Here is a 57,671-nt window from a genome sequence, read left to right as displayed (position 1 = left end):
TGGCAAAATGCTCCACATAGGGCACCGGGTGGCCAGCCGCCAGGGTCAGCTGCGGATCGATATCCAGGCTGTCTGCCACGCCGCCAATGCAATACAGCTCCAGCTTCTTGACCAGAGGGCGGGTACTGGGATGACGCAACAGCTTGCGAACGATGTAACTGGCAACGATGGAACCCTGAGAGTGGCACACCAGCACCACGCGTTCATTATTCTCCAGCGCATCCACCAGAATGTGCATTGCTGGCCGTGACAGTTTGCCATCCTTACGCAGCGTTCTGGCGGTAATCGATTCGGCCACATCGCGCAGCAAGCCCCAAGTCGGGGTATGAATCAGGTGCACCGGGCGCCCGAACAAACGCGCGATTTCTGACGCATTGAGCAACGCCACTGGCCCGGCCGTTCCCATGCCGTTAATGAAGAACCAACGGCTGCGCGTGTTCTCGCGCCCGGATCGGGGCGGATGGCATACCAGCGTGCCCTGGCTGATAGATTCGCGAGTAGAAGGAACCAGTAGTTGCAGCAAGGACAGCAGGGCTTCGCCACGGCTGGAATAGGACGACCAGGAAAGCTCAGAACGGACGCCCGGCTCATCCCCCGCCGGTATCACCATCCGGGGAATGTCGGTGATGTGATTCAGGCTCAGGCGCAAATCCCGCTGAATGGCGGAACGGTTATCGATGACGTGGCGTAACCACTGTCGGGGACGGTGCAACATCTTCCTGCCCTGCCTTTGTGTTCTGTTTTTCTTATGTGCCGAGGTTATCTGTTCGCGCTCATAGCAAAGTCAAAGCCTGGAGAGGCACTAGCGCTGTCAGCACACCAGAGTACGACGAAATCAGCAGACCAAGAATAGCAGGAAATTACCAAAGAGAGATCACAGAAGTGAAAAGCAGGCGGAAAACCCAGGGCGCTTGCCCCGCAGTGCTATGCGCAAGACTGCCTGCGGCGCATCGTTGACACAGACCGCACGCAGGCAAGAACGATCAGACGAAATACATCAGGAGCCATTCAGCGGCCAGTGCAGGCTTGTCCTCACCTTCGATATCCACCGTAAATGCAAACTTGAGCAACCACTGTCCCTGCCGTTTTTCGGTGGTTTCCAGCAAGGTGGCACGGGCACGCACCCGTTTACCTTCTTTCACCGGGGCCATGAAGCGCAGCTTGTCGAAACCATAATTCATCGCCATTTTCATGCCTTTAGGCATCAGAAAATCGTCGATGGAGGCTTGAAGATAGGGCAATAACGACAACGTCAGGTAACCATGAGCAATGGTGGTGCCAAACGGTGTATTGCGCGCCTGTTCCGGGTCCACATGAATGAACTGATGATCCAGGGTAGCATCGGCAAACGCATTGATGCGCTCCTGATCGATCTGAAACCAGTCTGAAGCACCCAATTCCTTGCCAACGTAATCGGCCAATGCTGCTACCTCAACCACTTTCATTATGCTGCTCTCCTAACGGAATCTGTCACGGTTTTCTTCGAGGATAACCGCACAGACTCACAGCACCATGACCGATTAAAACCGGATCAATGCATACCCTGGTGGTTTTGGTCACTCTTCGATGGCGGCGTCCGTGTCGCAAAGAAAATCACTAATGCTGGCCGCGACGCGGTCCGGCGCTTCCATGTGCAAATGGTGTCGCCCGGGCAATCGTACAATCGTGGCACCGTTCAACCAGCCCAACCGGTGATCAAACATGCCATTTCCACCCATCCCCTGTTCACCAATAATCAAACAGGTGGGCGCCTTGATCGCGCAGATAAAGCCTTCCACCTGCTCTTCCGTAAGGCGCAGAAAAGAAGTGAGCCTCAGGCGGCTGTCTGCCCGCCAGGTCCAGCCCCCTTCCACCGGCATCAAGCCGCGCTCGCTCAGCAACGCGGACGACGCATGATTCAGCCCACCAAAACCCTTGGTACGCGCTTCAATGGCATCCTCTACGTGGGGATAAACCGGCTTGCGCTTTCCCGCCAGAGAAACGGAATCATCCAAGGCCTTACGCAAGTTGCTAGCCACATCCTTGCCATCGGTGCTGGGCGGCCCCAGCCCTTCGATCAACACAAGCCGGGAAACTCGCTCCGGGCAAGCGGCCGCGAACAGGCAAGCAATGCCCGCGCCCATGGAATGCCCCATCAATGTGAAACGTTTCCAGCCCAGCTGATCCACCACCGCCAGTACATCACGCACATGATCCACCAAGTGTGTGACCACACCGTCCGGGCGATGATCAGAATGGCCATGGCCGGACACATCCAGCGCCAGCAAAGGTCGCTTCAGATAAGCCGAAAGCGGCGAAAACGACGCCGCATTATCCAACCATCCGTGTAGCGCCAGTACCGGCTCAGCGGTTTCGTCATCGTCACGGCCCGGCCACTCGAGCGCACTGAGAGTCTGGCCATACACGCTGAATTGTCGTTCGATGCCGTCCATTCCTCAGCCCCCCTTCGGTTGCAGTTCATCCAGCAGCTCGCGAAACAACGCCAATGTTTGTTCCGGTTTTTCCAGCGGGTACATGTGCGAACCTTCGGCCATGCGATGCAGCATGCGATGGCGCTTCACATGGCGCTTGGCACTGTCATAGAAGGGGGACGGCGAGCCTTTGCCGGTAACAATAGCCCCCGGGACTTTCAGCCGCGGCATCCGCGTTGCGTTAGTGGGGGTATGGCGAAAAATATCCACCTCCACTTCGGGCCGAAAACGCAGCCGCCAACCGTCTTGCCAGGGCTCCACACCGGCCTTCATATAGTCGGACAAGCAACGGGGATCAAACGCCTTGAACAAGCCCCGGGAAGAAAAATAGCTGACCACGGAGTCCCAATCTGGCCAGTAATCCAGGCGCCCACGGCTTTTACCTGCCGGTGTCACTTTATCGATTTGTCCCGTCAGTTTTGCTGCGTGCATCAACGCTCCATGCAGGCCATTCATCATCGGCGGGTCGAGCATAATCAGGCAAGAAAACCAGTCTGGATGGCGTTGCGCCACTAGATACATCAATACCGAACCCAGTGAGTGGCCGGCCCCCACTATGGGCTTGGGAAGCGGTGCCAGCTGTGCCTCCAGTTCCAGGCTAAGACTGTGCCAGCCATTATCCACCGGGAAGGCAGGATCATGGCCGGCGCGATCCAATACCACTAGCTCGTAATCATCCGCCAACGGCGCAAGAAAGGTGTCGTAACTGTGTCCGGGGATACCATTGGCGTGAGCGAAGGCAAGCACCTGACGTTGACCTGATTGTTCAGGCATGAACTCTCCCAGGGGCCAAGGTGTCCGGCCCAAGCAAAAGGCACATCATAGCGGCACTCACAACAGCCACACCATGGCCGATAACGCCATACTTCCAGGCAAGACGTATGCGGCCGGCACTTTTCAGGTAGTGTACAATGCCCGCACAAAGGAGGTGCTATGACCCTGATTTCATTCAACATCAATGGTATTCGTGCGCGTCTGCATCAGCTGCAGGCGGTGATCGACAAGTACCAGCCCGCCTTGATTGGCCTGCAGGAAACCAAAGTCCACGATCCGGAATTTCCGGAGCAAGCGGTTCGGGACATGGGCTACCACCCCTATTTTTTTGGCCAGAAAGGCCACTACGGGGTGGCATTGATTACTCGCGAACCGCTGGAATCGGTGCAGTACGGTTTCCCCACCGACGATGACGATGCCCAGCGGCGGATGATTATCGGCACCCTGAAACATAGCGACGGTAGCCTGATTACCGTACTCAATGGCTACTTTCCTCAAGGGGAAAGCCGGGAGCACCCAACAAAGTTTCCGGCCAAGAAAAAATTCTACGACGACCTGCAGAGTTACCTGATTAACCACCACCAGCCTGGTGATCAGGTCGCGGTGATGGGTGATTTCAATATTTCCTCCACCGATCTGGACATCGGCATTGGCGAAGCCAACCGCAAGCGCTGGCTGCGCGAAGGCAAAACCAGCTTCCTGCCGGAAGAAAGAGAATGGTGGGAGCGCTTGGTGGGCTGGGGGCTGACCGACACCTATCGTCACCAGAACCCCAACACTGACGATGTGTTCTCCTGGTTCGACTACCGGTCCAAAGGGTTTGACCGGGACCCCCGCCGTGGGCTGCGTATCGATACCGTGCTGGCAACCCAGCCGCTAATGGCCAAGCTGGGCACCACCGGGGTGGATTACGACATGCGCGGCATGGAAAAACCCTCGGATCATTGCCCGGTATGGGCACGTTTTAACGGCTGAACAGGGCCTCCCATGAAGATCAGGCTGCACCCGGAAAAGCTGAAAGCCAACCTGGATACCGTTGGCTTTATCATCGACCTGGGCATGATTGTGTTGGTTCTCGCCAATCTGGGCCTGATCCTGTTCGACTGGCTGTTTCAGGTGCCGCTCGTTCAGGAGCTGCTAGCGTCACTGACACCGGGATTCCATAGCTTCTATCGTGACACCATTCACGACGACTTCCTGTTCTACGACCTGTGCTTTGTAGCGGTCTACCTGACCGAGTTCACCATCCGCTGGATCGTCGCCATCGCACGGAAAACCTACCACCGCTGGTTCTTCTACCCCTTTGCGCACTGGTACGATTTGCTCGGTTGCATTCCCGTTGGCAGCTTCAGGTGGCTACGAATTCTTCGTGTTATCAGCCTACTTATACGCCTGCAACGCATGGGCATTGTCGACCTGTCGCAAACTTGGCTTGGGCAAACCATTCTCAAGTACTACGGCATCCTCGTGGAAGAAATCTCCGACCGCGTGGTGGTCAATGTGCTCAGCGGCGCTCAGCGGGAAGTCGGCGGCGGCAGCCCCCTCCTCCACCGCATCGAATCCCAGGTACTGGCCCCACGCAAGGAACAACTGGTGAGCTTTGTCGCCACACGCATCGCCAACGCCACCCAGAAAAGTCATGGCCAGTATCGCGATCAACTAGCCGAGTATTTTTCTCACCTGACCGACGAATCCCTGGTGCGCACCCAGGCCGGCCGGCGCCTGGCCGCCATTCCCGTCGCCGGCCCCCGAGCCATCGCACTACTCGGCGATGCCGTGCGCGAAACCGGCAGCGCCTTCGTCGATCAACTGGTAGATGACCTGGCCTCCCCCGCCAATCGCCCCCAATTGGAGCAACTGCTGCACGACCTGATAGATGCTGCCGGCGGTGAAGGTGAGCAACTTGATGCGCTGGTTCGTGACACCTTGCTGGACGTTCTCGAGCAGGTGAAAAACCAGGTTGCCGTTCAGCAGTGGAAGCTGGAAGAAGGAGACGAATCAGAAAAAAGTTGATACGCTCGTGTCAGATAAAAGTATCAACATAGGCACGGTACGGACCACAGCATGAACAGCACCCTCCCCACTGGCGACGACGATCTTCAGCTCCCTGCTTCCCGGGTTCTTCTGGTGGACGACACCCCACAGAATCTGGTTGCCCTGGAAGTCGTACTGGAAGACCTGGATTGCCAGGTGGATAGCGTGGCCAGCGGCAACGCAGCGTTATCCAAACTGCTCAAGGAAGACTACGCCCTGGTGCTGCTGGATGTACAAATGCCGGACATGGACGGCTTTGAAGTCGCGGGTATCATGCGTTCGCACAAGCGCACCCAAAACGTGCCTATCATCTTTGTTACTGCCATCTCCAAGGAAACCCGCTTTGTGCAACAGGGCTACCGCAGTGGCGCGGTGGATTATCTGTTCAAGCCTATCGACCCCCAACTATTACAAAGCAAGGTATCGTTTTTCCTGGGCCTGGATCAGCAAAAAAAGCGGCTGGAAGCCAAATTAGCGCGCGCGCGCCGATCAGAGGCAGAAATGAATGCCCTGTACGGTGAGCAACCCGAATAGCGCCGGGCTATACTGCGACGGTCAGGACGACCCATAAAAAAATATCATGGCCATTTCAATTCCCGGATACAGATTGACCAGCCGGCTGGGCAAAGGCGGCATGTCCCACGTGTTCCTTGCCACCCAGCACTCCTTTGAGCGACAGGTTGCCATCAAGATCCTGGCGCCAGCGCTGGCGCTGGAACCCCGCTTCGCAGAGCGCTTCATGCAGGAAGCGCGTACCGTTGCCAGCCTCAACCATCCGCACATCGTTCCGGTTTACGACGTGGGTGAACACCAGGGCTACTATTACCTCACCATGGAACACGTCACCGGCGGCAGTCTCAAGCAGCGACTCGCCCAGCGGGCACAGGGTGAGTGTTCTCTTGAAGAAAGTACCGCACAAAGCATCCTTCGCCAGCTTGCCGGCGCTCTGAACTATGCCGGCGAACACGGTTTCATCCATCGCGATGTCAAGCCCGATAATGTGTTGTTCCGCGCTGACGGTTCCGCTCTGCTGGTGGATTTCGGTATCGCCTCCAACGTGCTCCGCGACACCAGCGTGACCCAGTCCAACGCCATCATGGGCACACCCAAGTACATGAGCCCCGAGCAACACCGCTCTCAGCCCCTCACCCCCCAATCGGACCTCTATTCCCTGGGCTGCGTGTTCTACGAAATGCTGGCGGGCAAACCTCCGTTTAGCGCCCCGGACGCACGCAGCATGGGGCTGGCTCACCTGCGCGACCCGATTCCCCTTCTGCCGATAGCCCTGCGCCGCTATCAACCGCTGATTCGCCAGTTACTGGCCAAAGACCCGGCCGACCGCCCAGAAAGCGGCAACGCGCTGATTGCCCTGCTGGACAATCTGGAACCGGGGCCGCAGCACTATGCCATCGATCGCTCGCGCTACCGGCCCCAGGAACATGGCGCAACAATCCCGCTGGCTCCACGGTTACGCCTGAAAGAATCCAAATTGGGTTTGAGTTGGCGCGGTAACCTATACCAGTACGATATCTACTTGGTCGCCGATGATTTTGAGCAGTTCCAGTCTCACTTCCCGGTGATGCGCTCCGCACTGATCGACTGGTTCCAGCAACGCGGCGCACGCGGCAAGGCCGTCACCATCAAGGCGACACTGCACCCCTGGATCAGCGGCCGCGTTAAGCAATACCTGAAAGAGCTAAGAAAGACCGAAGGGCTAGAGTTCCTGGCGCGCATTCCCATGGCCATCAACCTGGTCGGCTCCGACGGTGACCCCATCGAAAAACTCGCATGGGGGCCCATGGAAAGCAGCACCAAGGACACCGAAAAATCCTGATATTGAGCCACGCATGGCGCCAAATACCTGAGGCCTAACGCATGGGGCAGCCGCGCAGAGCGGCATAAAAAAAGCACCAACCAATGGTTGGTGCTTAATTCGACCTAAGCCTCACGGTGCAAGGAGACACCATGATTCCCCCCTCAGGTGTGGTTCCGGTGACACGGTTCAGGAGTCTGCCATGCGTTCATTGTGTCACCAAGTTCAGGCTACGATGCCGTTTCGCTGTTGCAAAGACCTGATCGGTGAACGGCGCAGAAATGGCTATCAAGGGTGGAAAATCGCCGATTAACGGCTTGTGAGCTCCTCACCTGGGCTGCATAACCACAGTAATTGCGCCCCATCGGCGGCGGTCACATCCACATCAAAACAGGCAACCGTTCCCACATTAAAGCCCACTCGTTCTGGCACCCCGATCCACTTGGCGGTCAACTGCGACACCAGCGGCATGTGGCTCACCAGCACCGTATTCGCCGCCGGCGGATTCGCAAGCAGCCAGTCAAACAGTGCCTGTGGGTGGCTATCTGGCGTCAGGTAGGGGCATTCCTGCCGTGACAAACCGCTATACACCTGGGCGATACAATCTGCGGTCTGTTGTGCGCGCAGGTACGGGCTCACGATCAGGCCACTGATCTGGACTCCTCGGCCCTGCAAGGACTGCCAATGCGACAGCAGTGACGCCCGCCCGGCTTCCGTTAAGGGCCGCAGTGCATCAGTGGCCGCCTGAGAGACCGCCTGGCCGTGGCGACTAAGATAAAGCTTCATGAGCTGAACGCACCCAGCTGGAATTCCACATCGTGCTTGTACTCACCACTCATCAGATTCTGGATGACCAATTCCAGAGGCTTGCCGTGATAGACCACCTTGTACAACGCAGTGGCCAGAGGCATATACACATCCAGTTCCGCTGCTTTGTCCGCCACCAGCTTGATGGTATTGATCCCTTCGGCGGTCTGGCCAAGATGCGCAATCGCCTCTTCAAGGCTCTTGCCTTCGCCGAGCTGGAAGCCCACCTGATAGTTACGTGACAGCGACGAAGTGCAGGTAGCAATCAAGTCCCCCACACCGGACAATCCCAGGAAGGTCATGGGGTTGGCGCCAAGCTCCACCGCAAAACGGCTCATCTCGGCCAGCGCACGGGTAATTAGAAAACTGCGACTGTTTTCACCGACACCAATGGCTGCGGCCATACCGGATGCCACCGCATAAATATTCTTAAGCGCCCCACCCAGCTCAACCCCATAAATATCCGGGTTGTCGTACACTCGAAAATAATCACAGCTCAGGGCGTCCTGCACAGTCTGCCGTAGCTGTTCATCGGGGCTGGCGATAACGGTGCCGGTGAATTTCTGTTCCACCACTTCCTTGGCCAAGTTGGGGCCACTGAGAACACCGATACGGGTATGCGGCCAATACTGATGCAGCAATTCACTCATCAGCAGGAAACCCTCCGCATAGATCCCCTTGGTGCAACTGATCACCAGAGTATCGTCCGGCACCCACTGGCGCGCCTGTTCCAGCACCTCAGCAAAAGCTTTACTGGGAATCGCCACAAAAACCATGGAGGCATGTGTTAAGGCTTCTTCCAGGCTATCAGTGGCCGTCACCCCTTCCGGCAATTCGGCACCAGGAAGGTAACGGCTGTTTTCGCGGTCGATATTGATCGCCGCTGCGGTTTCCGGATCGCGCACCCACAGGTTCACGCTGTGACCGTTGGCCGCAAGAATGCTGGCCATGGCAGTACCGAAACTACCACCGCCAAGAATCGCGGCATTATGTTTATTCTGCGTCATAGGAACGCCTTTTTTACGGCTTTCGGGCATCATAATTGAAGCCGTGGACAGTTGACAGTTAATCACTGGCCGCAAAGAAACACCCCCTCTTTCTTGAGATAAAAGAGGGGGTGTACAGGTTTTGTGATCAGTGGTCCGTCATCAACTACCGACTGACTTCACCAGCATCTCATGCATTCTGCGCGCTGTTGCCGCGGGATCTTTCGGCAACTGACCTTCCGCCAGCATAGCCTGATCCAGCAACAGTGCCGCCAGATCATCAAAGCGTTCACCGGCATCGATGCCACTCAGCTTGGCCAGCAGATCATGGCTCAGGTTTACCTCCAGTACCGGCTTGTTCTCCGGAACGGGCTGACCTGCGGCTTCCAGCATGCGACGCATCTGCGGGCCAAGTTGGTCTTCCGCCAGAACCAGACAGGCCGGGGAGTCCACCAAGCGCGTGGTCGCTCGCACAGCTTCCACGTGCTCACTCAGGCTACCTGAAAGGCGCTGAATCAGGGGATCATCATTGTTCGCCTGTTCATCATCACCCAGGTCCAGCTCACCACGGGCGGCGTTGACCAGCTTCACATCCTTATAGCTTTCCAGATAACCCACCATCCACTCATCGACCGGGTCGCTGAGCAACAGCACCTCAATCCCTTTCTTACGGAAGACTTCCAAGTGCGGGCTTTGCCGTGCGGCGGACGGGGTGTCCGCTAACAGGTAATAAATGCTGTCTTGCTCCGCCGGCTTGTTCTCCAGATATTGATCCAGGGAGGTGGCCACCGAATCCGGACTACTGCTGGTGGCAAAGCGCAGCAACGCGGCGATCGCCTGTTGGTTGTCACGGTCTTCCGCCACACCTTCCTTGATCACCTGGCCAAACTGGGCCCAGAACGTGGCGTACTGATCATCATCATTGCTGAGTTTCTTCAGCATCTGCAGTACACGCTTGGTCAGCGCGGCGCGAATTTTCTGCACCGGACCATAGTCCTGTAGCAACTCCCGGCTCACGTTCAAGGGCAGATCCGGTGCATCAATCACCCCCTTGATGAAGCGCAAATACTGGGGCAGAAACTGTTCTGCATCATCCATGATAAACACGCGCTGGACATACAACTTAAGGCCACGGTTGGCTTCGCGTTGGTACAGATCAAACGGTGCACGGGCCGGAATATAAAGCAGGCTCGTGTACTCCAGCTTGCCTTCCACCTTGTTATGACTCCAAGTCAGGGCGTCCTGGAAATCATGGCTGATGTGCTTGTAGAAATTCTGGTATTCCTCATCCGTGACTTCGCTGCGCGACCGCTGCCATAGCGCAGTGGCGGAATTCAGGGTTTCTTCCTTGGCCTCATCATCACCGTCCTGGGGCGTCACCAGCACAATCGGGAAAGCCACATGGTCAGAATACTGACCAATCACCTGGCGAATTTTAAAATCGTCAAGAAAATCACGGGCATCATCACGCAGATGCAGAATCACTGCAGTGCCTGATTCATCACGAACAATCGTCTCGACAGAAAACTCGCCCTTGCCATCACTTTCCCAGCGCACTCCGTTGGCCGCCTCTTCACCGGCCTTGCGGGTTTCCACGGTGACGGTATCAGCCACGATAAAGGCCGAATAGAACCCCACCCCGAACTGACCGATCAACTGGGCGTCTTTCTTCTGGTCGCCGCTGAGATTCGCGAGAAATTTTTCCGTGCCTGAGCGAGCGATGGTACCCAGGTTATCAATCACCTCCTCCTCGCTCATACCAATTCCGTTATCGGCAATAGTTAGCGTGCCGGCGTCCTTGTCTACGCTCAGAGTGATTTTCGGCTCATCGCCCTGCTCCAACAGTGCTGGATTATCCAGTGCCTGAAAGCGTCGCTTGTCGCACGCATCGGAGGCATTGGAGATCAGCTCACGCAAAAAGATTTCACGATTGCTGTAGAGGGAGTGAATCATCAAGTGCAGAAGACGGGATACTTCTGCCTGAAACCCATGGGTCTGTTTTTCTGCTGACACGGTTAACTCCTGAACCTGCGGGTAATGTTGAGGAACAGATGTGGGCAAAACGGGGTTTTTCAAGGGGGATGCTCAGGCTCTCTGCTCGGAGATCGCCCATAGGGCTGTGTAGATAACCCGCGAGCCTGCCTGGCTCAGATCAACGCTTGGTCAAATGAGACAAGGCGGAATCAAGATCCGGGAAACGGAAAATGAACCCCTGCTGCTCCAGACGCCGGGGATAAACCCGTTGCCCGCCAATCAACATAGTCGATTGCTCGCCCAGGCCCACCTTCAATGCCGAAGATGGCACACGCAGCAGCGCTGGACGTTTCACTTTCCGAGCCAGGCTATGGTGAAACTCGCGCTGGGTTACCGGAGCCGGCGCACAGGCGTTGAATACACCATCCACTCCGGGGGTTTCCAGAGCACGGACCAGCACCGCCACCATGTCATCAATATGAATCCAGCTTAGCCACTGGTTGCCGTCACCCAGCATGGCACCAAGCCCCAACCGGTACACTGGTAACAACTTACTCAACATGCCGCCATCGTTACCCAGCACGATACCGGTGCGCACCAGGCATAACCGTACCCCCTGCCGCGATACCGGCCGGGCGGCCTGCTCCCAGGCATCGCAGAGTAAATAACCGAAATCACGCTTGCGTGCCGGACTTTCTTCCGACAATTCAGCGTTATCAGCGTTGCCATAAAAACCCACTGCAGAGCCTGAAACCAGTACGGCCGGTTTACGGTCCATCCGGGACACCAAGCTCACCAGCGCTTCGGTGATCCCAACCCGTGACGCAAACAGGGTTTTCTTTCGCCGCTCAGTCCAGCGGCCAGCAAACAGGCTTTCGCCGGCCAGATTCACGATCCCATCAACAGCCGCATCACTCTCGATATCGTCCAGTGAAGTGATCAGGCGCGCCCCCTCCGGCAGCACGCGGGCCGCTTTTCGGGGTTTGCGAGTAAGGACGGTCAGCTCGTGGCCATGGGCTGCCAATCGCCGGCAAAGATGCTGGCCAATGAACCCACTGCCACCGGTTATCAGTACCTTCAACGGGCAGCCTCAATATGTCGAATACTATCGATATCGTAAAAGTACTCCATACTGCCCGCGCCCAAGGGCACACTCAAGGTCAGGTGATCGTCGGCAACAGCCTGCAAAATACCGGTGCGCCGGGGACCTTCGTTAGCGTCAATGGTCACATTTTGTCCTATCAGAGCCTTCAGTTCGCTGTTCGCGGCTGAGGTTTGTTCGGTGGGCGCCTCCTCCACGCTATTGCGCGAACTGGACGCCGCTTCCGCCGGCTCAACCGTGGCCGGCGGCTCACCGTCAAGCTCCGTGAGCAATACTTTCTGACCGGAAGACAGAGTCAAGGACATCAATTCGTCGGCCCCCACGCTGCGCTCCACATTGCCACTGCCCACGTTCATCACCAGCCACAGGCGATCGCCGTTCACCTTGCGCAACACACCCTCCAGGGTGCGACCACTCATGGTTTCCAGCACTACCGACTGATTCTCATACGCCACCAGTTCCGGGAACGTCTGCGTAACCGGTTCCGGCGTACCCGATTCTGCCTCAGCCGGTTTCTCGAAACTCGGCGTCTCCAGCTCTACGCCCCCTTCCTTTGCGGTGGTGGTCACCCGGGTTTCCATGGAACCGGCAACCACTGCCCAGCCCACGTCACTCTTCTCCAGGCGCACCGTACGCTCCTGCACGGCGCCATTGCTCAATGCCACCACAGCCATTACCTGACCGCTGTTTTCCGAGCGGCGCAGGGTCACATGCCGAGCCTGAACCTTACGCACAGCGCCTTCCGGAAACTGGGTTTGCAGAAACTCTTCCGTCACATGGGCCAAGGTATCTTCGTGATCAAAATACAGATCAACCTGACCGTTACGGTAACGCAGGTGGTTGGTATGAGCGGTAAAGTCCCCGGCAAGATAGCTTTTGAAGCTATCTGGCATGACCAGCGTCAGGGAACCCGAAAGCTGCCCCGTGTCCAGCGGCGCCAGCGCCAGCTCCATGCGATAACCACCTTCGAAAATTCGCGTCTCCGGATAATCCTGGTTCTCCGGTTTCCAGGACAGATGGACCACAGGTCCATCCTCATCGGAGGGTCCCACAATCAACGTCCGGCGTTCGGTGATGTCTTCCGGGTTCCAGCCCAGTAGAACACGCACTTCCAGGTCGGCCAGAAACCCTTCGCCCTGGCTCAGGGTTAACACCCCGTCAATCAAGGCAACACGGTCGTACCGGAATGCCTCGCCATGCAAACGCCCGGTCAGGCGTTTTCCTTGCCCCGCCACGACCAGCAGAGCTGACTCTTCCGAGGAAACAAACGCCGTGCTGCTGGCTTTTTTCTCGCCACGCAGAACCTGACCACTCTGGCTGGATACCGGCTGCACGGACACATCCCCCGCCAGGCTGCCACCAGTAATCACGAACAGACCCATTCCTACCGCCGTGGTCAACACGGCCGCAACACGGCCCAGCGCCCACCAACGATAATATTCCCAGTGGCTTTGCACCTGTCCCAGGCTAACCAGTGGCACCAGGAAAAAAAGCGAGCTGTGGCCCCGGCTACCGGCTTCATGCATCAGCCCCAGCGTGGTGATAATGAGCGCGCTTACCCCAACAATGATCAGCAGTTCTGCCATATTCTTATTCTCTCCACGGGTCGTCGCCCTACCAATAACTGGCGAACATCCCCCACTTTACAAAGCCTTTTGCAGGCATTCCAGCACTTAAGTTACTGATTTTTCTATTAGAGTGAAGGGCATGATATGCATCACATTTAGCCTTCCCGGACCGCCCGCTGCAAGCGGTTATTCGTCAACATCCGGACCTTCCGCCCGGACGTTCAACGCCGCTCATCATTGAAAAGGAAAAAAAACTTGTCAGGCTGAAAACCAGAGGATATACAGGCGCTGAGGACATGAGGAAACCGGGGGTCCGGACCTGATTGGCCCATGTAACAGGTTGTTTGAGGAGGTCAGAAAGGAGGCCACCATGAGTAACCATCGTAATGAGCAAGACCTTGATTCGGAAGATCTGCTGATGAACGAAGATTTCGATATCCTGGATGACAGTGTGGATGAGGAAGAGCAGGAAGAGCGTAGTGCTCGTAGCCGCTCTTTCAATATGGACATGCGCCATCGCATCGAAGATCGGCTGGAAGAGCGCCGCCTGAACAAGGAACTCAATGAATACGAGTCCTTTGAGCTGGACGACGATCTACTCCACTAAGCCCACAAAAAAGGCCGGCATTTGCCGGCCTTTTTTGTGTTGCTAACGGCGGGGTTACCAGCCGGTCGCTTCTTTCACAGCCTTGCCGATTTCTGCCGGGTTGCGCACGGTTTTCACTCCCGCCGCTTCCAGAACAGCAAATTTCTCGTCAGCCGTCCCTTTACCACCGGCAATGATGGCGCCAGCGTGGCCCATGCGCTTGCCTGCAGGAGCGGTAACGCCGGCGATGTAGCTTACCACCGGTTTGGTAACGTGCTCCTTGATATAGGCCGCCGCTTCATCTTCCGCAGTACCGCCAATCTCACCCACCATCACGATGGCTTCGGTTTGCGGGTCGTTCTGGAATAACTCCAGCGCGTCAATGAATGTCATGCCCGGAATCGGGTCTCCGCCAATACCAATACAGGAGGACTGACCAAAACCCAACTTGGTGGTTTGGTTAACCGCTTCATAGGTCAACGTACCGGAACGGGACACAATGCCTACCTTGCCTGGCTTGTGAATATGGCCCGGCATGATGCCGATCTTGCACTCACCAGGAGTAATTACCCCAGGGCAGTTCGGACCGACCAGGCGAACGCCGTCCATGCGTGAGATATACTCTTTCACGAAAAGCATATCCAGAGCCGGAACCCCTTCGGTGATGCAGACGATCAGCTCGATGCCAGCGTCCGCAGCTTCCAGAATAGAGTCTTTGCAGAACGGAGCGGGCACATAAATCACGCTGGCAGTGGCGCCAGTCTCAGCCACAGCTTCTGCCACGGTGTTGAATACCGGCAGGCCCAGATGAGTCTGGCCGCCTTTACCCGGGGTGACACCACCCACCATCTGAGTGCCATATTCAATGGCCTGTTCCGAGTGGAGTGTGCCCTGGCTACCAGTGAAACCCTGGCAGATAACCTTGGTGTTCTTGTCGATCAATACGCTCATGCGGCACCTCCCACTGCTTTCACTACCTGCTCGGCAGCATCATCAAAACTTTGTGCGGCAATGATGTTCATGCCGCTTTCTGCCAGCTTCTGGGAACCCAGCTCCGCATTGTTGCCTTCCAGGCGAACCACAACCGGGACGGTAACGCCCACTTCTTCCACGGCACCGATAATGCCTTCGGCAATCAGGTCGCAGCGGACGATACCGCCAAAGATGTTCACCAGAACACCCTTAACCTGATCATCGGAAAGGATGATCTTAAAGGCTTCGGTAACACGCTCTTTGGTGGCACCGCCGCCCACGTCCAGGAAGTTGGCCGGCGCACCGCCTTTCAACTTCACCAGGTCCATGGTGCCCATGGCCAGGCCTGCGCCGTTGACCATGCAACCAATGTTGCCGTCCAGGGCAACGTAGTTCAGATCCCATTCAGCCGCACGACGCTCGCGCTCGTCTTCCTGGCTGGGATCGTCCAGTGCTTTGATGTCCGGATGGCGATACAGCGCAGAGCCATCCACGTTGATCTTGGCGTCCAGGCAGTGCAGATCACCGGCATCGGTAATCACCAGCGGGTTCACTTCGATCAGCGCCAGGTCCTTGTCGATAAACAGCTTGGCCAGACCCACAAAGATCTTGGCAAACTGGTTAACCTGCTTCCCTTCCAGACCCAGCTGGAATGCAATCTCACGGGCTTGGTAGGGCTGTGCGCCCACTAGCGGATCGATTTCTGCCTTGAGGATTTTCTCCGGGGTTTCTTCTGCCACCGTTTCGATGTCCACGCCACCTTCGGTGGAGGCCATGAAGACAACACGGCGGCTGGCACGGTCCAGTACCGCACTGAGATACAGCTCTTTGGCAATGTCGGTGCAGGTTTCCACCAGAATTTTTGATACCGGCTGACCGTGTTCATCGGTCTGGAAGGTCACCAGGTTCTTACCCAGCCATTGCTTGGCAAACGCTGCCGCCTCTTCCGGGGTCTCTACCAGCTTCACACCACCGGCCTTACCACGGCCACCGGCGTGTACCTGGGCCTTCACAACCCACTTGTCACCACCGATCTCTTTCGCCTTCGCTGCGACCTCTTCCGGGGTATCGCAGGCAAAGCCGGGGGAGACAGGCAACCCATAATCAGCAAAAAGCTGTTTTGACTGATACTCATGGAGATTCATGCCAATACTTCCATCATCAATGAATTAGTGGCGCCCTGTGCAGACGCCGTTATCGCTACCGTTCATATGCCGCTATTTCTTGCGACGACGCTGCGCCACATGGATTGCTTTAAAGTCCGTGGCCAAGGCTGCTTCATGAACGGTTTCTGACAGGCTTGGGTGACCAAACACCATCAGCTGCAAATCTTCTACAGTAGCCCCAAACTCCATGGCTATAACGCCTTGCTGAATCAGCTCGGACGCCTGCGGACCTACCACGTGCATGCCCAGAATGCGGTCGGTCTTTTCGTCGGCCACAAACTTCACCATGCCACCGGTTTCCCCGGCAGCCATGGCCCGCCCGTTGGCGGCAAATGGGACGGCACCGGTCTTGTAGGCATCACCGGAATCCTTTGCTTCTTCTTCGGTCTTGCCAACCCACGCCACTTCCGGGTGGGTATAAATCACCCCGGGAACGGTGTCGTAGTTCAGCTGGGTGCTTTCACCCATGATCACTTCCGCCACCATGACGCCTTCTTCGATGGCCTTGTGGGCCAGCGCCGGGCCACGCACCAGATCACCGATGGCATAAACGCCGGGCACATCGGTACGGCACTGGCTGTCCACGTAGATATAATTACGTTCATCCAGGGTGACACCAGCATCCTGGCTAAGCAGGCCTTCGGTGTAAGGGCGACGGCCCACCGCCACAATCAGGCGGTCAAAGGTTTCTTCTTGCTCGCCATCCTTGTCGGTGAAGCTGACCACGACCTGATCCTTTTTCACTTCAGAACCGGTCACGCGGGCGCCCAGACGAATATCCAGGCCCTGCTTGGTAAACTGTTTCTGGGCATCCTTGGCAATCTGCTTGTCCACCGCAGGCAGGAAATCATCCACCGCTTCCAGCACCACAACCTCACTGCCCAACCGGCCCCAGACACTGCCCAATTCCAGGCCGATAACACCGGCACCGATCACACCAAGACGCTTGGGCACCTTGTCAAAATCCAGTGCCCCGGTGGAGTCCACAATCACTTTCTGGTCAACGGAAGCCACCGGGATATCCACTGGCACAGAGCCCGCAGCCAGAATCACGTGCTCGGCCTGCAAGGTCTGTGTGTCGCCATCCAGAGGCTGGAACTCCACCTGCTTGCCGCTTTTCAATTGGCCCGTGCCCTGCAACCAGGTCACTTTGTTGGCCTTGAATAACTGGGCAATACCACCGGTCAAATTCTTGACGATGGTGTCCTTGCGCTTAAGCATGGTCTCAAGATCCAGGTCTGCACCTTTGACCTTGATGCCATGATCCGCCAAAGCTGATTCGGTTTCGTGGTACTTCCAGGAGGAATCCAGCAAAGCCTTGGACGGAATACAGCCCACATTCAGGCAGGTACCACCCAGTGCAGGCTCATCCTGTTTGTTAATGCGCTTTTCGATACAAGCCGTGTTCAAACCCAGCTGCGCGCACCGGATGGCAGCCACATAGCCACCGGGACCACCACCAATGATGATGACGTCGTAGTTGTCACTCATGCTCTATTCCTTCTATCGCTGGCACGCGTCACGCAACACGCTGGCACGCCATATTCGCGTGGGCGTGCCAGCATGAACCGTGCAGGCGTACATTCAGATATCCAGCAGCAGGCGCGCCGGGTCCTCGATAAAGTTCTTTACTGCGACCAGGAACTGCACCGCTTCCTTGCCATCGATGAGACGATGGTCATAGGACAGGGCCAGATACATCATCGGCAGGATTTCCACTTTGCCGTCCACCGCCATGGGGCGTTCCTGGATTTTGTGCATACCCAGAATGGCCGTTTGCGGCGGGTTTAGAATCGGAGTGGAAATCAGCGAGCCAAACACCCCGCCGTTGGAAATAGTGAAGGTGCCGCCAGTCATCTCTTCGATGGAGAGCTTGCCCTTCTGAGCTTTCTGACCGTACTCAATGATCTGCGATTCCACTTCCGCCAAACCCTTCTGGTCGGCATCGCGCAGTACCGGTACAACCAGGCCCCGCTCGGTGGAAACAGCCACACCCACGTCGTAGTAACCGTGGTACACGATGTCTTCACCATCGATGGAGGCGTTCACCGCCGGGAAGCGTTTCAGTGCTTCCACACAGGCACGGGTGAAGAAGCCCATGAAACCGAGACGCACGTTATGGGCTTTCTCGAATTCCGGCTGGTAATGCTTGCGCATATCCATGATCGGTTTCATGTTGACCTCGTTGAAGGTGGTCAACATGGCGGAGTCCTGCTGCGCAGACACCAGACGCTCAGCGATGCGTTTACGCAGGCGTGTCATCGGCACACGGCGCTCTTCGCGCTCACCCGGTGCGCCAGGCACGTCCAAGGTGGCCGGCTGCTGGGGAGCAGGCTGGTTCGCGCGCTTCTCTGCCTTGTCCGAAATCACTTTCTCCACATCACCCTTGGTAATGCGGCCGCCGCGGCCGGAGCCCTTTACCTGATCTGCGGCGATGCCATGCTCGCTCATCAGTTTGCGGGCTGCAGGCCCTGCCTGATCACCGGCACTGTCATCGTCATCTGCAGGCTCAGACTTCGCATCCGCTTTTTCTTCCTGCTTGTCGTCCTTCTTATCCGCAGAGTCGTCATCGCTCTCTGCTTTTTCCGGCTTGTCATCGCTCTTGCCGGCACTACCGCTGGCCCCTTCGTCGAAGGTACCCAATACTTGCTGGCTCTCTACGGTTTCACCTTCAGCCGCCATGATCTTGCTGATCACGCCATCGGCCGGTGCCACCACTTCAAGCACAACCTTGTCGGTTTCAATATCGACCAGCAGCTCATCACGCTTCACCGCTTCACCTTCCTGCTTGTGCCAGGTGGCTACGGTGCCGTCTGCTACTGATTCCGGGAACTGCGGGGCTTTGATATCAGTCGCCATGCCTAATCCTTACTGTTACTTAATCTCGAAGGCGTCCTGAACCAGACGCTGCTGTTGTTCCACGTGCAGTGACATTGAACCTGCCGCCGGGGCGGCCGCCATATCGCGGCCAGCGTAATGCACAGGCCCCACGCCAGCTTTTTGTGCTACACGGTACATATGATGCTGAGAGCAATACCAGGCACCCTGGTTCATCGGTTCTTCCTGACACCAGACCAGATGCTTCAGGTTCGGATAACTCTCCAGGATTTCCTGCAAGCGCTGCTCCGGGAACGGATACAACTGTTCGATCCGTACCAGTGCTGTATCGCTCAGGTCATCGCTATCGCGCTTTTCCAGCAGATCGTAGTAGACCTTGCCGGAGCACATGACCACGCGGTTGACCTTCTTGCGATCCAGGTCAGCCAGGTCATCCAACACCGAATGGAACGTCCCATGGGCCAGATCTTCCAGTGCCGATGTGGCCTTCTTGTGGCGCAACAGGCTCTTCGGGCTCATCACCACCAGCGGCTTGCGCAGTGGCCGAACCGCCTGACGGCGCAGCAGGTGATAAATCTGGCCAGGGGTGCTCGGCACACAGACTTGCATATTGTGCTCAGCGCACAGCTGCAGGAAGCGCTCCAGGCGTGCAGAGGAATGCTCCGGACCCTGCCCTTCGTAACCATGGGGCAACAGCATGGTCAAACCACACAAACGACCCCACTTCGCTTCGCCGGAGGAAATGAACTGGTCAATCACCACCTGAGCACCGTTGGCGAAATCGCCAAACTGGGCTTCCCAGATCACCAGGGATTTAGGCGTGGTGGTGGCGTAACCGTATTCATAGCCCACCACGGCTTCCTCGGAAAGCAGTGAATCGTAGATATCGAAGCGCGGTTGATCCTCGTACAGGTGCTGAAGCGGTACATACTGCTCACCATCTTTCTGGTTGTGCAGCACCGCATGGCGGTGTGAGAACGTGCCACGGCCGCTATCCTGACCGGTAAGCCGAATGGCGAAGCCCTGATCGATCAAGGTCGCGTAGGCCATGGTTTCGCCGTAACCCCAGTTCAGGGGTAACGCACCAGCGGTCATTTTGCGGCGGTCTTCCAGGATCTTCTTCACCTGACGCTGGACAACAAAACCTTCCGGTGGCGTTTCCAGGCGGGTGGCCAAGTCCTGCAGTTTTTTCAGCGGGTACGACGTATCCCAGTCGTCCTGCACCTGATGCCCGATGTAAGGAGACCAATCCACGAACAGGGCCTTGTTAGGCTCACGCACCAGCGATTTCACCACATGGTTACCGGCGTCCAGCATGTCGCGGTAATCATCGGCGGTTTTCTGGGCTTCCTGTTCACTGACCACTTTCTCGTTGATCAGCTGCTCGGCGTACAGGGTGCGAGTGGTCGGGTGGCTTTTGATCTTCTTGTACATCATCGGCTGGGTCGAGGACGGCTCGTCCGCCTCGTTATGCCCCGAGCGGCGATAACAGAAAAGATCGATCACCACGTCTTTCTTGAACTGCATGCGGTAATCCACCGCAAGCTGAGTGACGAAATACACCGCTTCCGGGTCATCCGCATTCACATGAAAGATCGGCGCCTGCACCATTTTTGCCACATCGGTGCAGTACTCTGTGGAGCGGGCATCATCACGTCGACTGGTGGTAAAGCCCACCTGGTTGTTGATGATGACATGCAGGGTACCACCGGTATGGAAACCCCGGGTCTGGGACATCTGAAATGTCTCCATGACCACGCCCTGCCCGGCAAAGGCCGCATCGCCGTGCAATATGATCGGAACGACCTGCTCGCCGCCTTGGTCATCGCGACGATCCTGACGGGCACGTACAGACCCTTCCACCACCGGAGAAACAATCTCCAGGTGTGATGGGTTGAAGGCCATGGCCAGATGCACTTCACCGCCAGACGTCTGTACGTTGGACGAGAAGCCCTGGTGATACTTCACATCACCGGAGCCACTTTCGTTGAAGCTCTTGCCATCGAATTCTTCGAACAAATCTTTCGGGCTTTTACCCAGAGTGTTGACCAGCACATTCAAACGGCCCCGGTGGGCCATGCCGATCACCAGCTCCTTGGCACCATAGCTGCCAACCCGCTGGATAATTTCGTCCATCAACGGAATCAGCGATTCGCCGCCTTCCAGGCCGAAACGTTTGGTGCCCGGGTACTTGCTGCCCAAATATTTTTCCAGGCCTTCGGCAGCGGACAAGCGCTCAAGAATATGTTTCTTGGTGTCCGTCCCGTATTCCGGATGGCAACGCACGCCTTCCATGCGCTGTTGTAACCAGCGCTTTTCCGCGGTGTTAACCATGTGCATGTACTCGGCACCCACACTGGAACAGTAGGTACTGGTCAGACAGTCAACAATATCGCGCAGAGAGGTTTCGGGTTTACCAATAAACAGGTTACCCGTTTGGAATACGGTATCCAGATCAGCCGTGCTGAGACCGTGATGCGCCAGCTCAAGGTCCGGAACGGCTTCGCGTTCCATGATGCCCAGCGGATCCAGCTTGGCCACCTGGTGACCCCGGTTTCGGTAGGCCGCAATCAAATGCAGCACACGGACCTGACGACGCTCATGTTCCGTGCTGACGGCACCGGCACCAAACTTCTGCACACGCGAACGATTCTTCGCTTGCAGCAGGAAGTACTCACGCACGGCGGCGTGTGGCACGTCGGATTCGACGGCGGCATCAACACTGGGGAGTTTTTCGAAATAAACGCGCCAGTCTTCCGGCACGGAATTAGGATCGGTCAGGTAGGATTCGTACAGTTCATCGACATAGGCAGCGTTGGCTCCCCCGATATGGGAGGACTGCCATTGCCGCTGCATGGAACTGTCTTGCATGTTAGCTCGTTCCTTCGGCGGGAAGTTGTCACACTCTGTGGTATGAGTAACTGCGACCACAGGGGGGCGACCCTGTTCCCGTACGCTCGTATTTTCGGAACAACGCCTTTTAAGCCCTGTTCCACCCATGAGATGCAACCTGCTATCTCGCCCATACCGGGTCGGGTCTGGGTAGAAGCTTGCTACCTCTCGTCGAGGGATTACCTCGAACTGCTATCTAGTGTAGCCCTTTTAATTCGGTTTTGTTAGGCACCGAATTTATAAAGTAACTTATGACTCTTTCTGAATGTTTCTGCCATTGGCAAAACGTCGAATAGACAGCACAAAGCGGCATTTTCGACTTTCCATATACAAAAAAGGCGACCATCAGGCCGCCTTTTTTGTTTCGGGTCAGATGCCCCGCTCCAACAGCATGGAACGGATATGGCCGATGGCCCGGGTCGGGTTCAACCCTTTCGGGCAAACGCTAACGCAGTTCATGATGCCGTGGCAACGGAACAGGCTGAAGGGGTCATCCAGTTTGGACAAACGCTCTTCGGTCACTGTGTCGCGGCTGTCCGCCAGGAAGCGGTAGCTCTGCAACAGGGCTGCCGGACCCAGGAACTTGTCCGGGTTCCACCAAAAACTCGGGCAGCTGGTTGAACAACAGGCACAGAGAATACACTCGTACAGGCCATCCAGCTTTTCACGCTCTTCCGGGCTCTGCAGGCGCTCGATGGCCGGAGCCGGCGAGCTGTTCTGCAGGTACGGCTGCACTTTTTCGTACTGGTTGTAGAACATACCCATGTCTACCACCAGATCACGAATCACCGGCAGGCCCGGCAAAGGACGCAGAACCAGCGGCTTTTTGCCGTCCAATACACCCGGGGCCACCTGAGACAACGGGGTAATACACGCCAGACCATTCTTACCATTGATGTTCATGCCATCGGAGCCACACACCCCTTCACGGCAGGAACGACGGTAGGACATGGACTCATCCTGCTCTTTCACCAAAGCGAGAATGTCGAGCACCATGAGGTCTTTACCCTGGGTATCGACCTCATACTCCTTCATGCTCGGCTCGCGATCCGTTTCCGGATTGTAGCGATAGATACTGACTTTCATCGTTAACTCCCCTTAGTAGGTGCGCGCCTTGGGCTGGAAAGTGTCAACGGTCTTCGGCTTGAAGTTCACGTCACGCTTGCCCAGCTTCTTGGCTTTGGGGTCGAAGATGGAGTGGCACAGCCAGTTCTCATCGTCACGATCCGGGTAATCGTAGCGGGAATGCGCACCACGACTCTCGGTACGGCCCTCGGCCGCGATGGCGGTGGCTTCCGCCACTTCCAGCAAGTTATCCAGCTCCAGCGCTTCAATCCGCGCGGTGTTGAACGGCATGCTCTTGTCATCCAGGTGCGCCTTGGCAATCCGCTCGCGCAGGTCTGCCAGTTTAGCGACACCCTCTTCCATCAGGTCACCCTTACGGAACACACCGAAGTGATTCTGCATCACACTCTGCAGCTCTTTACGCAGCGCGGAGACAGACTCACCACCACTGGACTGATCCCAGCGACGAACGCGGGCCAAAGCCGCTTCAACATCAGAATCTGCAGGCTCGTACTGGGTCATACCCTGACGGAGCGCATCTTCGATATAGAGGCCGGCCGCGCGGCCGAAGACCACCAGATCCAGCAGTGAGTTACCACCCAGACGGTTTGCACCGTGGACGGATACGCAAGCCACTTCACCAACGGCGAACAGGCCATTTACAAACTGCTCTTCACCTTCGTGACCCTGGGACAATTTAATCGCCTGGCCATGAACGTTGGTGGGGATGCCACCCATCATGTAATGACAGGTAGGCACAACCGGGATCGGCTCTTTAACCGGATCGGTCTGGGCAAAGGTAATCGCCAGCTCACAGATGCCCGGCAGGCGGCTGTGCAGCACTTCTTCACCCAAGTGATCCAATTTCAGGAACACGTGATCGCCTTCAGGACCCGCGCCACGGCCATCGAGGATTTCCATCATCATGGAGCGGGCTACCACATCGCGGGATGCCAGATCTTTGGCATTCGGCGCATAGCGCTCCATGAAGCGTTCGCCATCCTTATTGATCAGATAGCCGCCCTCACCACGACACCCTTCAGTCACCAGGGTACCCGCACCAGCAATACCGGTGGGGTGGAACTGCCACATCTCAATGTCCTGCACCGGCACACCGGCACGCAGCGCCATGCCAACACCATCACCGGTATTGATCAACGCATTGGTTGTGGAAGCGTAAATACGACCGGAACCACCAGTGGCAAACACGGTTGCCTTGGCCTTGAAGAACACGGTCTCACCGGACTCGATGTCGATGGCGATTACACCACAAACATTGTCATCCGCGTCTTTTACCAGCTCAGCGGCATACCACTCATTGTAGAACTGGGTGCCGTTCTTCAGGTTCTGCTGGTACAGCGTGTGCAGCAGCGCGTGGCCGGTACGGTCAGCCGCCGCACAGGTACGGGCAGCCTGACCACCTTCACCGAAGTTCTTGGACTGGCCACCGAACGGACGCTGATAAATACGGCCTTCTTCGGTACGGGAGAACGGCAGGCCCATGTGGTCCAGCTCGTACACCGCTTCCGGGCCCACATTACACATGTACTCAATCGCGTCCTGGTCACCGATGTAATCGGAGCCTTTCACGGTGTCGTACATGTGCCAGCGCCAATCATCGTTAGGATCGGATGAGGCGATTGCACAGGTGATACCGCCCTGGGCGGACACGGTGTGCGAACGGGTCGGGAAGACTTTGGAAATCAGCGCAGTCTTGAAACCAGACTGGGCCATTTGCAGTGAGGCGCGCATACCGGCACCACCACCACCTACGACGATAGCGTCAAACGTAATAGTGCGAATGGACATGGATTACGCCCCTCCCCAGATCAGAACAAGACCCCATAACAGGTACACAACCAGCGCCAATGCGATTGCCACTTGAGCAATCAGGCGCACGCCGGTGGCGGCTTTACCCAGAGTCATGCCAGTCAGGTAGTCAGTGGTTACGCCCCACAGACCTACCCAGGTGTGTGCTGCGACAGAAATCACCAGCAGGGTGTTGGCTATCTGCATGCAGATAGATCCCATAAAGGCCTTCCAGCTGCCGTAATCCAGATCGCCCGCAAGGATCAGGTAGCCCAGCAGGCCGATCATGTACAGGCCGATGATGGCACCGGAAACGCGCTGGATGAGCCAATCAGATAAGCCATTACGGCTTAGGCTCGTTACAGTGGTTACCATATCCACGCTCCTACCAGCAGAATCAATACCGCAGAAATGATGAAAGTCAGCTTGGCGCCACGACGGCCGCCTTCCAAACTTTCACCAACACCGGTATCCATAATCAGGTGACGAATACCCGCCACCAGGTGATACAGCAATACAGCCAGAATGGCCCATACCACCAGCTTCACTAGCGGGGAGGTCATCAGTTCTTTCAGGTCCGCAAAGCTCTCGGGAGACGCCAGGGAGCGATCCAGCATCCACAGCAAAATCGGCAGTGCCAAAAAGATGGCAACGCCGGTTACACGGTGGGTGATAGATGCTATAGCCGTGACCGGGAACTTGATCGTGCTCAGATCGAGGTTAACGGGTCGCTTATCGTTCACGGTAGCCTACTTATAGCCGGGCCTCTGTATTAGAGGCGGTTGTCGGGAACTTGGCAGAGTCATTGAGATCAGAACGTGAAGCCTGATCTCAATAAATCTGCCCGGGCCGGGGTGGGCCCGTGTGAAACCCCCAGCAGGAGGTTTCTGCCGGGCGGCAGTATATCGCCGCGCCTTACGCAAAACAAACGCTCCGAGCGACAATTATTGTTCACTTACCGGCTAACGCCTTGATTTACAATGATGCACCTGATGTGAACGCAATGAATTTGTGTTGCACCATGCTGAGGCAAAACCGTCTTTTTATCGTAACAAGCTGTTTACCCTACAAAAGTCTGACTCCCCGGTTCGCGCCTGCGCGTTGACAAAGGTGTGTCAAAACTTTACCTTCCCCCGCGCTTTGGAGGACCTTCCTTACCTTGAGGAACGTTCCCTCGTCCGCCAATGGAGAGATTCCCATGACCGAGAAGAAAGCCACTCTCAAGGTAGAGGGTCAGGACCTGGACCTGCCGATCTACACCCCGACTCTGGGCCGCGACGTTATCGACGTGTCCAAACTGGTAGCTAACGGCGTCTTTACTTTCGACCCCGGTTTCACCTCTACCGCTTCCTGTGAATCCAAGATCACCTTTATCGATGGTGAAGTGGGTAAACTTCTGCACCGCGGCTACTCCATCGAGGAGCTGGCAGGTCAGTCCGACTATCTGGAAGTGTGCTACACCCTGCTGTACGGCGAGCTGCCCACCGCAGAACAACGCGATCACTTCATCAGCACCGTGAAGAACCACACCATGGTGCACGAGCAGATTCGCAACTTCTTCAACGGTTTCCGCCGTGATGCCCACCCGATGGCCATCATGTGCGGTGTAGTGGGCGCCCTGTCCGCCTTCTACCACGACTCGCTGGACATCAATAATCCCGAGCACCGTGAAATCACCGCGTACCGCCTGATCGCCAAGATGCCCACCATCGCGGCCATGTGCTACAAGTACGCCCTGGGCCAGCCCTTCATGTACCCGCGCAACGACCTGGGTTACGCAGAAAACTTCCTGCACATGATGTTTGGCAACCCTTGCGAAGAGTCCAAAATCAGCCCGACCCTGGCCAAGGCCATGGATCGCATCTTCATCCTGCATGCGGACCACGAACAGAATGCCTCCACCTCTACCGTGCGTCTGGCTGGCTCCTCCGGTGCCAACCCGTTCGCCTGTATCGCTGCGGGCATCTCTGCCCTGTGGGGTCCGGCTCACGGCGGTGCCAACGAAGCTGTGCTGAACATGCTCGACGAAATCGGCCACATCGATAACATCGATGCCTACATCGCCAAAGCGAAGGACAAGAACGATCCGTTCAAGCTGATGGGCTTCGGTCACCGCGTTTACAAAAACTACGATCCGCGTGCAACCGTAATGCGCGAATCTTGCCACGACGTGCTGGCCGAACTGGGTGTCAACGATCCGCAGCTTGAGTTGGCCATGAAGCTGGAAGAAATCGCCCTGAACGACCCCTACTTCAAAGAGAAGAAGTTGTTCCCGAACGTGGATTTCTACTCCGGCATCATCCTGAAAGCTATCGGGATCCCGACTTCCATGTTCACTGTGATTTTTGCCCTGTCTCGCACCGTTGGCTGGATTGCACACTGGAACGAAATGATCTCCAACTCGTACAAGATTGGCCGTCCGCGCCAGCTGTACACCGGCGAAGCCGAGCGCCCGTTCGTGCCGGTCAACGAGCGCAAGTAAACGCCTCGTTATCGCCAAAAAAACCGCCTTCGGGCGGTTTTTTTATGCCTGAAAAAGCAGTAGCGAGTTAAACGTTGCGAGTCACGAAACCCTGTCGCGATCTCGACTTTCGCTCCTCGAAGCTCGCTGATCGCCCACCTGCCAACATCGGTGTCATCCCGCTGATTAAACGTTATTACCACCCTGCATTTGCGTGGCCGCGCCGTGCGTGCAAGCATCGTTGTCTCGCTAGCCAACGCAGACATTACAATGAAAAAAATCCTCGCACTTATCATCATCGCAGCCATCGCGACTTATCTGCTGTTCTGGCCCGTCAGCATCGAGCCAGTCGCCTGGCAAGCACCCGCAGCCCCTGCCCTGGAAGGCCCTTATGCCACCAATACAATGCTGGCTGACAGCCGTATTCTCGGCAAAGATAAAGGCACTGGCCCGGAAGACGTGGCCATTAATAACAAGGGCGATTTGTACGTGGGTTATGTGGATGGCCGCATCGTTCGCTTTGATCCCGACGGCAAGAACCCGGACTTGATTGCCAACACCCAAGGCCGGCCGCTGGGGCTGGATTTTGATCCTTATGGCAACTTGATTATTGCTGACGGGTACAAGGGGCTTCTTAGCGTCAGCCCCAGCGGAGCAATCACCACGCTTAGCAACACTGCCGGTGGCGCCCCCTATGGTTTCACCGATGATGTGGATGTAGACAGCAACGGCGTCGCTTATTTCTCTGACGCCTCCAGCAAATTCGGCCCGGCCATGCATGCCCGCGACGACATCATGGAACACGGTGGTCACGGGCGTCTGCTGCGTTACGATCCAAGCACAGAACTGACAGAAGTCCTTCTTGATGGCCTGCAGTTCGCCAACGGTATCGCCCTGTCAAAGAATGAAGACTTCGTTCTTGTTACCGAAACCGGCAGCTATCAAATTGTCCGTTACTGGCTCAAAGGCGACAAAGCCGGCAGCCACGACATCTTTATGGATAACCTGCCCGGTATTCCTGATGGCATCTCGGCCAATGGTGACGGCACCTTCTGGCTGGCCCTGTTCAGCCCCCGTAACGCCATGCTCGATAGCCTTTCCGACAAACCTCTGCTGCGCAAAGTTGCCTTCCGCATGCCCAGCTTCCTGCAGCCGCAACCGGTGCATCACGGCTTTGTACTTGGCCTCAACGAGCAAGGTGAGGTCACCCACAATTTACAGGACAACAGCGACAGCGCCTTCGCCCCGATCACCAGTGCCGAGCAACACGGCAACACTCTGTACCTGGGCAGCCTGACCGAGCCTCGCTTTGCCGCTTACCCCCTGCCCGATGCCACGCACGCTGAAAACAATGTCGGAGACAACGGAAAGTGAGCACTTTAAACGCAGCCTTTATCGGGCTCGGCACCATGGGTTACCCCATGGCCGGGCACCTGGCCGAAGCCGGTATTTCCATGACGGTGTACAACCGCACGGCTCAGCGGGCGCAACAGTGGGCTCGAGATTACCCCGGCAGCCATGCGCCCACACCCGCTGAAGCCGCCCATGGGGCCGACCTGGTTTTTGTCTGTGTGGGTAACGACAACGACCTGCGCCAGGTTACGCTCGGTGAGAACGGCGCTTTGCAAGGGCTGGGCAAAGACGCCATTCTGATCGATCACACCACCGCCAGCGCAGAAATGGCCCGTGAGCTGGATACCGCCTGTCGGAAGCAGGGAAATTATTTTATCGATGCACCGGTTTCCGGCGGCCAGCAAGGCGCCCAGAATGGCCAGCTATCAATCATGTGCGGGGGTGAAGACGCGGTCTATCAACGCGTGCTACCCACCCTTCAGCATTACGCCAAAGCCGCCAATTTGATGGGCCCGGCAGGTAGCGGCCAGCTTACCAAGATGGTTAACCAGATCTGCGTGGCCGGCCTGGTGGAAGCGTTATCTGAAGGCGTCGCCTTTGCCCAGAATGCCGGCCTCGATGCCCGCAAAGTCTTCGACACCATCAGCCAGGGCGCCGCCGGTTCCTGGCAGATGGTGAATCGGCACCAGACCATGATCGACGACCAGTATGAGCACGGTTTCGCGGTGGACTGGATGCGCAAGGACCTGGATATCTGTCTTCACGAAGCCGCCCGCAACGGTACTCGCCTGCCCATCACTGAGCAGGTGAACGACTTCTACCGGGATATTCAGTCCATGGGGGGTGGGCGCTGGGATACATCCGCCTTGCTGCGTCGATTGCAGAGAAAGCCTGACACCTGATGCCCTGACGCCTGACGCTTCATGCCTGACGCAATAAAACCGGAACCCACATCACCACCGATGTGATCCTGGATTTAGGCGCCAGGCACTCCGCAAAAAACAGCACTTATCAAAAAACGTGACGTTTCCTTAAATCCACGAAAAACCCTCATTCAAGGCAATTTCTCTGCCCCCTTTTGGGGCACAAGAGCGTCCGCATTCCCGTGTGTGAGCTGCTCCGCCACTTTTTTGGGCAGCGCCTCAAGCAGAGGTTCGTACTCGCCAAGCACCCTTTCCATACTGCCGAAGTGGCCCACCAGATCGGTTCCCAAGGTAAAACGGTCGGGAAATTCACCAATCAGCGCCAGCCATTCGTCACTGGGTTTCCCCTCGTCAATCAGATAGTGATCTTTCACACTCCACGACAGATCGATGTACAAATTGTCATAACGGCTCAACAACGCTCGCAGAATGGGCGGCAAGGTCCCCAGCGGCGGCTGCCTCTCTTCGACCCCACCACTGGTGCCTGCATGGGCCAGTAAAAAAAGGGTTTCCGGGTTCCCACCCAGGGCCTCTTCCAGCTCCCCCAAAAAGATCGGCGTTTCTTCGCGCAAGGAGGTCAAATTGCTATGCAGCAACACAGGCAGGTCATAGCGCCCCGCCATCTCATACACTTTCATCAACGCAGGGTGATTGGCTCGGGGCGTCTCCCCTTCCGTCAAGGCGGTGAGTTGATCATGGCGGGTGAGAACCTCGCCCACCCCTTGCCACAGGCCCGGATAGCGTTCGATCAGGCTTTCTATCTGCTCCGCGGCGTGCATGTCCGTAGGATTAAAACCGCTAATAAACGGCTGCAACCGGGCCTGCTCATCCGGCGGCAATGACAATACTGCCTGCGCGACAATGTCATCTGTGGCGCTGTAGTAATACAACGGCGCCTCATCGCCCAGGTAGTAGCGAGGGCGACGCGGCGCCTCCGCCTGCCATTTTTTCATCACCGGCAGGCCAAACACCCAGGCCCGCTCGACCCCTGCCTTATCCATGGCGGCAATCATCGCCTGCGCACCCTCGCTGTCCTGCATAAAATCCACGTAGTGCAGATGCGCGTCGGTCCATTGCCGATCAGTAACGTCCCCCGCATTGGCACAGCCTGCCGACAGTGCAGCCAACAACAGCACCCCGCCACCCAGCGCCTTAACCCTGTTTTCCATCCAGATTCTCCGGTAACCGTCCGCCGACACAGTGTAATGACCATCCAATGATCGCAATACAGTGACTACAGCCACTCCTGGATGTTCAGGGATATGACACTTTATTACCCTGAATGTCTCTAGGTAGACAATTATGTAAATATGGATCACTATCGGAGCAAGCAGGAGGAAAACATGGAACCCGCAACAGCCTACACCCCACAAGCCCTGGACGATGGCGCCCGCCATGCCGCCTTGCGTGCGGTACTGAAATTGCTGGAACACTGGCAGTGCAGTGAAAAGGAGAAAATGGCGCTACTCGGCGTCGGCCGCTCCACCCTGCACAAATACCAGAGCCAGCCGGACAGCGCCCGGGTGAGCCAGGATCTACTGGAACGACTCAGCTACCTGCTGAATATCCACCAAGCCTTACGCACCCTGTTTGGCAACAAGGAAAACGTGTACGGCTTTGTTCGCATGGCCAACCATAACGCCTTTTTCAATGGCGCTACCCCCATGAGTATCATGGGCAACGGCCGGGTCGCCAGCCTCTATGAAGTGCACCGCCAGCTCGACAGCCTGCGGGGCGGACAATGGGGTTGAGCGAACCGGATACCGATGCCCTGCCGCGCACTACGCTTCACGGCCAAACCGCCTACCGGCTGGTGAATGGCAAATACCCCCCCATCGCCATCTTCGATGATGTGGCGGACCAGACTGATTTTGATTCACTATTTGCGGTGCAGGCGCTAACCAATGCACGCCTGCAAAATGATATTGGCGAACTGAATAGAGTGCCCCCAGACCAGCGCCCGTGGGGCATCCCCGGTTGCAACTATGCGCTGGGCCCTTTCGTGCACGTCAACCCGGAAGGTTCACGCTTCTCTGCTGGCCACTACGGGGTGTTCTATTGCGCTGATCGCATGGCAACGGCCATTGCCGAGACTCGCTATCACCAGCAACGCTATTTTCAGCAGGTGGATGGGCTCAAATATGATCGCATCGTTATGCGTGGCCTGAAGGTCCATTTCACCGCGACACTTATCGACATCACCCCCGCCAGTAATCATCCGCACTGGCACGCCCCCCATGACTACACCGCTGCCCAGCAACTCGGCCAGCAACTCGGCCAGCAACTACGTGACCAGCAGCACAGAGAACAACACAACGGCATCCATTACGAATCCGTACGGTCCGCCGGCAGCCATTGCTACGCCCTGCTAACCCCACAGTTCATCACCAGCATCACCCCCAGCGCTCACTACGAATACATCTGGGACGGTGAAAAAATCGCGCACACCCTTACCATCCGCCGCCTGAGCTGAACGGCACCGCAGCCCATGTGGCGATATGCCGCATTTCCCTTTTCTGCCACAAGACTATGCTGCGACCCCAACTCAATCCGGTTCGGGGAAATCATGCCTTTACGTCGCCTCTTTGGTCCTGCGTCACACCCAGTCCTGCGCTTTTCACAGCCCCTGTGCCTAATAGTGGCCTGTAGCGGGATGTCCTTAGCCATTGCAGACGACAGCAACCAGCTGGACACCGTGTCGGTGAGTGCCTCTGTTCCTGATCAGAGCACGGATCCGCTGCCCGAAGCCGCCACCGCCAGCCGACTCGGACTGACCATGCGCGAAACCCCGGCCACAGTAGACATCATCGGCCGCGATGAAATAGAACAGGAAGGATTGCGCAATCTGATCGAGCTATACCGCAACGCTCCGGGCGTCAGTGCCGGCAACATTCCCGGTTCACCCGCTTCGGTAAGCATGCGCGGCTTCACCGATGTGGGCTATCTATTCAACGGCACCCGCGCCGTGGATCCTGGGCTGATGTCCCGCAACATGAATACCTGGAATCTGGAACGGGTTGAAATCCTCAAAGGCCCGGCGTCCGTATTACACGGTACCGGGGCACTGGCGGGCAGTATTAACCTGGTCACCAAGCGCCCCGACGTAACCGCAGACTCCTATGACGGCATGATCAGTTACGGCAGTAACGATACGGTTAACCTGGGCGTGGGCGCTAACAAGGTACTGACCGACACCGCCGCCCTGCGTGCCGATTTCAGCCACGATGAAAGCGACGGCTTTGTCGACGACACCAATAGCCGCACCGATGCCTTCACCACCGGGCTGCTGCTAACCCCCACCGAGAAACTGACGCTGTCTTTTGATCTGGATCTGTACAGTGACGAATACCGTACTCCCTATCAGGGGGCACCATTACTGCCCGCATCCGTGGCCCGTGACCCCAGCGATGCGGTCTCCGGTGACCTGGTGCTAGATGAATCGATCCGCGACAACAATTACAACGTGAATAACGGCGTGATGGAGTCCGAGAGCCAGTGGTTCCGAGCTCGGGTGGACTACCAGCTCAACGAGCACTGGAAGTTGGCCAACGAAATGGGCTTCTACAATGCTGACCGCAACTGGGCCAATTCTGAAGATTTCACGTATAACGCTGGCACCGGCCAATTAGATCGTCTGACCACCATCATTACGCATCGCCAGAAATCTGCCTCCGAGCGTTTTTACGCGGCCTATGATGGCAAACTGGGAGAATTGCGTCATCGCTTCACGGCCGGTATCGATCTGCGTTATACCGACTTCTTTTCGCAGCGCCGTTTCGGCGACACAACCTCCGTGGACCCGTTCAACCCGGATCGTGGCCGCCTGCCAGTGGATAACGCCGGCAATTATCCGTATCGGGTGAATTACGACAGCACCGTCACCACTCAAGGCGTGTTTATCGAAGACGCTCTCAACCTAACGCCTAACTGGTTATTGGTCGGTGGCGCTCGCTATGACTACTCTGATCTTAATCGCACCATTGATGATCTGAGCACCGACACCAGCACCGATTTCGGCCAGACCTACGAATCATTTTCGTGGCGGCTGGGCACCATCTATGACCTGACCAACAACACCCAACTTTTCGCCCAATACAACCGTGCCGCCACCCCCATTACCTCCTTGGTACTGAGCAGCGAATCACGGGCCGCTTTCGATCTATCCAAAGGCCGCTCCATGGAAGCCGGGGTTCGGACCGATTTCTGGGATCGCCGGGCAACCCTGACGGCGGCCGTTTACCGCATCGATCAGGATGACATTCTTACCCGGGACCCAAGCAATCCCGCACTGACTGTGCAAGGCGGCAGCCAGCGCTCCGAAGGCGGCGAACTGGACCTGACCCTACAGCTGCTGCCGCAATGGTGGCTGCGACTCAGCGCCGCCCATGTGGACGCAAAATACACGGAACTCAACGACGGCAGTGGCAACGACCTCGCTGGCAATCGCCCCACCAATGTTCCAGATGATACCTACACGGCCACCAGCGCCTACACCTTCAAGCCTGTCGCACTCACCGTGGGCGGCGCCATTCGTCACACCGGCGACTTCTATACCAGCAGCAGCAATGACTACAAGGTGGCCAGTCGCACCTTGCTGGATGCCTGGGTCAGCCACCCTTTAGGCAAAGGCACCCTGACTCTGCGAGGCCGCAACCTGACCGACGAGTTCTACGCGGACTGGTCCGGGTATAGCGCCACCCAGGTTTACGTCGGTGCCCCACGCACCGTGGAGCTGGGCTGGACTGGCCACTTTTGATGGCAACAACGCGTCCCGACGCCCCGCAAGACAACCGCCTGTATGCGGCCGTTTGGCGATGGCATTTCTACGCGGGGCTGATCACCGCCCCGTTTCTGCTGATTCTCGCCGTGACAGGCGCTATCTACCTGTTCAATGACGAAATCAACGACGCCCTCTACCCGGAACTTCGCTTTGCGAGTTCCGGCGAGACCGTCCTGCCGCCTGAGCCGTTACTGGAGGCCGTTCGTCACGCCTATCCCACAGCAGCACTCACCCGCATCGATATGCCCACTGAGGCAGGCCGCACCGCCAAGGTCTACATCAGCCCCATCGATGGACCAGACCGACGGGTTTTTGTCGACCCCAGCAGCGCGCAGGTCCTCGGCAGCTATGTATACACCAGCACCCTGGTCGGTTTTTCCGATGTGGCCCATGGCTCCCTGCTACTCGGCGAAACCGGCGATGCCATTGTCGAGCTGATGGCGTGCTGGGGATTCGTGCTGGTGGTCACCGGCCTGTACCTCTGGTGGCCACGCAAACAGGCAGATCAACGCTATCGCTTTCACCCCAACGTGCAAAAAAAGGGCAGACCGCTATGGCGCGAGGTGCACCGCCTCACCGGCCTGTATTCCGCCGTGCTAATCCTGTTCCTGATTATCACGGGATTGCCTTGGGCCAGCCTGTGGGGAGGCCAGTTCCTCACCCCGGTCAGTAATGCCCTGGGGATGGGCTATCCCTCATTTCTCCGCCACCACGGCAGTGACGACAGCAAAACCCTTGTCGACACCCATGGAGAAGCCCCCTGGACACTCAACGCAGCCCCGATTCCCCATGGCCATCATGGCACCACCAACATCGGCGTGAACAACGTCCATCAAACCCTGGTCGACCAGGGCGTTCCATTGGGCTACCGGCTCTCGCTGCCACAGTCTCCCGGAGACATTTACAGCGCCTACACCTACCCCGACCAACCGGAAGGCCAGCGGACTTTTCATATCGATGCTCACAGTGGTGATCTCATTGGCAAAGCCGGCTTCGATGATTACGGCCCCATCGCCAAAGCCGTGGAATGGGGGGTCGCTCTGCATATGGGAAATTACTTCGGCTTGGCCAACCAGTTGCTTATGCTATTCCCCTGCCTCGCCATCATTGCCCTGGTTATCAGTGGGCTCACCCTGTGGTGGAAACGCCGCCCACAAGGCCGCCTTGGCGCACCAAAGAAACTGGCACCGGGAAAGAAACGGAACCTGGCGCTGATCACCGCCACCTTGATGCTTTTCTTTCCCCTGGCAGGCGCCAGTTTCGTCACCATTCTGGCGCTGGATATGGGCTGGCGGGCAATACGGGCCTGACGCAAGAAACTGTGCTTTGCGGTAAGAAGGTGAGTCGGGGAGAATCAGCGGGATGTGAAGACCCGTCTCTCTTCGCTCACCCCTAGGCCTCAGGGCGATCAGGCCATGCGTGTTGCGTGAACCATGATGCGGCCGCAAAGCGGCAATAAAAAAGCCCCACTCTTTCGAGTGAGGCTTTTCTATTTGGCGTCCCCTAGGGGAGTCGAACCCCTGTTACCGCCGTGAAAGGGCGGTGTCCTGGGCCACTAGACGAAGGGGACGTGTTTGGTGGAGCTAAGCGGGATCGAACCGCTGACCTCAACACTGCCAGTGTTGCGCTCTCCCAGCTGAGCTATAGCCCCAAATACCAGTGGGATCAGCTGCATCCCGGTAGGTGCGGCGTATTCTACCGGCCACCCCTACCCTGTCAAGCGCCAGCCAGCGGTTTTTTTCAGAATGAAGTCGATTTGACTACATCCTGAGCAAGTTGCTGAAAAACTGGGCAAAAGCAGTGGCGAGTGACGAGCTTCGAGTTGCGAAAACCGACATGCTGGCGCGGGCTTGCTGCTTTGACCATCGAAACTCGCTGCTCGCAACTCGAAACCCCGTCCAGGCGCCTTTCTACCCCACCGGCAGATCCCGGTAGGCCTTCTCCAGCTTCTTTATCTGTTTCTTGGACACGCCACCGAGAACCTCGATGGCGTGGCGGATGCGGGCGCGGCTTACGTCAGAGCCGATAATCTCCATGGAGTCCACCACCGAAAAGCTGGCGCTGGTGCCTGCAACAGCCACAAACACCGGGAACAGGAAATCCTTGATCTTCACTTCCTGGGCATCGGCGATGGCTTTGGCATCGGCAAACAGGCCGTCGCGATTCCAGTCGTTACGCGCCTCATAGGTCCACAGCAAGTACTGGAGCCATACCTTCATATCTTCTGGCCCATACTGCTTGTGCTCAAAACTGGCCTCGGTAATGGCAGGCATACCGTTGAAACAGAAGGCCGCCTTGTCCGCCACTTCCGACAAGGTCTCCACGCGCTGACGCAGATGCGGGATGATCTTCAGCGCATAATCACGGTTGTAGGCCCAGTCCAGTAGCGAATCCAGAAATTGCTCATCGCTCTGGTCACGCAGCCACTGGCCGTTCAACCAACTCAGCTTTTCAACATCGAACACCGGCCCGCCCAGCGACACGCGCTGAATATCGAAGGCGTCCTGCATTTGCGTCAGCGAGAACTTCTCGCTTTCATCCGGCATGGACCAGCCCATGCGGCCCAGGTAGTTCACCAGCGCTTCAGGCAGGTAGCCCATACGTTTATAGAACAGAATACTGGTGGGATTCTTGCGTTTGCTTAGCTTTGATTTGTCTGGATTACGCAGCAGCGGCATGTGACAAAGCACCGGCATATCCCAGCCAAAATATTCATAGAGCAACTTGTGCTTGGGCGCAGAGTTAAGCCATTCCTCGCCACGAATCACATGGGTGATCTCCATCAAGTGATCATCCACGATATTGGCCAGGTGATACGTGGGCATGCCATCGGATTTCAGCAGAATCTGCGCATCCACCAACGCCCAATCCAGCTCAACGGGGCCGCGTAGCATATCCTGAATTTCACAACGGCCATCCACCGGCACGCGCATGCGGATCACATACGGCGCTCCGTCCGCGTCCCGTTTGGCCTGCTCGTCGGTGGGCAATTCCAGGTCCTGTGGCTTCAACGCCCGGTTCTCGCCGCTCTCTTTCAGCCCGGCGCGCAGCGCATCCAGCTCCTCGCTGGTGCGGTAGCACTTGAACGCATGGCCTTTCTCGATCAGCGCCTCGGCGTACTCGCGGTACATGTGCTTGCGCTCACTCTGGCGATACGGACCATGGGGGCCGCCCACGTCCGGGCCTTCGTCCCAAGTCAGCCCCAGCCACTTCAGGGAGTCGAGAATCATCTGTTCGGACTGGTCCGTGGAACGGGTCTGGTCCGTGTCTTCGATGCGCAGAATAAACTGGCCACCGTGCTGCTGCGCAAAGCAGCGATTGAACAGGGCGATATAGGCCGTGCCGACGTGAGGATCACCGGTGGGCGACGGGGCAACTCGAGTACGAACAGTCATGCTGACTCCAATAATGCAAACTGGCGCGGATTATACCTGCCAAAGCCCCGCCCATGTAGACACCAAGTCCCGGGTTTCTGTTATGGTTGTGGCAACTTTATGACTCCGGTTCATTCTGTTGCCGCATTCTACCCGGCAGCAGGTCTTCATTGGATTCAACTGATCAAGGAAAAGACCATGCGTATTCCGTTCCAACGCTCCCTTCTCGTCGCGCTGATTACCAGCACTGCCCTGCTGCAGGCGTGCTCCGACAATAGCGAAGACGCCGCCAAAGAGGCCGCTGCCCCTGCTGCAGAAGCCCCCGCCACCGCTGACCATAGCAATCACATGAACACTGATGACAGCGCCGACAAACCCGCAGCCAGCGGCATTACCCGCAGCTCAGCGCCAGAAGGCGCCGCCGCTGAAATCGTCAGCCCGGCCAATGGCGCCACCGTCAGCAGCCCGGTGAAGGTTGTCTTTGGCCTGGAAGGCATGGACGTATCTCCAGCCGGGAAGGAAAAGGACAACAGTGGTCACCACCACTTGCTTATCGACCTGGACAAAATGCCGGACATGAACATGCCCCTTCCGGCCAACGACCAGGTCGTCCACTTCGGTAAAGGCCAGACGGAAACCGAACTGGAACTGGAACCGGGCACCCACACCCTGCAATTGCTGCTAGGCGATTACCGCCATGTGCCCCACGAGCCAGCGGTAGTGTCGGAGACAATCACCATCACCGTGGAATAATCCCGGTACCACGAAAACAAGAAAGGGCCTCAAATGAGGCCCTTTCTTGTTTCAATGTTGCCTGCCGGCACGACGTGATTGCTCAAGCGGAACATCACCTTTCATTAAAAAGAATACGGTTTGAAAACGGGTCTGTTACTTCAAACACCCGATTTCCCCACGGTGCCGTTTCAATACTGGGTCGTGAGTAGCGGTACGCAGTGGCCGACACCTCAGCAAACAGTGCGTCCAGTGCATCCATGTTAACGAGCAACTTGGTACCAGGGCAGCCGTCACCAGAATGCTCACTGAGATGCAGAACAAGCCCCTCCCTCGACACCTGCATGTACAGAGGAAAATCCGGCCCGAAACGGTGCTCCCAATCCAGGGTCATTCCCAGAAACCCCAGATAAAAGTCTTTTGCTTTGTCTTCGTCGAAAATGCGGATGACGGGTATCGCCTGAAAATCCATTTCTCACCTTCTTCCTGACAAAGACAATATGTTGAGTCAGCAGCCTCATGATCGCGCCGGCCTCAGAGCTCCGGTTTCTCCAACTCCTGAATCACGTAACCGAGCTCGTCCATTTTTTCGTTAAAAACCTGCTGGGCATCAAACAGCCCCTGGTTATACAACGATGCACCCAGTTCACGGATAAAGAAATCAATCAGAAACTCGGCTTCAAACCCGCCGATCTCCTGCTGCAATTCCTCATCAAAGTAGGCTTTAACCTTACCAACCAACCGTTCTTTTTGTTGGCTGGAGAGTTCGACATCACGCATTTTCACCCAATCAATGTGCAACCGTAGAGCGCCACGAAACAAGGGACCTCAGCGACTGGATCGAAAAACAACGCACGCCTAATTCCAGAAAGCACAGCCCACCTTACTCTTAGCGTCAGGTATCTGGCGTGAAGCGTGCGGCCTCTTACTTAGCGCAATAACAAATGCGGTACCTTGGCTTCCCGAATCATCTTGTTAGTGGTGCTACCCACAAAGAACTCGCGAATACGGGAATGGCCATAGGCGCCCATCACCACCAAGTCCACGTTGTGGCTCTGCTGGTACTGATGCAGGGCGGGCTCCACGTCGCCATCCAGCGTGGCGGTTTGCACGTTGTGCCCGGATTGCTCCAGCTGCCGGGCAGCCTCTTCGAGACCGTCATGGTTGTTGCCGACCGTCACCAGATGACAATCCAGCCCCTGAAACAACGGGCTGTCCGCCAGCATGCTGACGCCCTTGCGGGCGGTGGCGCTGCCATCGAACGCAAGCATGATGGTTTTAGGGGCCTGAAACTCCCCCACGGTGACGAGAATAGGACGATGCAGGCCGCGAATGACGCGTTCCACATTATCGCCCACCTGCGCGCCAATACCGTCGTGCTCTTCACCCTGCTTGCCGATGACCAGCAAACGCATTTCCTCTTCCATCTCGGCAAGCGTATCCACCAGATCACCATGACGCTGGCGCTGCTGAGGCTCGCTGATGCCGTTCGCAATAGTCCGTTGGCCGGCGGCTTCGAGCATCATTTTACCTTGCTCCAACGCCAGGCGATTTCGCTTGGCATCCAGATCCGCCAGCTCTTCCATCAAATGCTCGCGACCACCCAATGCCAGATTGCCACTGAAATCGGCACTGACCGGGTAGCGCGAATGGTCCAGCACGTGCAACAGCGTCAGCGGCGCGCTCAGGCGCTGTGACGCCCAGGCGGCGTAATCGCACACGGCCGTGGCGGCATTGGAGCCGTCGATACAGGCGATGACGTTAGTCATTGTTGTTCTCCTTTGACGCTTAGCGCGGCAATTGTTTGCGACGCTTAATGGCCGCCCATCATTTTTTCAACAGCAGCGGGCTTGTCGTGCACACCGAATTTATCCACCAGCGTCGCGCTGGCTTCGTTAAGGCCAATCAAGTCCACCTCGGTGCCCTCACGACGGAACTTGATGACGACCTTGTCCAGAGCGCCGATGGCAGTGATGTCCCAAAAGTGGGCGCGATGCACATCAATAGTGACTTTATCGATGGCTTCCTTGAAGTCAAACGAAGCAATGAACTGGTCCGATGAGGTAAAGAACACCTGCCCTACCACGTCGTAAACCCGGTGCCCGTCTTCCGCACTTTCTGTGGCGTTGACGTAGAAAATACGGCCCACCTTGTTGGCGTAGAACAGTGCGCTCAGCACAACCCCGATCCCCACACCAATGGCCAGGTTGTGGGTCGCCACCGTGGCAATAACGGTGGCCAGCATGACCACCGTGCTGCTGGCCGGGTGTTTGGCCATATTGGTAATAGATTCCCAGCTGAACGTGCCAATGGACACCATGATCATCACCGCCACCAGCGCGCCCATGGGAATCTGCGATACCCATTTACCCAGGAACACCACCAACACCAACAAGAAACAGCCGGCGAACAGGGTCGACAGCCGCTTGCGGCCACCGGATTTCACATTGATCACCGACTGGCCAATCATGGCGCAACCAGCCATGCCACCGAGGAAACCGGACGCGATATTCGCCACGCCCTGGCCTTTGCATTCCCGGTTCTTGTTGCTGTCGGTGTCAGTCAGATCATCAACAATGGTAGCGGTCATCATGGATTCCAGCAGGCCGACCACAGCCAACGCCAGGGAGTACGGCAGGATGATCTTCAGGGTTTCCAGATTCAGCGGAATATCCGGCAGCAGGAAAATGGGCAGACTATCCGGCAGCTCCCCTTTATCCCCCACCGTGGGCACATCAATGCCCAAATACATCGCCACACCGGTAATCACCACGATGCAAACCAGCGGCGACGGCACTGCGGTGGTCAGCAGCGGCAGCAGATAGATAATCCCCAAGCCTGCGGCCACCATGGCGTACACATGCCAGGTCACGTTCACCAGCTCGGGCAACTGCGCCATGAAAATGAGAATAGCCAACGCATTCACAAAACCCGTGACCACAGATCGAGACACAAATCGCATCAGGTTACCGAGTTTAAGAAACCCGGCGATAATCTGCAGTGCACCCGTGAGCACAGTGGCCGCCAACAGGTATTGCAGGCCGTGGTCCGCTACCAGGGTCACCATTACAAGCGCCATGGCCCCGGTGGCTGCAGAAATCATCCCCGGGCGACCGCCAAAGAAGGCCGTCACCACGGCAATACAGAAAGAAGCATACAAGCCCACTTTCGGGTCCACACCGGCAATGATGGAGAAGGCGATCGCCTCCGGAATCAACGCAAGCGCCACAACGGCCCCCGCCAGCAAGTCACCACGGACGTTACTGAACCAGTCCTGCTGAATCGTTCGAAGCATGGATTTCAATCCTGTGTTTGGAGATAACAAGCAATGGCTGCGCAGCGGCAGCAATAAAATACAGAGAACGGCACCCGACAACAGGCACCGCACGGCAAAGCCATGTAGGAGGGCGCGCTAGGGCGGACTCAGCCGTGTTTGGGTCATGTGAACACCCGGTGTAGTGAGGAAAGGCGCGGATTCTAGCAGAACCGTTCCGCCAATTACAGGCAGTGCCAGAAGCCACGCCCCCGCCCCACTACGCCCCGAGACAACAACATGCGATAATCCCCGCTTATCTGTACCGCCTGCGCGGCATCCGCAAAGGCCCCAATGATGTGCCCGATACCGTGTTAATGACCGAGTCCACCGCCGCCAACAGCCCGTCTTCGATACTGGACCGCCGCCTGAGCGTTGCCCCGATGATGGACTGGACGCACGATCAAAAAATAGAAAGGAATAACAACAAGATAGAATTCATTGCTTTTACCGTGGTGCAAATATGGTGCAAAGCAGACTCTCGAATGATGGGATTTCTTACACGGCCAGGCGATTGCAGCTGACAGACATCACCAAACGAAGGCAGCATTCTGAACATGCCCACCGCCGGCCAACACAGGATCTCCGTTCTCAGGCCAGCGACAGACGTGTCAGCGACCACGCGGTGGGGTCCAACGAAACAGGATCAGGCTGAAGACTTTCCGCAACTACCACACCGGCCAACCCACGAATCCACCGGGCCCGTACAGTAACGGCACTGCTCACCTTCTGCACGGCCGTTTCGGTACACCGCCCATACCCGAACAAATAAGAATATCAGTGCAGCTACAAACACCACGCCGCCCACTGCAACCACATTGCCTGCGATCCCGTCAAAACCCATAACGCCTGGAAAGACAAAGCCCCCGATCAGGGCCAAACAACCCCCAAAGAAGGCCACCACTGCTGGCTGCCCGAAATACCATCCTTGCAACTTCATCACAGATACCCCAAAAATAAGACGAAAACATACTGAGAAAAACCATGACAACAAAATCTCACATTGCTTCCCGTATCGAGAAGGCCATAGAAAGTTACCAAGAAAGTGACTATGAAGATGCCTTACTCCAACTATTCCCGGCCATGGACGCAACAGCCAAGAAAAGATATTCCAAGTTTGGCAATGCTAAGAGAATGAAGCAGTTCATCGCTGACGATCACGGAATCATCTGGGCTGCCGCCACAGGCATGCTAATTGGATCAATTAACATCGACGGTACCGACCTCCCATCAGCAGTCTATAAGTTTGCACGCTGCACACTCATTCACGAAGGAGGACTAGACAGGAGGATCAGTTTCAACGCCCCAGGCATGGTAATGCTATCTGCCAATAATTGGCGGTTTCCCCCCACATTCATACCCGCACTGATAATGATCGTGGTAATGGCGCCAGAAAATAAAGGGCTCACTTCATCCACAGAGCTTGATTATGGTTTCTTGGGACAGCAACTCCAGATAGACCAGCTTTGGGGTGACAAAGCCAGAGTGCAAGAAATCTGCGATCAGCACTACGCGGGAAGACACTAATACATCGAAGTTAATCGATTACACAGATCCAACCAACCGCTCCGTGAAACGCTTGGGCCGGTTGCCACCGGCAGGAAAACGCCCTGCCCGCGACCCCACACCAGCATCACATAGCGGACTAGCTCATCAATCACCCAACCCAAACAACCCGCCCTGCTGCTCCACCGCATTGCTGTTCAAGATAACCAGCTCTTTGCAGGCCTGCCGCTTATCCTTGGCACCCCCGCCCACGGTGTACTCATAGTCCTTTGAGTGAATCTCGAAGCTCTCGAAAATCTCCCTGACCACCGGGTGGTCATTCAGGCTTATCACCACCTTGCCTTTGCACTCACGCCCCAGTCGGGCCATCTGTTCGTACTGATCGACACCGAACTCCGTGCCATACCCTGCCGTTTCATAGTAAGGGGGATCACAGTAGAACAGGGTGTCGGGCCGATCATAGCGCTCGAACATTTTTGCCCAATCCCCCTGCTCGAGCGTCACTTGCGATAACCTGGCATGCGCGTCGACCAGATCATTCTCCAGTGTCAGCAGGTTGAATTTCGGGCGCGTGGTGGCGGCGGTACCGAAGGTCTGGCCTGTAGCCTTGCCGCCGAAGGCAAGCTTCTGCAGGTAGAGAAACCGCGCTGCGCGCTGCACATCGGTCAGCGTTTCCGGCGGCGTATCACGCAGCCAAGACCACTGATCACGGCTGACCAGCACCCACTTGAACTGCTTGTACAGTTCCTCCAGGTGATGCTTGACCACCCGGTACAGGTTGACGATCTCGCCATTGATATCGTTCAGCTCCTCAATTTGTGACGGGGACTTCGCGAAGAAGATACCCCCTGCCCCAGCAAACACCTCTACATAGCAGCTATGTGCGGGGAACAAGGGAATAATTGAACTCGCCAGACGGGATTTCCCACCCATCCACGGGAACAGCGGTTTAGCCATTGGGGATTCCTCAAATTTGCCGATTAAGGTAGGCTCACCGCGCTGTGTCGACACAGCGGCGGGCCTTGCTTGGCAAACGAGGTATGCACTCGCTTGTTAGGACCACCCCGGTGTTACAGCACCAGGGTGGTGCCCGTCTCTCACACCTGAACGGTGTAGGAAGGTAGGTTCGGGGCACTGCCCCGAATTTCTCTTACGCTTAGCAGGCATCACACCTGCACAGTGGACACCGTCAACACCGGCACTTCATACGACAGCCGGCCATCTTCGATCATCGCTTTTTTGGTAGCGGCCACGCCCTCGCCTTTCACGGTGATATCGATGCCATCGCGGGTTTGCACGGTGCTGGTGCCGTCGCCGTTGTTGCTCTGTACGGTCACCACATACCGGCCTTCGCCTTGCAGCAGGCGCCGGAACTTTAGCCAGGGGTTACGGGTGCTCATGCGCTGCGCTCCAGGGTGACAGATTGATAAATCTCAGCGCCGCCCGCCTTCTGCACGCTGATCGACACCGCAAGCACCAGGGCCATGTAGTCGAGCAGGCTGTCGTCGTGCATCACTTTCACGATCATGCCGGGCACCAGCACACCCGGTGCCGCGCCGGATTCGGGGATGATCACGCTCAGGGTTTCGACCACCTTGTTGCCCGCCGCTGCCAGTTCGGCTTTGCCGCGGCTAATGGCGGGCTGGCTGTCAGTGATCAGGTCTTCGTAAATATCGGGCATGGGGGCGGTGCCGCCACTGCCGGCGCGTTGCACATCCACGGCTTGGCCTTGGCTCACGCCGCTGACATAGCAGGCGTTGAAATCCGGGCCCGGCTCATATTGTGCAGACCGGCTGCGCACCATGCCGATATAAATACCAGCATCCGGGGTTGCCGTTCCCCAGTCCCACGGCAGCACTTTATAGCGCGGCTGAACCGTCCAGCTGTCCGCATCCATGGCGGGCACCATGATGCCCCCCGCCGCCGTCACAATTTGCGCCACCACCTGCGCCGGCGACTTATCCCGGAAGCTCAGCGCACCCGCCGGAATGGGCCAGTCTGGCAGGTCTTCATCATTGCCGGTTGGCCAGGTCAGGGTGAAGCCGGTGTTCTGCAGCTCTGCCGTTGCGGCCTGGGCGGCGGTGGTGGCGCTCGCGTTGGTATAGCTGCGCGTAGGCGCGAACGGCGCCGCCATATACTGCGTGCGGCTAACACCCGTGATGCTGAATTTTTCAGTGGGGAAACGCTCATCGCTGGTGTAACGCTCAATGCTAAACACCCAACTATGACCGTTGATGGCAACGGCAATGTCTTTCATGCCACCGGCACCCGGCGCCACCAGCGCCAGCGAGCCTTGCCCGTACAGCGTGCCGGAGAACCTCCACGCCCAAGAATCAATATCCAGCCCGATAGACACACCCTGAATATCCAGCGCCGTGCCCGTCGCAACGTCCGTAATTTGCAGCGTATTCATAATCAGATAGACCGTTTTGAATGCCGGCGGCTCCACCGGATCCGGGTCCGGGTTTGGCTCCACTGGGTAGGGAAGGTTGTAGTCGTGCCAGATGCTCTGCCCGGCGCCCCACGGCAAGCGATGCTCGTTATCGCGCGTGGCGGCCTGGCGGGCGGTGATGCGATAAGACACATCGTGCGGCACGCTCGGGCGCGCTGGCTTCACCCAGCCGAAACGCAGTTCGACGTTATCCGGAGCGGTGATTTCTATCACGCCGGAATCGGCAGCGAGCGTGATCGTGGTGGCTGTGTCAGTGTTGAGCAGGGCATAGCGGGCGGCGGAATCGTCGTATACCGTGCCGGCCAGGTTCACGCTGTACCAGGGCTGGGCTTTTGTGGCGTCACGGGCGGGCGTTTTCATTATCCACCCGGCCACATAACCGGCACGGTCACCGGCAGTCGCCGCGCCCCACGGGAGAGCCCGCGCCCGATCCAATGGCCGGGACTGATGCCAGGCCACCCGGTTTTCAGCATGAGACGCGCCCGCCCCACCCCAGCCGCCACGAACCGCCCCGTCACGCTGCCCAGCTTCCTCAAAGCGCGCACGGACCAGCAAGTCCTGGCCGCGCCCCACCGCCCAGCACCCTGCTGTTTCAGCATCCGCAGGCACCCCCGGCGACAACCGGATAGTCGTCTGCCCCTGGGCTGCCACCGCCCGCCGCAGCGGCGCCAAATACTCGACAAACAGGTTTGGTGTTGCCCACGGTAGAGGGGGCACCGGGTCAACGCCAGCGACGTAATCCAGCTCAATCGTGAGCGGGTCGACCGGGCCGATGAACGGCCCGGTCTGCAGATTTAGATCGACACTGTCCCACCGCTCGACGCTATATGGCACTTGCTCCCCCCGCCGCTATAGTTGCATACCTGCACGCTCTGCGAGCCAGGTCCGCATATCCTCGCGGACGCTATCATTCAGGACGCTGGTTGCAATCAAACCAGAAAAGAACCCATCGAAGTAAACGCCACCTGCAAACTGATAGCCAATATAAAGCACATTGTTATCCGGCCTTTCTGCTATCTGGATGCTTGACGGGCTTGCCTCCATGTGATCCAGCCACCCGCGGGTTATGAGTCCGTTGCGATCGGAAACAAAAACATGCGGCGCCGGCCCGACATCAATCGGTAGGTCACAATAAGTGTCGCCGGGCACCACGGACACTAACGCCAGGCGCCGCGGTGAGGTCCGCGTATCGACATAGAATGCAAGCCGGCTTACGTTTTTGCCCGTGCTAACCGCAACACCTACGCTGTTATCGTCGCTCACCCAGCCCGCCCACAAGGCCGTATAGTCTCCGCTGAAGACAGATACCGGTAGCCCTTGCAAGAATTTGCTATGGCCAAACTGGATTTGCCCCCTCCCGCCGATCACCCTATAGACCGGTCGTCTGCTACCGCTTTGGCCGACGTGGTTATTGTTTCCGGATTTATCCAGAATGAGCCCTACCGGATCGCCATCGAACCGAACCGGGATCGTTCCCTCGGCGTCCTGGAACAACGTTGAAATATCGCCGGGGTCGAGCCAGACCCCAGGCTCACCGCTGAGGAACAGGCTAGCCGGGCCTTGCACCGTGGCCACATCGCCCTGCAGGGGACCGCTGGCGATGGGGCGGTAGTAGGGGCGCGGGGCAAATGTGACACCCCCACTCTGCACGGACCCCGTTGTCGGCCAGGTCGGCTCCTCGGTGCCTGTGGTGCCGGCAGCGGTCACTTTGTACACATATCCATTTGGCGTTGCCGGATGCACCACTTGACCCATGTTGAGCGCAGTTCCCGTGGTGAATTCATCGCCGTACTCATCCAGCGCCAGCACAACAACAGACCCCGCCCAGTCGCTGTAGGTGATATCGAATGTGCCATCGGCCTCACTGTGTCCGTCAGCCACCACCTGCCGCCCTGCCGGGTCATCCTTGATGACAATCACATCCCGGGCAGCCGCCACGCCATCGATTTTCACTGTGCCCGCAACACGCGCCTGAGTAGCCATCAGTTATGGTCCCCTCGCAGTTCAATTTTCAGCTGGTCATCGTCCACGGTGGCCTGCCCCGGCAGCACGGTGCGGATCATCCAAAGCGGCGCCGCCGCCGCATCGGTGTCGAAGCGGGTGGTGTTGCCCACGCTCCAGCCCGCGCCCCAGCCATCCGCCTTGATGGTGAAATACGGCGTGCCGGTTTGCGGGTTAACGGGGGAGAAATCAACGGCGGTGGAGCCTGTGCCCACCAAGCCCCGCTCCTCGCCGTAAAGCTCGAAAGCGGTGGTGGATGTGAACTTGATTTTCCACCGCTCGGGCACGCTGCCCCGGTTATCGACGGCGACCGGATAGGCGATCAGGTTGTAACTCGCGGTCGTCTCCTGGCCGGTGCCGTCGTAGTCTCCCGGATCCACGGTGTAGCTCACCCAGTTGCGCACCCGCGCCCGAAGATCGCCCAGGTACACCGCCGATGCCACCCAGGTGTCATTGGCCGGAAAGTCGTGATAAAGCGGCTGCGCGAGCTGCAAGGTGCCATCGATGCGGGCTTCGGTGCAGAGCGCCATGTCATCAATGCGGTGCACAAAGTGCAGGTCACCCACCAACGGATCACCCCCCGCATCTTGCCCGGTGAACGGGTTGGCGAGGGTGGCGGTGCCCGCTTCCTTGTCCAGGGCGTACATGGCCGGGTCCAGACGCGTCCCTGCGTCATCTTCAATCCAGGCGTCATGAAGCAGATCCCGGCCAGCATTGACGACCAGGTCAGCCGCCGGGCTGGCGATCAGGTCCTTCTGGGTATGGGTGAGCACCAGAATATCCGCATCACGCAAAATCGGCACACGCCCATCCGCAGGTAGGCGCACCGGGTCCAGCCCCAGAATGGCCGGGTCCAGCGGGATTTGCTTAAAGCTCACGGCGTTGTAAAACAGGCTTTCGGCGGTGACCGGCTCGGGGAAAAGCACCTCGACAATACCGTCTTTCAGCGTCACCTCGCCGGTGATGCCGTCGCCACTCACCACGCCCTGGTTATCCGCCTCACCATTGAACTGGGCGCCATCGTCGTAACCGTTGGCACGGATGGTGAAGCCGTTGGGGCGCAGCGGTGCCGCCGAAGTGCGGAACGTGGCCGCTTGCATTACGCTCCAGTCGTCGCCCACCAGAATAGCCAGCGGGGTTACCGTGGCCGTGGCCGGGCGCCCGGCATAGCTGCTAATGGTCACCATGGCGGTGGTGTAGCTGATGGTGCCCAGCGCAATGCCCGTGCCCGTGGTGGTGTTGTAGTTGCGCAGCAGCCGCCCTTCGCCGTCGTCGAACCACAACTCAGTGCCGATCTGTAACACCACGCTGCCGGGCACAATGGGCCCGCTTTCGGAGATATAAAAGCGCCAGTCTTGATCGGTGCTGGTGAACTGCTCTTGCGCGGTAGCTTCCGTGCCCGCCGCCAGCTGGTAGCCCACATCCACGTCGTGGCTGCGGATCTGCTCGGTTTCTACCGTGGCCTGGTACGACGCCGCCGAGCCATTCAGCGTGGATGAGGTGCCAATTCTAATCGTTGCCATGAGCGGCCCTTATACGTTGACCTGTTTCAGGAAGGTGTTGCCAGCAATAACCAGCTGGCCGGTGCCGTAGTTCACCGTGCCAATCACATCGAAATCCCGGCGGCTGACCAGCGAGCCGTCGCCGTTGTCGGTTACCCAGTAAGAGCGCCCCACATAGCTGGTGCTAAGCACTTGCCCCACCCCGTTTTTCACGGTGCGTTTCACCGACTTAATAATGGTGAAATCCACCGAACCCGGCTCAATGCCGGCAGCGGTTTCGATAACAATATCCGCCTGGTTATTGTTGTTCGGCACGGTCACGGTGGTGGTGATTTCGGATTCATCTTTGTGCGTGTAATCAATCGTCACCGCACCATCGGCCTGGAAGGCGGTGGTGATATCGATTTCGCCGCTGGCGTAGTTAATCTGCCCGGTGGCATCGCCGGTAATGGAACCGTCGCCGGCCACATCGGTGGCCGTTTTCTGAACGCTGCTGACTTCCCAGGTGAGCGTGACAGACCCCGGCACCACCTTGCGGTTAGCCAGCGGGATGCTCAGCGGGGTAACGCCGGCGTAGGCCTCCGGGTCTTGAATGTAGATGCTCGAATCTGTCCAGCGGTAGAACAGCACGGAGCCCGCATCGGGCTGCGCTTGCAGGGTGGCAATCACGCTGCCGGTGTCGTAGCTCACCTGCCCAGAGCCATCGCCCACCAGGTTGCCGGTGCCGTCGTCGCGCAGGGTGTACCACTTGCCCAAATAGCGATAACTCAGGTGCAACGACAGCGGCGCAGGCGCCGGGTCCAGGCTGAGCACATAGTTAAAGTTTCGGTTGGAATCTCCGATTTCAATGCTGCCGGTGTTAGGGATCTGCTGGCGCAAGGCGCCCGGCTTATAGGACACCGTCGTGGTGCCAGATGCACTACCCGCCCAGGCGATCGCGCCCGTTGCATAATCAATGGTGGTGCCTTCCAACCCTGCCGGCACCCCGCCGCTGGTGACGAATATACCGCCCTTATCGCTGTAGGTTTCCCCTGCCAGCGAGAGCGACACAGACCCCGGCACCACCGCCGTTGGCAGCGTGGAGGTTTGGCCGCTGGCCACCGTCACAGGCAGGCTCACACTATCGGTGCCGCCGGCCACAATCTGGTTCACATAGCCGCCGGGGCGCTGGTCGATCACGGCGGTTTCATTGCTGGCCGTGGGGATGATCGGCGCGAAGGTGTCCGCCACCTGAATCGTCAAATCACCCGAGGTGGCCGCCACCCCCAGCGAGGTAGAGCCATAGTATTTGGCAGAGGTGGCCGGCTGGGTGCTATAGATCAGCGAAGGCCCACCCGGTTTGGGGTTCGGGTCGGAGGCCGGGAAGTCCCGCTTTAGCTCGGCAGACAGCTCCAGAATGTACTGGTCTGCCTTGAACGTTCGAATGTCACCGCCGTTCACTTCATAGGTAAACGTCGCTTCGATGTGCTGCACATTGAGGATCTTGATGAACTGCTGGGTGCCAAGGTCCTGCCCTTCCTGCAACAACAGGGTGTCGCCAATTTCCGGCGCGGCAATGTTGTTCACCGTGGGCGCATAGCAAATGATGGAACGCTGCCCCTGCAGTTGGTTGCCCCGTAGCGCCAGCCCGGTAACAGGGCCGGGAATCACAAACGATTCCACCCGCTGCCGCGCTGTCTCGCGCTCATCGTAGAAGTCCTGCGTGGTGAACAGCAGCCCGGAGACGTTCGGGTCTTGCGGCTGGGCGCTAAGGATTGAGTGCGCGTCCAGGTAAAGGTCTGCCGTGGCGGTGTCCACTTTCAGGAAGGACTTGCGCAGGCTCACTTCACCGTAGGTTCTGTCCACCCGGGAAATATCCTCGAACAGGTTGTTGATGTCGCCATCCACCACCTCAAGGCCCGTCATTTGGCCACCGCCATCTTCATTGTCGGTGAGCCGTTCGGGCTGCATCAGTTTGATATCGTCGCTGGTAATCGCCACGCGGGGGCTCCTATTGCGGGGGCTCTACAGTCAGCAGCCGCAGGGTGGCGGTGTACCACGCATCCGGCTGCTGGCTGATATGGGTGTGTTCTTTAATGGGGGTAGCCTCAACGGCAACGCCACGGGCACGGTCGAACACCACGGAAAATTCACGGGCGTCATCCAGCGTCAACGCCATGGCCGCAAGGTCCGCAGATTCCTTGGCCACCAGCGCATCCACCGTGGCCCGCTGCAACCAGCCGGTTAACGTCACCGCCTGGCCGAATTGCTTCACGCCGCTCTGAATAATCATGCCGCCGGTGAGGCTGCGCTCTTGAGCTTGGGCCACGCCGTTATGGCTGAATTCGTCTTGCCAGATTAGGTTGTCGGTGAGGTCGATCTCATCAAGCGTCACTGCGTTGCCCTCATGCCGGCTTCATTCAGGAATTCCATCAGCCTGTTCACGTCATCCGGATCACCGGCCAGTGAAGACGTACCGCCATTCGGTAGCGCAATTTCAACACGCTGGGTGGGCGCATTAGGCTGGGTCGTTGCCTGCTGGCTGCTGGCTTGCCCTTGTGCCTGCTGGATGCGTTGTTGCCGCGCATCGGCCTGCGCCTTCACTTCTTCCTGTTTCAGGTCCTGTACGCGCTGGCGGTAAATTTGCTCGTTGATCTTCATGGCCTCGGCGTACTCACGAGCTGCACGGCTTGCCCCTTGCTCGGACGCGGCTTTCATTTGCCGCTGCAGATCCTTCTGCCGTTCCTCAAACCGCCGCCGCTCAATATCCTGCGCGGTGCCGTTCATGTTGATCAGCTCGGTGCGTAGGCTCTCCGTGGTACTCGCCGCACTGTCGGCCAGGCCATCGAGCTGCTGCTTGGCGCTTTCAATCGCCGACTTCAGGGTGGACAGCTTCTCTTCGCCCAGCAGCTTTGCGCCCTGTTTAGCCCGGCTTGCCGCCCGCAGGAAGCTGTTGAGGTTGCCACCTTGGCGCGCCATGGCACGGTCGTAATTTTCCTGCGCGCTGGTCACTTGTTCCTGCACTGCCGCTTTTGTTTCGTAAACCGTTTTCAGCCAGGTGCCGATGCTCAACACAGCAAAGTCCGTTTGCTCTTTGTAGAGTCGGTCGAACAGTTGCCCCGCCCCCTCGCCGGTGTCGTAGAAGCTTTGGCGGATACCGGTAAAAATTTGCAGCAGTGCCGCACCGGCACTACCGGCTTTGCTGGCGCCTTGTTGGGCTTTGTTGCCCACCTCTTGCGCGGCTTGGCCTTGCTGCTGGTAGGCCTGCGTGGTTTTTTGGGCGGCCTGCGCTTTTTGGTTTTCGCCAGCAGTGGCTTGCTCGGTGGTTTTTTTGGCAGATTCTGTAGCCGCCTTGGTGCGCTTCAGCACATCGTTTGTGGCGGCAGCAACTTCCCGCATGGCTTCGGCATACTGGCCCTGCGTGAGGATGTTTTCCTTCATCGCCTGGTCCAGCTCTTTCACCAGCGCCGCACCGCCTTCCTCGGACTCAATGGCACTCAGCGCTGCCTGAAAGGCCTCCAGCAGCACCTTGGCGGATTGCTCACCTTCCAGCCCCGCTTTGGCAATTTGCTTATTGATGGACTGGAACTTGGTGATGGCCTCTTTTTCCAGCTCTGTCATGCTGTCGGTGATTTTACCCAGGTCGAGGTCCAGTTCTTTAAGCGCCGCACCCAGCTTGCTGCGCGCCGCACGAGCAGCACGATCAGACGCAGAGACTTGCTTGGCGGAGGCCTCGTCACCCTTGCTGATTAGCGCAGCAAGATCAGCGTTAATTTTCTTTCTGGTAGACTCACTGGCCGCTTTTTGACGCTCGGCGGCAGCCTCTGCCGATTCCGCACTATCAAGAAAGGCTTTGCTAAAGTGGCGCTTAATATCCTCGCCATCTTCAGCGACTTTATCGACCAACTCGCCGGCGGCACCTTTCGCTCTGTCCGCGAACTCTTTCAGCGAGGCAGACAGATCACCAGCCCCAATCAACCCCGTTAGTTTTGAAAAACCCTCTGCAATACTGCCGATAGCTGCAAGCCAAATAGCGGCCCCGGTTCTGAATCCTGCAGTCAGCCCATTCCAAAATATGGCGAACCCTGAGCCGAAACGCTCAATGGCATTCAGGGTTGTCCTGAAGGAATCAGAAACGCCCTGTGCCCACTCTTCAATGCTGCCGTCTTTTTGCATTTCCCGAAGAGTGGTCAGCAACTCTCTCATCCGGACTTTTATTGCATCTAAAGCGCCCAGTTCACTGGCCAGCGCAAAAAAATCCGTGAACTCTTTCCGAAGAGAAGACAGCAACCCCCTAGCGCCATCAATGCGATCAGCCCCTGCCCCTTCGGACATCCGCCCCAGCTCATCGATCAATCGGCTCAGCACATCAGTGCCGAGCAAACCATCACTAGCCATCTGCCGGATCTCGCCGCCAAAGCGTCCGGTAACATTACCCAGAGCTTCCATAATCGGAATGCCCGAATCGGTAATGCTGTTCAGCTCTTCCAACTGCAGCCGGCCGCTCTGCCAGGCTTGGCCCAGCTGGGTGATCACGGTATCCAGCGTTTGTGCGCCGCTACCGTATTTGGCATTGGCATCGGTCAGGCTTTGCAGGGAACCGTTAAGGGGATCAATACCAGCAACTTTTAGTCGCCGCGCCGCTTCGGCTGTGTCGCCCAAGCTCTGGCTGTTCCGCTCGGCAATGCGGTCGACTTCAGCCAACACGCGCCGGCCTTCTTCCATGGAGCCGTAGAGCGCACCGAATTGGCGTTCCAATTCCTCCAGATCGCTGCCAGAAGTAACCAGCTTCTCCAGCCCTCGCCGCAGCAACTCAAAGACACCGACACCCGCCGCCAACCCCAGCAGCTTGCCCTTAATGCCATCCACGGCACTACCGAAGCGGTTACCCTTGGCGCTGGCCAGCTCTAGCGCCTGGGCATGCTCACGGGCCTCTGCGGTGGCTTTGCTCAGCTTCTGCTGGGTTTGATCCAGCTCCTTCTGGATGCGGTCTTCCGCCTGCCCCAGCTCGTTGGTGTCGATTCCGGCTTTATCGAGCGTGCGGCTGTATTTGGCCAGCTCTCGGTTGCTGCGCCCGTACTCGGTGGTAGCAATGCTTTGCGCGGTTCGCGCTTGCCGCACTGCCACGGAATATTCAGCCTGGCTCTGCCCGGCCTTTTTGCCTTCGCGCTTCAGGTCTTCATAGGTATGGACCTGTTTATCCATTTCCTTGCGCGCTTTCTCGGCCGCTTCCTGTGCCGCTTTCCAACCCTTGGCCGCTTCCTGCTGTTTATCCAGTTCCCGCAGTTCCGCTTCCAGCTTTTCCGCTTCGCGCTGCACTTCCTGCAGGGATTCCGCAGCCGGATCTGCCTCTGGGCTGATCGCGTTCTTGGCCTTCAGTACAAGGCTGACTACGGCTTCTTTAAGTGCCACGGGTATTGCTCCAAAAAAGAACCCCGCCGAAGCGGGGTTTAAGGACTAGGGAAGCAGGGTGGTGCTTTAGTCGAGCATGATCACTTTATACGGAGCGTCCTTACCAGGAGGGGTCCGCATCGCACCACTCAACTGGCCGTTGATATAATCATCAAGCATAAGGTCTGTGGCTTCGCTAGCGCTCAGCACAGCTTCATGTACGATCACTCGAGCCCTCTTCCCAGTGGCCAAGTTTTTGCCTACCAGAAGAATATGGCGCGGCTTCTGGATTTCCGTTGCTCCCAAAACCTGCGTACCGGTTTCGCCGTTGTAGTCATAGTCGACCTCCACTTCTGTAGCAGCCCCCGCATTCAACGCTTTGATCAGGCCTCCATCTGTGTCCACTTCCACGTCCGTACCGACCGCCAGGCTGCTGCTACCTGCCGTTTCCGTTACCTGAACGCTCTGGCCGTCAATGTTCTCTTTAGACAACTTCACCCACTGCCCTTCGATTAGCGTGACAGTTTCCGCCGCAACCGAACCGGCGGTGACGCTGTGCGCTGCACTGGTGCCACCCAGGGCTTCGGCCAACAGCACCGCCGGCATGGAATCAAATGAAATAGACAAGCTGGCAGGGTCCCCGGGAATGTTTACCGTATCTAGCGCCTGACCATAGTTGCCGGGCTGTTTGGAAATCCGGTTTCGCGCCTCAACGCTCGGCGGGGTGAGCTCGAAGCTGGGAACGTTGATGGGGCCATTGAATGCACCGATAACGCCCTGCTCTACCGGGGCAATGTAAATAGCGCCGGCGAAGATGAGGCCGGTGTCCTGGTAAGACATGATTATCTCCTTTGGCGCAGGGCGCCGTTGGGTTAGGGTTTACGTTTTGGGTTCGAGGGTCATTTGGTATTTGGCGGTGACGGTGAGCGCCACCCAGGCCACCGGGTAACTATCCTCGGGAATGTTGTACTCGGCATCGCCCACTTCACTGTCAATCGCGTTACCGCCGAGCTGTTCCATGTTGTTGCGATCGGCCAGTGCGTTGATCAGGTCATCCAGGTGGCGTTGAAGTTTCAGGGCAACACCGGCTTCGGCCTTTTCAGCAACAATGATGTGGTGCGTAACCTCACGCACCAGCCGCCCGCCGCTGCTTTTGCTGGCCCGCCGATCTTCGCCGGGCTGCATCGCGATAAACGGCAAAGGTTGCTGCTCATCCATGATCAGGGCGTGGGCCAGCCAGCCTTCATAAATCTCTTCGCCAGCATCGCTGCTGTAGCCGTTGGCCGTGGTGATACTTTCCAGCCGCCGCCGGTATTCGGCATAAATGGCTTCGATCGGAATCATTCAAATAGCTCCAACAGCAGGCCCGCCACTTTGCGGGCGGCACGATCCTGCAGTTCCGGCGCGATGTCGTTACGCACGGACTGAAACACCTGGCTCACACTGGGGCCATGCAGCACTTTGTAGGCATCGCGCCCTTGGCCGGTACGCACGGCAATGCCCTTGGCACCGCTGCCGCGCAGCCCGATAAAGAAAAACTTTGGCTCGGTATAACGCCGGCCGGGCTTCACCATGCCGGTAACGCCGCCATGCTTGGTGCTGCCTTTGCCACGGCGCGGATGCTTCTTGGGCACCCGCAGGCCACGGTTTTCAAACCGGGAAAGCAACACTCCACGACGGGTGGCCTGCACGCCTGCTTCCCAGTAATCGCCCTTCTGCGCGGGCGGCAGCACCCGCAGGTGCCGCCCGATGTACTGCTTACTCAATGCCACTTGCCCGCCGATAGCAGCTACCCCACGCTCACGCCCATGCTTGGCGGTATCGCTGAGCACGGTTTGCAGCGCCACGGCACTGTGCTTGCCGGTGAGCTGGGCCATGGCATCGAGCACGATTTTCATGTCCCGGGTGGCTTTGCTCATTGGGTCACCTCCACCACCAAGGTGGTGTCGTTGTCGCGCTCCAGGGTGTGCACCGTCCAGACCTTCCCTTTCATCGTGATCTTGTCGCCCCGGCGCGGGTACGGCCACGCAGCTTTGGGGTACTCGATATAAATCAGGGTGGCGATCAGGGCGTTCATGTCGTCGCGCACGTCGTCGTAATCCAGGGTGGCGACGGTTTCCGGGCTGGTGCCCCGCTCCGGTTTCAGTGGCCCGGCCGTGATGGTGGCCGGGTCACCGTAGAAATTGAAAACGGCGCCATCCAGCGCCGTTTTGTAGCCATCGAACTGGCTCATGGTTAGAAGCTGCTGTTCAGACGAACCTTGCAGCTCGTGTTGCCGTCTACGGCATCCGCTGCCAGCACACCTACTTTGAGGTACGGCACCGCCGGATCACCGCCATCATCTGCATCCAGTGTGAGCGCTGTACCATCGTGGTAGACGCCATCACCCTCGGTACCAGCTAGAGCAGAATCTTTTGGCAGATCCCAGACTCGCCCGGTAGCGAGAGTGAACTCCTCGCCGATTACAGCATCGGTCAGCGCAACACCAAAGGTATCGCCCTTCACCACGAAGTCACCGCTGGACACAGCAGCCGCTGCCACAAGGGTCAGATTCTGCCCCTGGGAAACAAAGTTTTTAGCCATGATTGCACCTTTGCATCATTGGTAAATTAGGTGCGGGCCCCGAAGGGCACCGCGGGGAGAGAGGGTTAGCCGGGGTTATGCACCGGCGTTTTTGAACAGGCCACGGTGATCAATGACGCCGGCACCGAAGTCCAGACGCGCCTTGATCTTCACGCCATCCACGTCGAAGCCGTTTTCGGTTTCGATGTACACACCTTCTTCACCAGTGAGGTAGGCGTATTCGATGGTGTCAATACGAGCAGGGGCAGCAGAGAGATACCAAGCGGTTTCGCTGGAATCATCCAGCCGCGGCTCCACCACTACCTGCAGCTTGCCGGCGAAGGGGTTCACGTCTGCGCTCTTGGCGCTGAGGATTTCGGCAACGATCTGCTGGGCTTTGGTTTCCAACGCCGCCGGCACGACCAGGTACTCGGCCATCAGATTCAGCGGGCGCTTGGCGCTGATGCCTGTCTGGCGACGCATTT

General features: G+C 57.6%; 52 protein-coding genes and 2 tRNA genes (2 of these 54 only partly in view). 14 read left to right on the top strand and 40 right to left on the bottom strand.

What is annotated here, in order from left to right; translation table 11 throughout:
* From ABNH18_RS05615 to ABNH18_RS05600, 4 genes are all read right to left on the bottom strand, one after another.
* Positions 1-715 carry the 5' portion of a hypothetical protein gene (locus ABNH18_RS05615; RefSeq protein ID WP_349381866.1) on the bottom strand. It extends 239 nt beyond the left edge of the window, so the window shows 715 of its 954 coding nt (coding positions 1-715); its start codon is at positions 713-715; its stop codon lies beyond the left edge, outside the window.
* A gap of 268 nt (positions 716-983) precedes the next feature.
* Positions 984-1,445, bottom strand: a complete 462-nt coding sequence (locus ABNH18_RS05610) for a MaoC family dehydratase (protein ID WP_349381865.1) — start codon at positions 1,443-1,445, stop codon at positions 984-986.
* 111 nt (positions 1,446-1,556) lie between these two features.
* A complete protein-coding gene (locus ABNH18_RS05605) occupies positions 1,557-2,432 on the bottom strand; it encodes an alpha/beta fold hydrolase (RefSeq protein ID WP_349381864.1) in 876 nt (291 codons plus the stop codon).
* A 3-nt stretch (positions 2,433-2,435) separates the two neighbouring features.
* Positions 2,436-3,245 (bottom strand): alpha/beta fold hydrolase, encoded by an 810-nt coding sequence (locus ABNH18_RS05600; protein ID WP_349381863.1) that lies wholly within the window; start codon positions 3,243-3,245, stop codon positions 2,436-2,438.
* Positions 3,246-3,404: 159 nt separating this feature from the next.
* On the opposite strand from ABNH18_RS05600, the gene xthA reads away from it, so the two are divergent.
* The 4 genes from xthA (at position 3,405) to ABNH18_RS05580 (ending at position 7,113) form a co-directional block, all read left to right on the top strand.
* The gene (gene xthA / locus ABNH18_RS05595) at positions 3,405-4,220 is read left to right on the top strand and encodes an exodeoxyribonuclease III (protein ID WP_349381862.1); all 816 of its coding nucleotides are present in this window, start codon (positions 3,405-3,407) and stop codon (positions 4,218-4,220) included.
* 12 nt (positions 4,221-4,232) lie between these two features.
* On the top strand, positions 4,233-5,258 hold the full coding sequence (locus ABNH18_RS05590) for an ion transporter (RefSeq protein WP_349381861.1): 1,026 nt from the start codon (positions 4,233-4,235) through the stop codon (positions 5,256-5,258).
* 51 nt (positions 5,259-5,309) lie between these two features.
* The gene (locus tag ABNH18_RS05585; RefSeq protein ID WP_349381860.1) at positions 5,310-5,813 is read left to right on the top strand and encodes a response regulator; all 504 of its coding nucleotides are present in this window, start codon (positions 5,310-5,312) and stop codon (positions 5,811-5,813) included.
* A gap of 73 nt (positions 5,814-5,886) precedes the next feature.
* A complete protein-coding gene (locus ABNH18_RS05580; RefSeq protein ID WP_349381859.1) occupies positions 5,887-7,113 on the top strand; it encodes a serine/threonine-protein kinase in 1,227 nt (408 codons plus the stop codon).
* 288 nt (positions 7,114-7,401) lie between these two features.
* On the opposite strand, the gene sixA is transcribed toward ABNH18_RS05580, so the two are convergent.
* From sixA to ABNH18_RS05555, 5 genes are all read right to left on the bottom strand, one after another.
* Positions 7,402-7,878, bottom strand: a complete 477-nt coding sequence (gene sixA, locus ABNH18_RS05575; protein WP_349381858.1) for a phosphohistidine phosphatase SixA — start codon at positions 7,876-7,878, stop codon at positions 7,402-7,404.
* Positions 7,875-8,906, bottom strand: coding sequence for an NAD(P)H-dependent glycerol-3-phosphate dehydrogenase (locus ABNH18_RS05570; RefSeq protein WP_349381857.1), 1,032 nt, complete (start codon positions 8,904-8,906; stop codon positions 7,875-7,877). The genes sixA and ABNH18_RS05570 overlap by 4 nt, the downstream gene beginning before the upstream one ends.
* A 141-nt stretch (positions 8,907-9,047) precedes the next feature.
* A complete protein-coding gene (htpG, locus tag ABNH18_RS05565; protein ID WP_349381856.1) occupies positions 9,048-10,898 on the bottom strand; it encodes a molecular chaperone HtpG in 1,851 nt (616 codons plus the stop codon).
* Between the two features lie 139 nt (positions 10,899-11,037).
* Entirely contained in the window at positions 11,038-11,940 is a 903-nt protein-coding gene (locus ABNH18_RS05560; RefSeq protein WP_349381855.1) for a TIGR01777 family oxidoreductase, read from the bottom strand.
* Positions 11,937-13,547 (bottom strand): hypothetical protein, encoded by a 1,611-nt coding sequence (locus tag ABNH18_RS05555; RefSeq protein WP_349381854.1) that lies wholly within the window; start codon positions 13,545-13,547, stop codon positions 11,937-11,939. The genes ABNH18_RS05560 and ABNH18_RS05555 overlap by 4 nt, the downstream gene beginning before the upstream one ends.
* A 352-nt stretch (positions 13,548-13,899) precedes the next feature.
* On the opposite strand from ABNH18_RS05555, the gene ABNH18_RS05550 reads away from it, so the two are divergent.
* Complete coding sequence (locus ABNH18_RS05550) at positions 13,900-14,136, top strand: PA3496 family putative envelope integrity protein (protein ID WP_349381853.1); 237 nt, start codon at positions 13,900-13,902, stop codon at positions 14,134-14,136.
* 54 nt (positions 14,137-14,190) lie between these two features.
* Here ABNH18_RS05550 and sucD read toward each other — a convergent pair whose 3' ends face one another.
* The 9 genes from sucD to sdhC form a co-directional block, all read right to left on the bottom strand.
* Positions 14,191-15,066: a succinate--CoA ligase subunit alpha gene (sucD, locus tag ABNH18_RS05545; RefSeq protein WP_349381852.1), complete on the bottom strand. Its 876-nt coding sequence runs from the start codon at positions 15,064-15,066 to the stop codon at positions 14,191-14,193.
* Positions 15,063-16,232 carry an ADP-forming succinate--CoA ligase subunit beta gene (gene sucC / locus ABNH18_RS05540; protein ID WP_349381851.1) on the bottom strand — a complete coding sequence of 390 codons (1,170 nt, stop codon included), beginning with the start codon at positions 16,230-16,232 and terminating at the stop codon, positions 15,063-15,065. Before sucC ends, sucD begins: the two co-directional genes overlap by 4 nt.
* A 72-nt stretch (positions 16,233-16,304) precedes the next feature.
* A complete protein-coding gene (lpdA, locus tag ABNH18_RS05535) occupies positions 16,305-17,744 on the bottom strand; it encodes a dihydrolipoyl dehydrogenase (protein WP_349381850.1) in 1,440 nt (479 codons plus the stop codon).
* Positions 17,745-17,837: 93 nt separating this feature from the next.
* Positions 17,838-19,112 (bottom strand): 2-oxoglutarate dehydrogenase complex dihydrolipoyllysine-residue succinyltransferase, encoded by a 1,275-nt coding sequence (gene odhB / locus ABNH18_RS05530; RefSeq protein ID WP_349381849.1) that lies wholly within the window; start codon positions 19,110-19,112, stop codon positions 17,838-17,840.
* Positions 19,113-19,127: 15 nt separating this feature from the next.
* Positions 19,128-21,962, bottom strand: coding sequence for a 2-oxoglutarate dehydrogenase E1 component (locus ABNH18_RS05525; RefSeq protein WP_349381848.1), 2,835 nt, complete (start codon positions 21,960-21,962; stop codon positions 19,128-19,130).
* Between the two features lie 390 nt (positions 21,963-22,352).
* Positions 22,353-23,069: a succinate dehydrogenase iron-sulfur subunit gene (locus ABNH18_RS05520; protein ID WP_349381847.1), complete on the bottom strand. Its 717-nt coding sequence runs from the start codon at positions 23,067-23,069 to the stop codon at positions 22,353-22,355.
* Between the two features lie 12 nt (positions 23,070-23,081).
* Positions 23,082-24,857, bottom strand: a complete 1,776-nt coding sequence (sdhA, locus tag ABNH18_RS05515) for a succinate dehydrogenase flavoprotein subunit (protein WP_349381846.1) — start codon at positions 24,855-24,857, stop codon at positions 23,082-23,084.
* Positions 24,858-24,860: 3 nt separating this feature from the next.
* Positions 24,861-25,232, bottom strand: a complete 372-nt coding sequence (gene sdhD / locus ABNH18_RS05510) for a succinate dehydrogenase, hydrophobic membrane anchor protein (protein ID WP_349381845.1) — start codon at positions 25,230-25,232, stop codon at positions 24,861-24,863.
* Complete coding sequence (gene sdhC, locus ABNH18_RS05505) at positions 25,226-25,600, bottom strand: succinate dehydrogenase, cytochrome b556 subunit (protein ID WP_349381844.1); 375 nt, start codon at positions 25,598-25,600, stop codon at positions 25,226-25,228. The genes sdhD and sdhC overlap by 7 nt, the downstream gene beginning before the upstream one ends.
* A gap of 455 nt (positions 25,601-26,055) precedes the next feature.
* On the opposite strand from sdhC, the gene gltA reads away from it, so the two are divergent.
* From gltA to ABNH18_RS05490, 3 genes are all read left to right on the top strand, one after another.
* Positions 26,056-27,339, top strand: a complete 1,284-nt coding sequence (gltA, locus tag ABNH18_RS05500; RefSeq protein ID WP_349381843.1) for a citrate synthase — start codon at positions 26,056-26,058, stop codon at positions 27,337-27,339.
* Positions 27,340-27,588: 249 nt separating this feature from the next.
* Complete coding sequence (locus ABNH18_RS05495) at positions 27,589-28,692, top strand: SMP-30/gluconolactonase/LRE family protein (RefSeq protein ID WP_349381842.1); 1,104 nt, start codon at positions 27,589-27,591, stop codon at positions 28,690-28,692.
* On the top strand, positions 28,689-29,573 hold the full coding sequence (locus ABNH18_RS05490) for an NAD(P)-dependent oxidoreductase (RefSeq protein ID WP_349381841.1): 885 nt from the start codon (positions 28,689-28,691) through the stop codon (positions 29,571-29,573). Before ABNH18_RS05495 ends, ABNH18_RS05490 begins: the two co-directional genes overlap by 4 nt.
* Before the next feature lie 152 nt (positions 29,574-29,725).
* Here ABNH18_RS05490 and ABNH18_RS05485 read toward each other — a convergent pair whose 3' ends face one another.
* Positions 29,726-30,763 (bottom strand): amidohydrolase family protein, encoded by a 1,038-nt coding sequence (locus ABNH18_RS05485; protein ID WP_349381840.1) that lies wholly within the window; start codon positions 30,761-30,763, stop codon positions 29,726-29,728.
* Between the two features lie 174 nt (positions 30,764-30,937).
* On the opposite strand from ABNH18_RS05485, the gene ABNH18_RS05480 reads away from it, so the two are divergent.
* The 4 genes from ABNH18_RS05480 (at position 30,938) to ABNH18_RS05465 (ending at position 35,684) form a co-directional block, all read left to right on the top strand.
* Positions 30,938-31,345: an MbcA/ParS/Xre antitoxin family protein gene (locus ABNH18_RS05480; RefSeq protein WP_349381839.1), complete on the top strand. Its 408-nt coding sequence runs from the start codon at positions 30,938-30,940 to the stop codon at positions 31,343-31,345.
* Entirely contained in the window at positions 31,336-32,067 is a 732-nt protein-coding gene (locus ABNH18_RS05475) for an RES family NAD+ phosphorylase (RefSeq protein ID WP_349381838.1), read from the top strand. The genes ABNH18_RS05480 and ABNH18_RS05475 overlap by 10 nt, the downstream gene beginning before the upstream one ends.
* Before the next feature lie 180 nt (positions 32,068-32,247).
* Positions 32,248-34,350, top strand: a complete 2,103-nt coding sequence (locus ABNH18_RS05470) for a TonB-dependent receptor (protein WP_349381837.1) — start codon at positions 32,248-32,250, stop codon at positions 34,348-34,350.
* Entirely contained in the window at positions 34,350-35,684 is a 1,335-nt protein-coding gene (locus ABNH18_RS05465) for a PepSY-associated TM helix domain-containing protein (RefSeq protein ID WP_349381836.1), read from the top strand. Before ABNH18_RS05470 ends, ABNH18_RS05465 begins: the two co-directional genes overlap by 1 nt.
* A gap of 184 nt (positions 35,685-35,868) precedes the next feature.
* On the opposite strand, the gene ABNH18_RS05460 is transcribed toward ABNH18_RS05465, so the two are convergent.
* The 3 genes from ABNH18_RS05460 to gltX form a co-directional block, all read right to left on the bottom strand.
* Positions 35,869-35,944, bottom strand: a tRNA-Glu gene (locus ABNH18_RS05460).
* A gap of 5 nt (positions 35,945-35,949) precedes the next feature.
* A tRNA-Ala gene (locus tag ABNH18_RS05455) sits at positions 35,950-36,025 on the bottom strand.
* 259 nt (positions 36,026-36,284) lie between these two features.
* On the bottom strand, positions 36,285-37,769 hold the full coding sequence (gene gltX, locus ABNH18_RS05450; RefSeq protein ID WP_349381835.1) for a glutamate--tRNA ligase: 1,485 nt from the start codon (positions 37,767-37,769) through the stop codon (positions 36,285-36,287).
* Between the two features lie 177 nt (positions 37,770-37,946).
* Here gltX and ABNH18_RS05445 point away from each other — a divergent pair, with 177 nt between their 5' ends.
* Positions 37,947-38,501, top strand: a complete 555-nt coding sequence (locus ABNH18_RS05445) for a DUF4399 domain-containing protein (protein WP_349381834.1) — start codon at positions 37,947-37,949, stop codon at positions 38,499-38,501.
* 94 nt (positions 38,502-38,595) lie between these two features.
* On the opposite strand, the gene ABNH18_RS05440 is transcribed toward ABNH18_RS05445, so the two are convergent.
* The 4 genes from ABNH18_RS05440 to ABNH18_RS05425 all read right to left on the bottom strand — a co-directional run bounded on the left by ABNH18_RS05440 (position 38,596) and on the right by ABNH18_RS05425 (position 41,775).
* Positions 38,596-38,952: a glyoxalase superfamily protein gene (locus tag ABNH18_RS05440; RefSeq protein WP_349381833.1), complete on the bottom strand. Its 357-nt coding sequence runs from the start codon at positions 38,950-38,952 to the stop codon at positions 38,596-38,598.
* A gap of 62 nt (positions 38,953-39,014) precedes the next feature.
* Positions 39,015-39,260, bottom strand: a complete 246-nt coding sequence (locus tag ABNH18_RS05435; RefSeq protein ID WP_349381832.1) for a DUF2164 domain-containing protein — start codon at positions 39,258-39,260, stop codon at positions 39,015-39,017.
* Between the two features lie 149 nt (positions 39,261-39,409).
* Positions 39,410-40,249 carry a universal stress protein gene (locus ABNH18_RS05430; protein ID WP_349381831.1) on the bottom strand — a complete coding sequence of 280 codons (840 nt, stop codon included), beginning with the start codon at positions 40,247-40,249 and terminating at the stop codon, positions 39,410-39,412.
* Between the two features lie 44 nt (positions 40,250-40,293).
* On the bottom strand, positions 40,294-41,775 hold the full coding sequence (locus ABNH18_RS05425; protein ID WP_349381830.1) for a SulP family inorganic anion transporter: 1,482 nt from the start codon (positions 41,773-41,775) through the stop codon (positions 40,294-40,296).
* Positions 41,776-42,777: 1,002 nt separating this feature from the next.
* On the opposite strand from ABNH18_RS05425, the gene ABNH18_RS05420 reads away from it, so the two are divergent.
* Positions 42,778-43,320, top strand: a complete 543-nt coding sequence (locus ABNH18_RS05420; RefSeq protein WP_349381829.1) for an Rv1289 family protein — start codon at positions 42,778-42,780, stop codon at positions 43,318-43,320.
* A 126-nt stretch (positions 43,321-43,446) separates the two neighbouring features.
* Here ABNH18_RS05420 and ABNH18_RS05415 read toward each other — a convergent pair whose 3' ends face one another.
* From ABNH18_RS05415 to ABNH18_RS05350, 14 genes are all read right to left on the bottom strand, one after another.
* Complete coding sequence (locus ABNH18_RS05415) at positions 43,447-44,256, bottom strand: DNA adenine methylase (protein ID WP_349381828.1); 810 nt, start codon at positions 44,254-44,256, stop codon at positions 43,447-43,449.
* Positions 44,257-44,465: 209 nt separating this feature from the next.
* Complete coding sequence (locus ABNH18_RS05410) at positions 44,466-44,699, bottom strand: hypothetical protein (RefSeq protein ID WP_349381827.1); 234 nt, start codon at positions 44,697-44,699, stop codon at positions 44,466-44,468.
* Complete coding sequence (locus tag ABNH18_RS05405; RefSeq protein WP_349381826.1) at positions 44,696-46,585, bottom strand: hypothetical protein; 1,890 nt, start codon at positions 46,583-46,585, stop codon at positions 44,696-44,698. The genes ABNH18_RS05410 and ABNH18_RS05405 overlap by 4 nt, the downstream gene beginning before the upstream one ends.
* A gap of 15 nt (positions 46,586-46,600) precedes the next feature.
* Positions 46,601-47,734 carry a hypothetical protein gene (locus tag ABNH18_RS05400; protein ID WP_349381825.1) on the bottom strand — a complete coding sequence of 378 codons (1,134 nt, stop codon included), beginning with the start codon at positions 47,732-47,734 and terminating at the stop codon, positions 46,601-46,603.
* Positions 47,734-49,275: a hypothetical protein gene (locus ABNH18_RS05395; protein WP_349381824.1), complete on the bottom strand. Its 1,542-nt coding sequence runs from the start codon at positions 49,273-49,275 to the stop codon at positions 47,734-47,736. Before ABNH18_RS05395 ends, ABNH18_RS05400 begins: the two co-directional genes overlap by 1 nt.
* A gap of 9 nt (positions 49,276-49,284) precedes the next feature.
* Complete coding sequence (locus ABNH18_RS05390) at positions 49,285-51,234, bottom strand: hypothetical protein (protein WP_349381823.1); 1,950 nt, start codon at positions 51,232-51,234, stop codon at positions 49,285-49,287.
* A 10-nt stretch (positions 51,235-51,244) separates the two neighbouring features.
* Positions 51,245-51,628: a hypothetical protein gene (locus tag ABNH18_RS05385; protein WP_349381822.1), complete on the bottom strand. Its 384-nt coding sequence runs from the start codon at positions 51,626-51,628 to the stop codon at positions 51,245-51,247.
* Positions 51,625-54,645 (bottom strand): tape measure protein, encoded by a 3,021-nt coding sequence (locus tag ABNH18_RS05380; protein WP_349381821.1) that lies wholly within the window; start codon positions 54,643-54,645, stop codon positions 51,625-51,627. Before ABNH18_RS05380 ends, ABNH18_RS05385 begins: the two co-directional genes overlap by 4 nt.
* Positions 54,646-54,711: 66 nt before the next feature.
* Positions 54,712-55,464 (bottom strand): phage tail tube protein, encoded by a 753-nt coding sequence (locus ABNH18_RS05375; RefSeq protein ID WP_349381820.1) that lies wholly within the window; start codon positions 55,462-55,464, stop codon positions 54,712-54,714.
* Positions 55,465-55,503: 39 nt separating this feature from the next.
* Entirely contained in the window at positions 55,504-55,968 is a 465-nt protein-coding gene (locus ABNH18_RS05370) for a hypothetical protein (RefSeq protein WP_349381819.1), read from the bottom strand.
* A complete protein-coding gene (locus ABNH18_RS05365; protein ID WP_296029483.1) occupies positions 55,965-56,543 on the bottom strand; it encodes a hypothetical protein in 579 nt (192 codons plus the stop codon). Before ABNH18_RS05365 ends, ABNH18_RS05370 begins: the two co-directional genes overlap by 4 nt.
* Positions 56,540-56,857: a head-tail joining protein gene (locus tag ABNH18_RS05360; RefSeq protein WP_339344176.1), complete on the bottom strand. Its 318-nt coding sequence runs from the start codon at positions 56,855-56,857 to the stop codon at positions 56,540-56,542. The genes ABNH18_RS05365 and ABNH18_RS05360 overlap by 4 nt, the downstream gene beginning before the upstream one ends.
* A gap of 2 nt (positions 56,858-56,859) precedes the next feature.
* Positions 56,860-57,207: a DUF2190 family protein gene (locus ABNH18_RS05355; RefSeq protein WP_349381818.1), complete on the bottom strand. Its 348-nt coding sequence runs from the start codon at positions 57,205-57,207 to the stop codon at positions 56,860-56,862.
* A 75-nt stretch (positions 57,208-57,282) separates the two neighbouring features.
* A protein-coding gene (locus tag ABNH18_RS05350; protein WP_349381817.1) for a ClpP-like prohead protease/major capsid protein fusion protein crosses the window boundary here: on the bottom strand, positions 57,283-57,671 show its end. It continues 1,819 nt past the right edge of the window; the window shows 389 of its 2,208 coding nt (coding positions 1,820-2,208); its start codon lies off the right edge, out of view — the gene reads right to left on this strand; its stop codon occupies positions 57,283-57,285.

The organism is Alcanivorax sp. (genome assembly GCF_040118815.1).
Lineage (GTDB): Bacteria > Pseudomonadota > Gammaproteobacteria > Pseudomonadales > Alcanivoracaceae > Alcanivorax.
The sequence above is the reverse complement of the archived record's forward strand: the minus strand, read 5'-3'. Positions and strand labels throughout refer to the sequence as shown.

What these genes read in the sequence shown, in the direction of transcription:
- ABNH18_RS05610 (WP_349381865.1), bottom strand. Translation starts at nt 1,445, where the DNA reads ATGAAAGTGGTTGAGGTAGCAGCATTGGCCGATTACGTTGGCAAGGAA.
- ABNH18_RS05605 (WP_349381864.1), bottom strand. Translation starts at nt 2,432, where the DNA reads ATGGACGGCATCGAACGACAATTCAGCGTGTATGGCCAGACTCTCAGT.
- ABNH18_RS05600 (WP_349381863.1), bottom strand. Translation starts at nt 3,245, where the DNA reads ATGCCTGAACAATCAGGTCAACGTCAGGTGCTTGCCTTCGCTCACGCC.
- xthA (WP_349381862.1), top strand. Translation starts at nt 3,405, where the DNA reads ATGACCCTGATTTCATTCAACATCAATGGTATTCGTGCGCGTCTGCAT.
- ABNH18_RS05590 (WP_349381861.1), top strand. Translation starts at nt 4,233, where the DNA reads ATGAAGATCAGGCTGCACCCGGAAAAGCTGAAAGCCAACCTGGATACC.
- ABNH18_RS05585 (WP_349381860.1), top strand. Translation starts at nt 5,310, where the DNA reads ATGAACAGCACCCTCCCCACTGGCGACGACGATCTTCAGCTCCCTGCT.
- sixA (WP_349381858.1), bottom strand. Translation starts at nt 7,878, where the DNA reads ATGAAGCTTTATCTTAGTCGCCACGGCCAGGCGGTCTCTCAGGCGGCC.
- ABNH18_RS05570 (WP_349381857.1), bottom strand. Translation starts at nt 8,906, where the DNA reads ATGACGCAGAATAAACATAATGCCGCGATTCTTGGCGGTGGTAGTTTC.
- ABNH18_RS05555 (WP_349381854.1), bottom strand. Translation starts at nt 13,547, where the DNA reads ATGGCAGAACTGCTGATCATTGTTGGGGTAAGCGCGCTCATTATCACC.
- ABNH18_RS05550 (WP_349381853.1), top strand. Translation starts at nt 13,900, where the DNA reads ATGAGTAACCATCGTAATGAGCAAGACCTTGATTCGGAAGATCTGCTG.
- sucD (WP_349381852.1), bottom strand. Translation starts at nt 15,066, where the DNA reads ATGAGCGTATTGATCGACAAGAACACCAAGGTTATCTGCCAGGGTTTC.
- sucC (WP_349381851.1), bottom strand. Translation starts at nt 16,232, where the DNA reads ATGAATCTCCATGAGTATCAGTCAAAACAGCTTTTTGCTGATTATGGG.
- lpdA (WP_349381850.1), bottom strand. Translation starts at nt 17,744, where the DNA reads ATGAGTGACAACTACGACGTCATCATCATTGGTGGTGGTCCCGGTGGC.
- odhB (WP_349381849.1), bottom strand. Translation starts at nt 19,112, where the DNA reads ATGGCGACTGATATCAAAGCCCCGCAGTTCCCGGAATCAGTAGCAGAC.
- ABNH18_RS05525 (WP_349381848.1), bottom strand. Translation starts at nt 21,962, where the DNA reads ATGCAAGACAGTTCCATGCAGCGGCAATGGCAGTCCTCCCATATCGGG.
- ABNH18_RS05520 (WP_349381847.1), bottom strand. Translation starts at nt 23,069, where the DNA reads ATGAAAGTCAGTATCTATCGCTACAATCCGGAAACGGATCGCGAGCCG.
- sdhA (WP_349381846.1), bottom strand. Translation starts at nt 24,857, where the DNA reads ATGTCCATTCGCACTATTACGTTTGACGCTATCGTCGTAGGTGGTGGT.
- sdhD (WP_349381845.1), bottom strand. Translation starts at nt 25,232, where the DNA reads ATGGTAACCACTGTAACGAGCCTAAGCCGTAATGGCTTATCTGATTGG.
- gltA (WP_349381843.1), top strand. Translation starts at nt 26,056, where the DNA reads ATGACCGAGAAGAAAGCCACTCTCAAGGTAGAGGGTCAGGACCTGGAC.
- ABNH18_RS05495 (WP_349381842.1), top strand. Translation starts at nt 27,589, where the DNA reads ATGAAAAAAATCCTCGCACTTATCATCATCGCAGCCATCGCGACTTAT.
- ABNH18_RS05485 (WP_349381840.1), bottom strand. Translation starts at nt 30,763, where the DNA reads ATGGAAAACAGGGTTAAGGCGCTGGGTGGCGGGGTGCTGTTGTTGGCT.
- ABNH18_RS05480 (WP_349381839.1), top strand. Translation starts at nt 30,938, where the DNA reads ATGGAACCCGCAACAGCCTACACCCCACAAGCCCTGGACGATGGCGCC.
- ABNH18_RS05475 (WP_349381838.1), top strand. Translation starts at nt 31,336, where the DNA reads ATGGGGTTGAGCGAACCGGATACCGATGCCCTGCCGCGCACTACGCTT.
- ABNH18_RS05470 (WP_349381837.1), top strand. Translation starts at nt 32,248, where the DNA reads ATGTCCTTAGCCATTGCAGACGACAGCAACCAGCTGGACACCGTGTCG.
- ABNH18_RS05465 (WP_349381836.1), top strand. Translation starts at nt 34,350, where the DNA reads ATGGCAACAACGCGTCCCGACGCCCCGCAAGACAACCGCCTGTATGCG.
- gltX (WP_349381835.1), bottom strand. Translation starts at nt 37,769, where the DNA reads ATGACTGTTCGTACTCGAGTTGCCCCGTCGCCCACCGGTGATCCTCAC.
- ABNH18_RS05445 (WP_349381834.1), top strand. Translation starts at nt 37,947, where the DNA reads ATGCGTATTCCGTTCCAACGCTCCCTTCTCGTCGCGCTGATTACCAGC.
- ABNH18_RS05440 (WP_349381833.1), bottom strand. Translation starts at nt 38,952, where the DNA reads ATGGATTTTCAGGCGATACCCGTCATCCGCATTTTCGACGAAGACAAA.
- ABNH18_RS05435 (WP_349381832.1), bottom strand. Translation starts at nt 39,260, where the DNA reads ATGCGTGATGTCGAACTCTCCAGCCAACAAAAAGAACGGTTGGTTGGT.
- ABNH18_RS05430 (WP_349381831.1), bottom strand. Translation starts at nt 40,249, where the DNA reads ATGACTAACGTCATCGCCTGTATCGACGGCTCCAATGCCGCCACGGCC.
- ABNH18_RS05425 (WP_349381830.1), bottom strand. Translation starts at nt 41,775, where the DNA reads ATGCTTCGAACGATTCAGCAGGACTGGTTCAGTAACGTCCGTGGTGAC.
- ABNH18_RS05420 (WP_349381829.1), top strand. Translation starts at nt 42,778, where the DNA reads ATGACAACAAAATCTCACATTGCTTCCCGTATCGAGAAGGCCATAGAA.
- ABNH18_RS05415 (WP_349381828.1), bottom strand. Translation starts at nt 44,256, where the DNA reads ATGGCTAAACCGCTGTTCCCGTGGATGGGTGGGAAATCCCGTCTGGCG.
- ABNH18_RS05410 (WP_349381827.1), bottom strand. Translation starts at nt 44,699, where the DNA reads ATGAGCACCCGTAACCCCTGGCTAAAGTTCCGGCGCCTGCTGCAAGGC.
- ABNH18_RS05400 (WP_349381825.1), bottom strand. Translation starts at nt 47,734, where the DNA reads ATGGCTACTCAGGCGCGTGTTGCGGGCACAGTGAAAATCGATGGCGTG.
- ABNH18_RS05395 (WP_349381824.1), bottom strand. Translation starts at nt 49,275, where the DNA reads ATGGCAACGATTAGAATTGGCACCTCATCCACGCTGAATGGCTCGGCG.
- ABNH18_RS05375 (WP_349381820.1), bottom strand. Translation starts at nt 55,464, where the DNA reads ATGTCTTACCAGGACACCGGCCTCATCTTCGCCGGCGCTATTTACATT.
- ABNH18_RS05370 (WP_349381819.1), bottom strand. Translation starts at nt 55,968, where the DNA reads ATGATTCCGATCGAAGCCATTTATGCCGAATACCGGCGGCGGCTGGAA.
- ABNH18_RS05365 (WP_296029483.1), bottom strand. Translation starts at nt 56,543, where the DNA reads ATGAGCAAAGCCACCCGGGACATGAAAATCGTGCTCGATGCCATGGCC.
- ABNH18_RS05360 (WP_339344176.1), bottom strand. Translation starts at nt 56,857, where the DNA reads ATGAGCCAGTTCGATGGCTACAAAACGGCGCTGGATGGCGCCGTTTTC.
- ABNH18_RS05355 (WP_349381818.1), bottom strand. Translation starts at nt 57,207, where the DNA reads ATGGCTAAAAACTTTGTTTCCCAGGGGCAGAATCTGACCCTTGTGGCA.